This window comes from Stutzerimonas frequens (assembly GCF_024448335.1).
GTDB lineage: Bacteria > Pseudomonadota > Gammaproteobacteria > Pseudomonadales > Pseudomonadaceae > Stutzerimonas > Stutzerimonas frequens.
This window is the reverse complement of the sequence record NZ_JAMOHM010000019.1, coordinates 1-56,787: the sequence shown is the minus strand read 5'-3', so window position 1 is coordinate 56,787 and position 56,787 is coordinate 1. Positions and strand designations below refer to the sequence as shown.

49 protein-coding genes (1 of these 49 only partly in view) are annotated in these 56,787 nt (G+C 64.7%); 14 read left to right on the top strand and 35 right to left on the bottom strand.

The features are described 5' to 3' along the window. The 7 genes from NAO55_RS19730 to NAO55_RS19700 form a co-directional block, all read right to left on the bottom strand. On the bottom strand, positions 1 to 3,003 hold the 5' portion of the coding sequence (locus tag NAO55_RS19730) for a multidrug efflux RND transporter permease subunit (protein ID WP_102839770.1). 54 nt of this gene lie to the left of the window's left edge; the window shows 3,003 of its 3,057 coding nt (coding positions 1-3,003); it begins with the start codon at positions 3,001 to 3,003; its stop codon lies off the left edge, out of view. Between the two features lie 54 nt (positions 3,004 to 3,057). After that, positions 3,058 to 4,191, bottom strand: a complete 1,134-nt coding sequence (locus NAO55_RS19725; RefSeq protein WP_102839771.1) for an efflux RND transporter periplasmic adaptor subunit — start codon at positions 4,189 to 4,191, stop codon at positions 3,058 to 3,060. Positions 4,192 to 4,414: 223 nt separating this feature from the next. Continuing rightward, positions 4,415 to 6,037 (bottom strand): methyl-accepting chemotaxis protein, encoded by a 1,623-nt coding sequence (locus NAO55_RS19720; RefSeq protein ID WP_102839772.1) that lies wholly within the window; start codon positions 6,035 to 6,037, stop codon positions 4,415 to 4,417. 85 nt (positions 6,038 to 6,122) lie between these two features. Further along, positions 6,123 to 7,217, bottom strand: a complete 1,095-nt coding sequence (locus tag NAO55_RS19715) for a DUF1513 domain-containing protein (protein ID WP_102839773.1) — start codon at positions 7,215 to 7,217, stop codon at positions 6,123 to 6,125. 2 nt (positions 7,218 to 7,219) lie between these two features. Further along, positions 7,220 to 8,296 carry an imelysin family protein gene (locus NAO55_RS19710; RefSeq protein ID WP_102839774.1) on the bottom strand — a complete coding sequence of 359 codons (1,077 nt, stop codon included), beginning with the start codon at positions 8,294 to 8,296 and terminating at the stop codon, positions 7,220 to 7,222. 75 nt (positions 8,297 to 8,371) lie between these two features. Beyond that, the gene (locus NAO55_RS19705; protein ID WP_102839775.1) at positions 8,372 to 9,790 is read right to left on the bottom strand and encodes a di-heme oxidoreductase family protein; all 1,419 of its coding nucleotides are present in this window, start codon (positions 9,788 to 9,790) and stop codon (positions 8,372 to 8,374) included. Between the two features lie 153 nt (positions 9,791 to 9,943). Continuing rightward, entirely contained in the window at positions 9,944 to 11,278 is a 1,335-nt protein-coding gene (locus NAO55_RS19700) for an imelysin family protein (RefSeq protein ID WP_102839776.1), read from the bottom strand. Positions 11,279 to 11,451: 173 nt separating this feature from the next. Here NAO55_RS19700 and NAO55_RS19695 point away from each other — a divergent pair, with 173 nt between their 5' ends. Continuing rightward, positions 11,452 to 12,024, top strand: coding sequence for a LemA family protein (locus NAO55_RS19695; RefSeq protein WP_102839777.1), 573 nt, complete (start codon positions 11,452 to 11,454; stop codon positions 12,022 to 12,024). Beyond that, positions 12,025 to 12,918 carry a GIDE domain-containing protein gene (locus NAO55_RS19690; RefSeq protein ID WP_102839778.1) on the top strand — a complete coding sequence of 298 codons (894 nt, stop codon included), beginning with the start codon at positions 12,025 to 12,027 and terminating at the stop codon, positions 12,916 to 12,918. Positions 12,919 to 13,070: 152 nt separating this feature from the next. Here the strand turns inward: NAO55_RS19690 and NAO55_RS19685 are convergent, their stop codons facing one another. From NAO55_RS19685 to NAO55_RS19675, 3 genes are all read right to left on the bottom strand, one after another. Further along, the gene (locus NAO55_RS19685) at positions 13,071 to 15,131 is read right to left on the bottom strand and encodes a putative bifunctional diguanylate cyclase/phosphodiesterase (protein WP_102839779.1); all 2,061 of its coding nucleotides are present in this window, start codon (positions 15,129 to 15,131) and stop codon (positions 13,071 to 13,073) included. A 286-nt stretch (positions 15,132 to 15,417) separates the two neighbouring features. After that, positions 15,418 to 15,999, bottom strand: coding sequence for a superoxide dismutase (locus tag NAO55_RS19680; RefSeq protein WP_003299885.1), 582 nt, complete (start codon positions 15,997 to 15,999; stop codon positions 15,418 to 15,420). Between the two features lie 393 nt (positions 16,000 to 16,392). Beyond that, positions 16,393 to 17,001 (bottom strand): LysE/ArgO family amino acid transporter, encoded by a 609-nt coding sequence (locus NAO55_RS19675; protein WP_102839780.1) that lies wholly within the window; start codon positions 16,999 to 17,001, stop codon positions 16,393 to 16,395. A 92-nt stretch (positions 17,002 to 17,093) separates the two neighbouring features. On the opposite strand from NAO55_RS19675, the gene NAO55_RS19670 reads away from it, so the two are divergent. After that, the gene (locus NAO55_RS19670) at positions 17,094 to 17,984 is read left to right on the top strand and encodes a LysR family transcriptional regulator ArgP (protein WP_102839781.1); all 891 of its coding nucleotides are present in this window, start codon (positions 17,094 to 17,096) and stop codon (positions 17,982 to 17,984) included. Between the two features lie 8 nt (positions 17,985 to 17,992). Here the strand turns inward: NAO55_RS19670 and NAO55_RS19665 are convergent, their stop codons facing one another. Continuing rightward, positions 17,993 to 18,265, bottom strand: a complete 273-nt coding sequence (locus NAO55_RS19665; protein ID WP_102839782.1) for a hypothetical protein — start codon at positions 18,263 to 18,265, stop codon at positions 17,993 to 17,995. Positions 18,266 to 18,626: 361 nt separating this feature from the next. On the opposite strand from NAO55_RS19665, the gene NAO55_RS19660 reads away from it, so the two are divergent. Continuing rightward, positions 18,627 to 19,523, top strand: a complete 897-nt coding sequence (locus NAO55_RS19660) for a hypothetical protein (protein WP_063540054.1) — start codon at positions 18,627 to 18,629, stop codon at positions 19,521 to 19,523. A gap of 62 nt (positions 19,524 to 19,585) precedes the next feature. Here NAO55_RS19660 and NAO55_RS19655 read toward each other — a convergent pair whose 3' ends face one another. Next, positions 19,586 to 21,508: an autotransporter domain-containing SGNH/GDSL hydrolase family protein gene (locus NAO55_RS19655; RefSeq protein WP_102839783.1), complete on the bottom strand. Its 1,923-nt coding sequence runs from the start codon at positions 21,506 to 21,508 to the stop codon at positions 19,586 to 19,588. A gap of 359 nt (positions 21,509 to 21,867) precedes the next feature. Between NAO55_RS19655 and NAO55_RS19650 the strand changes: the two genes are divergently transcribed. Further along, positions 21,868 to 23,064 carry a GGDEF domain-containing protein gene (locus NAO55_RS19650; RefSeq protein WP_063540052.1) on the top strand — a complete coding sequence of 399 codons (1,197 nt, stop codon included), beginning with the start codon at positions 21,868 to 21,870 and terminating at the stop codon, positions 23,062 to 23,064. A 48-nt stretch (positions 23,065 to 23,112) separates the two neighbouring features. Here the strand turns inward: NAO55_RS19650 and pncB are convergent, their stop codons facing one another. The 4 genes from pncB to hmpA form a co-directional block, all read right to left on the bottom strand. Then, positions 23,113 to 24,306 carry a nicotinate phosphoribosyltransferase gene (gene pncB, locus NAO55_RS19645; RefSeq protein WP_102839784.1) on the bottom strand — a complete coding sequence of 398 codons (1,194 nt, stop codon included), beginning with the start codon at positions 24,304 to 24,306 and terminating at the stop codon, positions 23,113 to 23,115. A 280-nt stretch (positions 24,307 to 24,586) separates the two neighbouring features. Beyond that, positions 24,587 to 24,757: a con-10 family general stress protein gene (locus NAO55_RS19640; protein ID WP_102839785.1), complete on the bottom strand. Its 171-nt coding sequence runs from the start codon at positions 24,755 to 24,757 to the stop codon at positions 24,587 to 24,589. A 202-nt stretch (positions 24,758 to 24,959) separates the two neighbouring features. Next, positions 24,960 to 25,211 (bottom strand): hypothetical protein, encoded by a 252-nt coding sequence (locus NAO55_RS19635; protein WP_102839786.1) that lies wholly within the window; start codon positions 25,209 to 25,211, stop codon positions 24,960 to 24,962. Between the two features lie 50 nt (positions 25,212 to 25,261). Further along, a complete protein-coding gene (gene hmpA, locus NAO55_RS19630) occupies positions 25,262 to 26,440 on the bottom strand; it encodes an NO-inducible flavohemoprotein (RefSeq protein ID WP_102839787.1) in 1,179 nt (392 codons plus the stop codon). Positions 26,441 to 26,704: 264 nt separating this feature from the next. Here hmpA and NAO55_RS19625 point away from each other — a divergent pair, with 264 nt between their 5' ends. Continuing rightward, positions 26,705 to 26,929: a DUF2188 domain-containing protein gene (locus tag NAO55_RS19625; RefSeq protein WP_102839788.1), complete on the top strand. Its 225-nt coding sequence runs from the start codon at positions 26,705 to 26,707 to the stop codon at positions 26,927 to 26,929. 11 nt (positions 26,930 to 26,940) lie between these two features. Here the strand turns inward: NAO55_RS19625 and NAO55_RS19620 are convergent, their stop codons facing one another. The 6 genes from NAO55_RS19620 to gcl all read right to left on the bottom strand — a co-directional run bounded on the left by NAO55_RS19620 (position 26,941) and on the right by gcl (position 34,649). Further along, positions 26,941 to 27,789, bottom strand: coding sequence for an urea transporter (locus NAO55_RS19620; RefSeq protein ID WP_102839789.1), 849 nt, complete (start codon positions 27,787 to 27,789; stop codon positions 26,941 to 26,943). A 92-nt stretch (positions 27,790 to 27,881) separates the two neighbouring features. Continuing rightward, positions 27,882 to 29,297 carry a pyruvate kinase gene (gene pyk, locus NAO55_RS19615; RefSeq protein WP_102839790.1) on the bottom strand — a complete coding sequence of 472 codons (1,416 nt, stop codon included), beginning with the start codon at positions 29,295 to 29,297 and terminating at the stop codon, positions 27,882 to 27,884. Between the two features lie 56 nt (positions 29,298 to 29,353). After that, positions 29,354 to 30,625: a glycerate kinase type-2 family protein gene (locus tag NAO55_RS19610; RefSeq protein ID WP_102839791.1), complete on the bottom strand. Its 1,272-nt coding sequence runs from the start codon at positions 30,623 to 30,625 to the stop codon at positions 29,354 to 29,356. Between the two features lie 323 nt (positions 30,626 to 30,948). Next, positions 30,949 to 31,839 carry a 2-hydroxy-3-oxopropionate reductase gene (locus NAO55_RS19605; RefSeq protein ID WP_102839792.1) on the bottom strand — a complete coding sequence of 297 codons (891 nt, stop codon included), beginning with the start codon at positions 31,837 to 31,839 and terminating at the stop codon, positions 30,949 to 30,951. Positions 31,840 to 31,911: 72 nt separating this feature from the next. After that, a complete protein-coding gene (hyi, locus tag NAO55_RS19600) occupies positions 31,912 to 32,694 on the bottom strand; it encodes a hydroxypyruvate isomerase (RefSeq protein ID WP_102839793.1) in 783 nt (260 codons plus the stop codon). Between the two features lie 173 nt (positions 32,695 to 32,867). Next, a complete protein-coding gene (gene gcl, locus NAO55_RS19595; protein ID WP_011914204.1) occupies positions 32,868 to 34,649 on the bottom strand; it encodes a glyoxylate carboligase in 1,782 nt (593 codons plus the stop codon). A 257-nt stretch (positions 34,650 to 34,906) separates the two neighbouring features. Here gcl and NAO55_RS19590 point away from each other — a divergent pair, with 257 nt between their 5' ends. Beyond that, a complete protein-coding gene (locus NAO55_RS19590) occupies positions 34,907 to 35,815 on the top strand; it encodes a LysR family transcriptional regulator (RefSeq protein ID WP_013983705.1) in 909 nt (302 codons plus the stop codon). Positions 35,816 to 35,820: 5 nt separating this feature from the next. On the opposite strand, the gene uraH (NAO55_RS19585) is transcribed toward NAO55_RS19590, so the two are convergent. Together uraH (NAO55_RS19585) and NAO55_RS19580 are read right to left on the bottom strand one after the other, a co-directional pair. After that, complete coding sequence (gene uraH / locus NAO55_RS19585; RefSeq protein ID WP_013983704.1) at positions 35,821 to 36,231, bottom strand: hydroxyisourate hydrolase; 411 nt, start codon at positions 36,229 to 36,231, stop codon at positions 35,821 to 35,823. Positions 36,232 to 36,242: 11 nt separating this feature from the next. Then, the gene (locus NAO55_RS19580) at positions 36,243 to 36,746 is read right to left on the bottom strand and encodes a GlcG/HbpS family heme-binding protein (RefSeq protein WP_102839794.1); all 504 of its coding nucleotides are present in this window, start codon (positions 36,744 to 36,746) and stop codon (positions 36,243 to 36,245) included. A gap of 143 nt (positions 36,747 to 36,889) precedes the next feature. On the opposite strand from NAO55_RS19580, the gene NAO55_RS19575 reads away from it, so the two are divergent. The 5 genes from NAO55_RS19575 (at position 36,890) to NAO55_RS19555 (ending at position 41,929) form a co-directional block, all read left to right on the top strand. Next, positions 36,890 to 37,564, top strand: coding sequence for a heavy metal response regulator transcription factor (locus NAO55_RS19575; RefSeq protein ID WP_102839795.1), 675 nt, complete (start codon positions 36,890 to 36,892; stop codon positions 37,562 to 37,564). Continuing rightward, positions 37,561 to 38,919 carry a heavy metal sensor histidine kinase gene (locus NAO55_RS19570; protein WP_102839796.1) on the top strand — a complete coding sequence of 453 codons (1,359 nt, stop codon included), beginning with the start codon at positions 37,561 to 37,563 and terminating at the stop codon, positions 38,917 to 38,919. The genes NAO55_RS19575 and NAO55_RS19570 overlap by 4 nt, the downstream gene beginning before the upstream one ends. A gap of 83 nt (positions 38,920 to 39,002) precedes the next feature. Next, the gene (gene xth, locus NAO55_RS19565; protein WP_102839797.1) at positions 39,003 to 39,848 is read left to right on the top strand and encodes an exodeoxyribonuclease III; all 846 of its coding nucleotides are present in this window, start codon (positions 39,003 to 39,005) and stop codon (positions 39,846 to 39,848) included. Between the two features lie 219 nt (positions 39,849 to 40,067). Beyond that, positions 40,068 to 41,336: a sensor domain-containing phosphodiesterase gene (locus NAO55_RS19560; protein WP_102839798.1), complete on the top strand. Its 1,269-nt coding sequence runs from the start codon at positions 40,068 to 40,070 to the stop codon at positions 41,334 to 41,336. 140 nt (positions 41,337 to 41,476) lie between these two features. Further along, positions 41,477 to 41,929 (top strand): PA2169 family four-helix-bundle protein, encoded by a 453-nt coding sequence (locus NAO55_RS19555; protein WP_003299739.1) that lies wholly within the window; start codon positions 41,477 to 41,479, stop codon positions 41,927 to 41,929. A 65-nt stretch (positions 41,930 to 41,994) separates the two neighbouring features. On the opposite strand, the gene NAO55_RS19550 is transcribed toward NAO55_RS19555, so the two are convergent. Beyond that, entirely contained in the window at positions 41,995 to 42,618 is a 624-nt protein-coding gene (locus tag NAO55_RS19550; protein WP_102839799.1) for a TetR/AcrR family transcriptional regulator, read from the bottom strand. 223 nt (positions 42,619 to 42,841) lie between these two features. On the opposite strand from NAO55_RS19550, the gene NAO55_RS19545 reads away from it, so the two are divergent. Next, positions 42,842 to 44,773: a methyl-accepting chemotaxis protein gene (locus NAO55_RS19545; RefSeq protein ID WP_102839800.1), complete on the top strand. Its 1,932-nt coding sequence runs from the start codon at positions 42,842 to 42,844 to the stop codon at positions 44,771 to 44,773. A 62-nt stretch (positions 44,774 to 44,835) separates the two neighbouring features. On the opposite strand, the gene NAO55_RS19540 is transcribed toward NAO55_RS19545, so the two are convergent. From NAO55_RS19540 to puuE, 10 genes are all read right to left on the bottom strand, one after another. Continuing rightward, a complete protein-coding gene (locus NAO55_RS19540; RefSeq protein WP_102839801.1) occupies positions 44,836 to 45,630 on the bottom strand; it encodes an outer membrane protein OmpK in 795 nt (264 codons plus the stop codon). A 198-nt stretch (positions 45,631 to 45,828) separates the two neighbouring features. Next, positions 45,829 to 46,656 (bottom strand): outer membrane protein OmpK, encoded by an 828-nt coding sequence (locus NAO55_RS19535; RefSeq protein ID WP_063540032.1) that lies wholly within the window; start codon positions 46,654 to 46,656, stop codon positions 45,829 to 45,831. A gap of 85 nt (positions 46,657 to 46,741) precedes the next feature. Beyond that, positions 46,742 to 48,247, bottom strand: coding sequence for a uracil-xanthine permease family protein (locus NAO55_RS19530; protein ID WP_180981626.1), 1,506 nt, complete (start codon positions 48,245 to 48,247; stop codon positions 46,742 to 46,744). A 178-nt stretch (positions 48,248 to 48,425) separates the two neighbouring features. Next, complete coding sequence (locus tag NAO55_RS19525; RefSeq protein WP_102839803.1) at positions 48,426 to 49,976, bottom strand: cation:proton antiporter domain-containing protein; 1,551 nt, start codon at positions 49,974 to 49,976, stop codon at positions 48,426 to 48,428. 125 nt (positions 49,977 to 50,101) lie between these two features. Then, positions 50,102 to 51,442 (bottom strand): nucleobase:cation symporter-2 family protein, encoded by a 1,341-nt coding sequence (locus NAO55_RS19520; protein ID WP_102839804.1) that lies wholly within the window; start codon positions 51,440 to 51,442, stop codon positions 50,102 to 50,104. A gap of 142 nt (positions 51,443 to 51,584) precedes the next feature. Beyond that, positions 51,585 to 52,814: a urate hydroxylase PuuD gene (locus NAO55_RS19515; RefSeq protein ID WP_102839805.1), complete on the bottom strand. Its 1,230-nt coding sequence runs from the start codon at positions 52,812 to 52,814 to the stop codon at positions 51,585 to 51,587. 83 nt (positions 52,815 to 52,897) lie between these two features. Next, positions 52,898 to 53,410, bottom strand: a complete 513-nt coding sequence (locus NAO55_RS19510; protein WP_041107352.1) for an ureidoglycolate lyase — start codon at positions 53,408 to 53,410, stop codon at positions 52,898 to 52,900. 158 nt (positions 53,411 to 53,568) lie between these two features. After that, positions 53,569 to 54,564, bottom strand: a complete 996-nt coding sequence (gene alc, locus NAO55_RS19505; protein ID WP_102839806.1) for an allantoicase — start codon at positions 54,562 to 54,564, stop codon at positions 53,569 to 53,571. A 79-nt stretch (positions 54,565 to 54,643) separates the two neighbouring features. Beyond that, on the bottom strand, positions 54,644 to 55,159 hold the full coding sequence (uraD, locus tag NAO55_RS19500; RefSeq protein WP_063540026.1) for a 2-oxo-4-hydroxy-4-carboxy-5-ureidoimidazoline decarboxylase: 516 nt from the start codon (positions 55,157 to 55,159) through the stop codon (positions 54,644 to 54,646). Next, positions 55,159 to 56,088, bottom strand: a complete 930-nt coding sequence (gene puuE, locus NAO55_RS19495; RefSeq protein WP_102839807.1) for an allantoinase PuuE — start codon at positions 56,086 to 56,088, stop codon at positions 55,159 to 55,161. Before puuE ends, uraD begins: the two co-directional genes overlap by 1 nt. Positions 56,089 to 56,368: 280 nt before the next feature. Here puuE and uraH (NAO55_RS19490) point away from each other — a divergent pair, with 280 nt between their 5' ends. Then, positions 56,369 to 56,722, top strand: coding sequence for a hydroxyisourate hydrolase (uraH, locus tag NAO55_RS19490; RefSeq protein ID WP_063540025.1), 354 nt, complete (start codon positions 56,369 to 56,371; stop codon positions 56,720 to 56,722). Positions 56,723 to 56,787 lie beyond the last annotated feature (65 nt).

Sequence of the window (56,787 nt, the reverse complement as noted above, 5' to 3'; positions counted from 1 at the left end):
CAGTTCATAGACGGCAGGCAGCACGAACAGCGTGAACAGCGTGCCGACCGACATGCCGGTGGCGATCACCAGGCCGATGTCGAACCGGCTGACCGCACCGGCCCCACTGGCGATGATAAGCGGCACCATGCCGAACACCGTCGCCGCGGTGGTCATCAGCACCGGCCGCAGGCGAATCGCTGCCGCTTCCTCCACCGCTTCACGGCGGCTCAGGCCGCGCTCACGGCGCAGCTGATTGGCGAACTCGACGATCATGATGCCGTGCTTGCTGATCAGGCCGATCAGCGTCACCAGGCCCACCTGGGTATAGATGTTCATGCTCGACAGGCCGAGGAACAGTGGCACCAGCGCCCCGCACACCGAAAGCGGTACGGTGACCAGGATCACCAGCGGATCGCGGAAGCTTTCGAACTGCGCGGCCAGGACCAGGAAGATCACCGCCAATGCCAGCGCGAAGGTCAGGTACAGCGCGTTGCCTTCCTGAATGTACTGGCGCGACGCCCCGGCGTAATCGAAGCTGAAACCCTCGGGCGCTTCTTCACCGGCGATGGTCTGCAGCGTTTCGATCGCTTCGCCCATGCTGACGATGGGGAAGCCCTGGATCATCGCGGCGTTGAGTTGCTGGAACTGCTTGAGCTGAGTCGGGCGGGCGCGGTCGCGTACCTTGATCAAGGTCGACAGCGGCAGCATCTGGCCCTGCTGGTTGCGTACGTAATAGTTGCTCAGCCAGCCGGGATTGTCGCGGTAGGCGCGCTCGACCTGGGCGATGACCTTGTAGCTTCGGCCCTCGATGGTGAAACGGTTGATCTCGCCTTCGCCGAGCAGGGTGCTCAGGGTCAGACCCAGGTCTTCCATGGAAACACCCATCTGCGCGGCTTTCTCGCGGTCGATATCGACCACGATCTCTGGCTTGTCGAAGGCGAGATCCACGTCGAGGAAGGCGAACTTGCCGGACTCCTCGGCGCGTTTGCGGATGCGCTCGGTCACCTGCAACAGCGTCTCGTAGTCGTTGGCGGTGTTGATCACGAACTGGAAGGGCAGGCCTTCGCCGGTGCCGGGCAGCGAAGGCAGGTTGAAACCGAAGATCTGCAGGCCGGGCAGGCGATCGAGCTTGGCCTGGACCTCGGGGAGGATTTCCATCTGCGAGCGCTCGCGCTCGTCCCAGGGCTTGAGCAGGAAGCCGCCGATGCCGCTCTGCACGCCGTCGAAGCCGTTGATCTGGAACCAGGAGTAGTACTCCGGGAAGCTCTGGAAAATCTCCAGGAACTGATCGGTATAAGCGTTCAGGTAGTCCAGGTTGGCGGTCTTCGGTGCGCTGGCCATCATAAACACGATGCCCTGGTCCTCCTCCGGCGCCAGCTCGCTCTCGGTGAACATCAGCAGCACCGGAATCAGCGCCAGCACGAGCACGGCGAACACCAGCACCACCGGGCGGGTGTTCAGGGTGCCGTGCAGGGCGCGCTGATAGCGCTGCTTGAGGCGCTCGAACAGCTCGTCCAGGCGATGGGCGAAGCCGCTGGGGTTCTCTTCGTGGCGCAGCAGCTTCGAACACATCATCGGCGATAGCGTCAGCGCCACCACACCGGAAATCAGCACGGCGCCGGCTAGGGTCAGGGCGAACTCCTGGAACAGCGCACCGGTCAGCCCCTGCAGGAAGCCGATGGGAGCATAGACCGCGGCCAGGGTGATGGTCATCGAGACCACCGGCATGGCGATCTCCCGGGCGCCGTCGAGCGCCGCCTGGAACGGCGATTTGCCCTGCTCGATGTGTCGGTGGATGTTCTCCACCACGACGATGGCATCGTCCACGACCAGGCCGATCGCCAGCACCATGGCCAGCAGTGTCAGCAGGTTGATCGAGTAGCCCATCGCCTGCATGAAGAACAGCACGCCGATCATCGACAGCGGGATGGTTACCACCGGGATCAGCACCGTGCGCAGTGAGCCGAGGAACAGGAAGACCACGACGATGACGATCACCGCGGCCTCGGCCAGGGTCTTAACCACCTCGTCGATGGAGGCCTGGATGAACTCGGTGGCGTCGTAGGCAATGGTCGCCTTCAGGCCCGGCGGCAGCTGCGCCTCGATCTGCGGCATGACCGCGCGCACTTCCTTGATCACGTCCAGCGGGTTGGCGCTGGGCGTGCCCTTGATGCCGATATAGACCGAGGGGATACCGTCGAACGAGCTGATCGAGTTGTAGCTTTCGGCGCCCATCTCCACCCGTGCCACGTCGCCCAGCAGGACGCGGCTGTCGCCCTGGGTCTTGAGCGGGATGGCGGCGAACGCTTCCGGTGTCTTCAGCTCGGTGTCGGCGTTGATGCTGGTGACCACGTACTCGCCCTTCAATTCGCCGGCCGCGGAGAGGAAGTTGTACTTGCGCACCGCCTCGTTCACGTCGCTGGCGGAAACCCCATAGGCCGCGAGCTTTACCGGGTCCAGCCAGAGGCGCATGGCGAACACCTGGTTGCCGAGGATTTCCGCCTCGGCCATGCCCGGCAGCGTCGCCAGCTTGGGCTGGATGACCCGCGACAGGTAGTCGGTGATCTGCGGGTTGCTCAGCTGGTCGCTGTAGAAGCTGATGTACATCAGCGCGGTGGAGTCGGCCGCCTGCTTGTTCAGCACCGGGTCCTCGGCATCTTGCGGCAGCTGGTTCTTCACCGAGTTGGCCTGGCTGAGCAGCTCGGTGTAGAGGCGATCGGTGTCGGCGCCAATACGCGCATAGACCGAGATCACCGAGGCGTTCTGCTGGCTGACCGAGGTCATGTAGTCCACCCCTTCGGCGCTGGCCAGACTCTGCTGCAGCGGCTGGGTGATGTAGCCCTGAATGGTTTCGGCGTTAGCGCCGGGGTAGGCGGTGGTCACCGTGATCAGCGCGCTTTCCATCTGCGGGTACTGGCGAATGGTCAGGCTGTTGAAGGCCTGAATGCCGAGCAGCACGATCAGCAGGCTGATGACGCTCGCCAGTACCGGGCGGCGGATGAAGGGATCGGTGAAGGCCATGGGCAAGTCCCTGGAACTGTTCGATGTGGCGCTACCGCCGGAGCGGCAGGCCGCTTATTCGGACGCCGGCTCGGCGCCGTCGAGCTTGAGCGTGCGGCTCTCGGCGATAGCGACATGGGTGCCGCTGTCGAGCTTGAGCTGGCCGGCGGTGATCACCTGTTCGCCGCCTTCCAGGCCGTCGAGGACCACCACCAGGCCGTCGCGACGCTCGCCTGTGGTGACGAAGCGGCGCTCGACCACCAGGTACGGCTCGTCGCTGCTGACCCCCTCCGGCGGCGTGCCTTCGGTGACCAGCAGTACCGAGTTGCCGTACAGGGTGTAGGTGATGGCGGTTTCCGGCACCACCACTTGCGCGGTTTCGGTCGGTAGCAGCACCTGCAGGTCGGCGAACATGCCGGGCAGCAGGCGGCCGTCGGGGTTGGCCAGTTCAGCGCGCACCTGCACGTTGCGCGTTGTGGTTTCCACCTTCGGGTTCAGCGCGGTGATTTCGCCTTCGAAACGCTCGTTCGGATAGGCCGCCACGCGCAGCTGCACTTTCTGCCCGAGTGCCAGCAGCGGCACATGCTGTTCGGCCAGGAAGAAGTCGACGTACAGCGTGGACAGGTCCTGAAGCGTGGCGATCGGCGTGCCGGCGGCGAGGTAGTCGCCGACATCCACCTGGCGGATGCCGATGGTGCCGGAGAAGGGCGCCAGCACACGCTTCTTCGCCAGGCTGGCGCGCAACTGGGCGACGCTGGCCTCGGCCTTCTGCGACTGTGCGTTGAGGCGGTCGTACTCGCTGCGGGAAATGGCCTGGCGGTCGAGCAGGCTGCGGGCGCGCTGGAACTCCAGGCGGGACAGGTTCAGGTCGGCCTCGGCGCTGGCCACGCTGGCCTGCTCCACTTCACTGTCCAGCAGCACGATGGCCTGGCCCTTGCTGACTTTCTCGCCGGACTGGAACTGCACGTCGCTGATGGTGCCGGCGATCTCGACGCTGAGGTCGATGCCCTGCGATGCCTTGAGCGTACCGATCGCCGGCAGGCGGCTCTGCCAGTCCATGCGTCGGGCTACTTCCGCCTCGACGTTGATCGCTGGCTTGGGCGCCTGGAACTGCTGAATCTGTTGGTAGATCGAGTTGAACTTGAAGGCGGCGAGGATCGCAACGACGACGACCACCGCGCCCAGCATGAACAGCATGCGGCGCAACATTTTCCGATTTCCTTGGAGATGTGGGCCGGCTGTCTACTGCCGTGATCGAGGCAGCCGTTCGAACGGTCCGGTCATCGTCGCGATGGGCGATGCTGGCGATGGCGCAGCTGGACCGGGGAGGGAGGAACTTAGCCCCGAATCGAGGCCAAGTAAAGGGGGAGAACGGCCGGAAAGCCGCGCAGGTGCGGGGCGGGCGACAGACTGTCGGCGCGCCCGCTGATCATCAGCCGGCGAGGCGCTGGGTGACTTCGGTAAGTTGCGCCGACAGCCCATGCAGGTTCTGGCTGGCGGTTTCGGTGCGCTCGACGTTCTGCTGGTTGATGGTGGCGATCGAGGTGATCTCGGTGATGTTGCGTGAAATGTCTTCGGCCACCGCGGTCTGTTCCTCGGCGGCCGTGGCGATCTGGCGGTTCATGTCACGAATCGCCTCGACCGCTTCCGTGATGCGCTGCAGCATCTGACCGGCCTCGGTCACCTGGCCGACGCCCTGTTCGCTGCGCGCCTGACCGCTTTCGATGGCGCGTACCGCATTGCTCGCGCCGGTCTGCACGGTGTCGATGATCTGGTGAATCTCGGCAGTGGACTCGGCGGTGCGCTGGGCCAGGGTGCGCACCTCGTCGGCGACCACGGCAAAGCCGCGGCCGGCGTCACCCGCGCGAGCCGCCTCGATGGCGGCATTGAGCGCGAGCAGGTTGGTCTGGTCGGCGATGCCGCGGATCACTTCCAGCACCTTGCCGATGCGCTCACTATCTCCCTCCAGGCGGCGGATGACGTCTGCCGTGCTGGCGATCTCGTTGCTCATGTCGGTGATGGTGGCGATGGTGCCGCGCATCACTGCTTCGCCCTGCTGGGCGGAATGGTCGGCGGCGTCGGCGGCCTGCGCGGCTTCGGCGGCATGCCGCGAGACTTCCTGGGCGGTCGCGGACATCTCGTGCATCGCCGTGGCGACCTGATCGGTACGCGAGAACTGCTCACGGGCGCCTTCGGCCATCAGCCTGGCGATGGCGTTCAGCTCGCCGCTGGCACTGTCCAGATTCGAGCTGCTCTGCTGCAGGCGGGTGAAAGTATCGGCGAGGAAGTCGCGCAGCACGTTGGCGGCAGCGGCCAGGCGGCCCAGCTCGTCGGCGCGGCTGGCGTCCACCCGCTCGGCGAACTTGCCCTGGCTGAGACGCGCGATGTGCTCGATCAGGTTGCGAATCGGTTCGATGATCCGGCGATTGACCAGCCACAGGCTGAACAGCGCCACCACCACACTGGCGAGGATCATGATGATCGGGCCGAAGGATGCGGTGGTCTGTGCGTCGGCACGGATGGTCTCCGAGCGCTGCGCGGCGGCGTCGCCCAGCTGTTTGACCAGCTCGCTCAGCTGAGCGCTGGTGGCCCGGTCGATACCGGCTACCGCGGCGTCCCCGGCGAGCGGGTCGCTGTCGGCAGCGATGAAGGCATCGAGGCCCTTGCGATAGGCAACGCCGAGTGTGCGGTGCTCGCTGCGCAGACTTTCGATCTGCTTAGCCACTTCAGGCTCGTCGGCGGTCAGTACCAGCAGGTCGCCAAGAATCTTCTGCACCTTGGCTTCCTGGGCCTCGAACTGGCTCCAGTAGCGGTTGCGTGAGTCGGTCTGTTTTCCACGCAGCAATACGTTCTTCCATTCCTGGACCTGAACCTTGAACTCGAGGTTGGCCTCGTCGATCAGTTGCACTTCGGCCAACGGGCCGTCGAGCAGCGTCTGGAAGTGGTCGATGTCGTTGCTGAGCAGGCGAATGCAGGCGAGGGCGATGAGCAGCGTCAGCAGCAGGCTGCCGCCGATCAGCGCGAGGATCTGCGCGCGCAGGGATTTCTGGAGCATGGGCAAGTCTCGTCAGTTGAGAAAACGTCAATGAGCATCCCTGCCCGTTGCCCAGCATCATCGGCCGGGTGACGTTTTTCTTGAGCTAGACGATGCGCAGATGGTTGTCCCAGAGCCCCGCGGGCAGGTCCAACGGTGTGCTGGCGATACGTTCGCCACGGCAGTCGAGCAGGCGGCAGCGGCCTTGGCCGGAGCTGACCACGAAGCCCTCGGTGATTGCCGCGACGCCCGCGCAATCGGGCACATGGGCTGCCTGCCGCAGCTCGGTACTGTCCAGGTCCCAGATGAACACCTTGTTGCCGCGCGGCGCGGTGACGGCCAACAACCGCAGCTCGTCGTGGATGGCGAGGCTGGCGGTGTACTGGTTCATGATCTGCCGCTGTGCCTCGCCCAGCGGAAAGTGCTGGAAGGCCTGCCCGGGCCGCTTGATCGCCAGCAGCGGGATGCGGTCCATGGCATCCCCTTCGTACTGCTGGCCGCTGACCACGGTACCGTCGGCGGCGACGGCGAGGTGACGCACGCTGTTCATGCGCTCCGGCAGCTGTTCCTTGCTGACCAGCGTACCGTCGCGGCGTAGCAGCACCAGGCTCGGCTCCATCGCATCGAGATTCATCATCTCGCGACTGTCGGCTTCGGTGCGGATGCCGCCATTGGCGATGACCAGGGTTTCGTTGTCCGGCATCCACAGCAGCTGGTGCGGGCCGATGCCATGGGTCGCGTGCTCGCCGACGCGCACCAGCTGTCGGCCTTCCAGTCGATAGACGCCTAGCACGCCACGGCCGGCATCGGCGGTGTCGTTTTCGGTGGTGTAGAACCACTCGCCGTCCTTGTGAAACACCCCGTGCCCGTAAAAGTGGCGGTCGGCCGGCGAAGCCATGATCTGCAGCAGACGCCCGTCACGCGCATCGATCAGGTAGCTCTCGCGGCTCGGGCGACGGCCGACGAACACCGCCAAGGGCAGGTACGGGTGCGGGTAGACGTCATGGCAGCGCTCGGCGACCGGTGTGGCAAATACCTGGCTGCCATCGAGGCGGTAGCCGACGGCGTAGTGTTGCCCGTCGGCGCCATCACGTGCGGAGAGCAAAACCTTTTGCCCGTCGTGACGCGTCAGTGACCAGCCAGCGATGCCGCTGGCGGCAAGCATGGCGCCGGTCAGGCCAAGCAGGGTGCGGCGCTTCATGATCAGTCCCCGTCGTGCGCGTTGAAGCCGATCTGTACGCCGAGGGCGCGCGCCAGCTCGAGCTGGTGCAGGCGATGCAGTTGGTCGATCCGCTGGTACAGCGAATCGAGCTGCGCCCGACTCTCCTCGTTGGCGAGCATTTTGCCGAACGGCTCGGGCATGGCTTTCAATTGCTGCAGCAGGTCGGCGTAACCGGCGTCGATGCGCTTGGCCAGATCAGCCTGCTCAGCGCCGAGCAGCGCGCGCAGACCGTCCTGGTCGGCACCCAGCCAGAGGCTTTCGGCGCCTTTGACGGTGGCAGCGATATTGCTCAGGGTCGTGTCGCTGCGCCAGCCGTCGGCCTGGTACGGCTGCGGATGGCCCTTGGTCTGGCGACCGAGCGGCGCGCCGAGCTTCTTCTTCAGGCCGTCGAGGGCCGTGACCTGAACCCGCAGCAGTTCGGCAATGGCCTCGTTCGGTTCGGCATAGCGCTCGTTGGGAAAGCTGCGCAGCTGGTCGGCCATGCCGTCCTTATCCTGCCAGCGCTGAAGCACGCCCGCGGCGAGTTTCTGCTGATGTTCGCCGATAGCCGCCAGCAGCGGACAGTACCGGGCCTTGGTGGCCTGGTCGTTCAGATCGATGCTACGGTCGAACAGGATGTATTCGTAGGCACTCAGTCCCTGGACCACTACGCTGGCATTGTCGAGGTCGGCCTGGCTGAGGTCGGGTTTGGCTTCGAGCAGGGCGCCGACCTGACGCGCGACCAGGTTCTTCTTGTCCGGCCAGAACTGGACCTGCCAGGCCAGATTGCCCTCGCCCAGCGGGCCGATCAGCAGGGGTTGCAGGCCCGCCCAGGCTGTCTGGGCGTGCAAGAAGGCTTCGCGCGCCTCCGCCAGCGTCTGGTTGTCGGCACAATAAGCGATGGCGCTCGCCGCGAGCCGACGATCCACTTCCGACCATTGGGTGTAGGCGGGTAGCAGCACGTCATCGGCCAGCGCCTTGCTGGTTTCCACTTGCGGATCGGCCGGGGTGCAGGCGCTCAGCAGGAGCGCGGCGAGCAATCCGCCGCTGGCGATGCGCAAGGAATTCGAACGGATCATGGTGTCCTCTTTGGCGGAGCCGGTTTGCAGGCCTGCAGCGATACGCAAGCCCGGCTGAATGTTAGATCTGGAGACTCAGAGCGACTCCAGGAAGCTCAGCAGCGCGTCACGCTCCTGCTGGTCGAAGCCGAGCACGACCTGGCGTGCTTTCTCCGCCTCGCCACCGTGCCAGAGTATCGCTTCGAGCAGGTTGCGGGCGCGGCCGTCATGCAGGAACTGGCTGTGGTCGCTGACCGTCTGGGTCAGGCCGATGCCCCAGAGCGGCGGGGTGCGCCACTCGCGACCGCTGGCCTCGAACTCGGGGCGATGGTCGGCCAGGCGTTCGCCCATGTCATGTAGCAGCAGGTCGGTATATGGGCGGATCAGCTGGTTGGCCAGCTCCGGTTCCGCCGCGTCGGCAGCGGTGGTGAACTGTGGCACATGGCAGCTTTGGCAGCCGGCCCGGTGGAACAGCGTCTTGCCGGCCAGGACCTGGGGATCGTCGACGTTGCGCCGCGCCGGCACGCCGAGGTTGCGCGTGTAGAACAGCACCTGGGCAAGGATGTTGTCGCTGACTTCCGGCTCGCCACCGTGGGGCATCGCCAGGCAATCGGTCTGGCGCTCCGTGCAGCTGTTTCCGCTGAAGAGGCTGGTGGACAAGCCCATGTCGTTGAAGAAGGCGTCGGCATTCTGCTGATTGAGGCTCGGTTGCCCGGCTTTCCAGCCGAAGCGACCCATCACGGTCTCCCGGGTGGTCTGATCGAAAACCCGATTGGGGCGCCCGGAGATGCCGTCACCGTTGCGGTCGTCCGGGTCGGCATTGGCCAGCAGCGCCTGCTCGGGGATGGCTTCGAGCAGGCCGAGGCCGATCATCTGCGGTGCGATGCGCAGCGACACAAGGGTGTCTGGATGCATCTCGCCGTAAGCCAGCTCGCTCAGCTCGACCTCGGGCTTGCGCAGTTCCACCTCGGTGCCATCGGCGAAGCGTACCCGCTCGGTCGAATAACGCAGGCGAGCCTTGCCTTCGGGGGCGACTCCGGGCACCGCCATGTCTTGCAGCTGACCGCCGTAGCTCGGCTCCGGGGCGATGCCACGTTCGCGGACGACTTCGGCATGCTCGGGACCCGCCGGGATGGACAGGCGCACCAGCATTGAAACCGCGCTGGCTGCGTCTTCCGCGGGCGGATGGCCACGGCCGTCCTTGATATGGCAGTTCTGGCAGGCATTCGTGTTGAACAGCGGGCCGAGTCCGTCGCGCGCGGTGGTGGAGGACGGCGCGATGACCCAGGGATTGCGGAAGAAACTGTTGCCGACACTGAAGTCGAGCCGGCGCATCGGCGCGAGATTCGCAGCGGGCATGGAGAAGGCGTTTTGGTCGAACTTCATCACGGTGGCATTGCCCGCGGACAGGGCTTCGCCGGGCTCGGCCTGTGTGAAACTGGGAGTTTCGTCGTTGTTACAGGCGGCCAGAACCAGAACCAGCAACGGGAGGAGGCCGCGGACCAACGGGCGCATCGGAAATACCTGCACAGCGGTGAATTAAGCCGCGCAATCTTAGCAGGCTAATCGACTTGAAATAAGAGGGATTTGCATTTGCGCGGAAGGACTGTCCGCAGCGCTGAAGGGAGAAGCCTTGGCGCGACAAAGCGTCGCGCCAAGGCTGAGCGATCAGAACTGGTGATCGGCCGTATCGGGGTTGAGGTCGCTGATGCCGAGGGCAGCGGCGGCCTGTTCGATCGATGCGGTCTGCTTGACCAGGGCGGCGATGGCGTTGCGCACCTTTTCCTGGCCTTCGGCATTGTCCGGCGCGATCAGCTGATCGAAGGCTTCGCCATCCTCAGCGCTTTGCACCAGCACCTGCAGTTTGGCTTCGGTGCTCTCCAGGTCGGTCTTCAGCGTGCTGTCCACTTCCGGACTCGCGTCCTGGACGAGGGAGGCGAGGGACGGGCCGGTCAGCGTGGTGCCGTCGATGCGCTTGTACTCGCCCAGATAGACGTTGCGGATACCACGCGCATTGAAGAAATGCGAGTTATGCGTGTTGTCGCTGAAGCAGTCATGCTCGTCCTCAGTGGAGTTCGCCTCCAGTGCGACCTTCATACGCTCGCCCGCCAGCTCGCCGAGCGACAGGCTGCCCATGCCGAACAGCATCTTGCGCAGGCCATTCTCGGCGGACTCCGCCTCGAGGCTGGCGCGGTAGTTCTCGGCGCCCGGCTGCCACTGTTCGACCATTTCCTGTAGATCGCTGACCAGCAGGTCGGTCGCTGCCTTCAGATAGGTCCGACGGCGGTCGCAGTTGCCACCGGTGCAGCCTTCGCCTTCGACGTAGTCGGTATATGGACGCTGGCCGGCGCCTGGGCCGGTACCGTTGAGGTCCTGCCCCCAGAGCAGGAATTCGATGGCGTGGTAACCGGTGGCGACGTTCGCCTCCGAGCCGGCAAGCTCGTTGAGGCTGGCCAGCAGCTCACCGTTGATCACGCTCGTATCGATCTTGTCTTCGCCGATCTGTACTTCCGGATTGGCGATGATGTTCGCCGTCGCGCCCGGGTTGCCCAGGGCATGCTGATAGTCGCCCTTGACGTAGTCGATCAGGCCCTCGTCGAGCGGCCAGGCGTTGAGCTTACCTTCCCAGTCGTCCACCACCGCGTTGCCGAAGCGGAAGACTTCGGTCTGCATGTATGGCACCCGGGCTGCCAGCCAGGCCTCACGGGCGGCCTGCAGCGTTTCTTCGCTGGGATTGGCGAGCAGGCTGTCGACCGCTTCCTGCAGCTTCACGCCGGTGGCATGAGCATCGCTGAACACGGCCAGCGCCAGGTCGGCGTAATGAGCCACGACGGCCTTGGCGGCTTTTTCGTCGAGCGTCTTTGCCTGTTCGGCAGGCACTGACTCGGTTGTCGCCTGCGGGGCCGCCGTCTGGTTCGTGGGCGTCTTATCCTCGCCGCAACCGGCGAGCGAAATAGCCACGGCGAGAAGGCTGGCGGTTGCCCAGGTGGGAGTGCGTAGCATGTGCGGATTCCTTTGCGTGCGGGTGAACGAAGCAGAGTGCTGCTCGGAAGCGCCTAATAATGCGAAAGATTTTCATTTTGTGCAAAGCCAATGCGTGCACGGGCTCTCTATTCCGTTCCGCCCCCGTCGGTAGAATGCTGGCGATTTGCTTATCTATCCCCGGAGACGCGACGATGAGCCTTGGCGTAGTGGCTGTGCTGGTAATCCTGTTCCTTATCGCTGCGTATGCGGTGACTCTCTATAACGGGCTGGTCCGCCTCAAACATGGAGTCGGTAAGGCCTGGGCCAACATCGATGTGCTGCTGCGTCAGCGCCACGAGGAACTGCCCAAGCTGGTGGAGACCTGTCGGCAGTACATGCAGCACGAGCGCAGCACGCTGGAGCAGGTGATCAGAGCTCGCAATGCCGTTTCCAGTGCGCGTGAGCAGGGTGATGTCGGTGCACTGGGGCAGGCCGAGACCGGGCTGCGCGCTGGGCTCGGGCGGCTGTTCGCGCTGGCCGAGAACTATCCGCAGCTCAAGGCCGACGAAAGCTTTCGCCATCTGCAGCAGCGCATCAGTGGACTGGAGAGCGGCATTGCCGATCGGCGCGAGCTGTATAACGAAGCGGTCAATCTGAACAACGTGCGCATCGAACAGTTTCCCGACGTCATCCTTGCACGTCTGTTCGGCTTCAAGGAGGCGGCTCTGCTGCAGTTCAGCGAGGCAGAGAAGGCCGATGTGAATCTGAAGGCGCTGTTTGGCTAAATGGATTTCGCTCAGGTCTTCAGCCTTGTCGCAGCCGGTGCCCTCGCCGTCGGTGGTGCAGGGTTAAGCATTGGGCGGTGGGCACGTGCTCGCCATCTGCTCGACACGCCAACCTCGCGCATCCGCTCGGCTGCCCAGGGTTATGTCGAGCTGGTTGGCATCCTGCGCGAACTGGCGGTGCCGCAGCCGGTGGCGCCGCTGACGGGTGAGCAGTGCCTGTGGTGGCGCTACCGTATCGAGGAGTACCGCTCCAACGGTAAGCGCAGCAGCTGGCGCGTGGTCGAGCGAGGTGTCAGCGATGCCTGGCTGCGTCTGGCCGATGCCACCGGCGAATGCCTGATCGATCCGCGCGGTGCGGAGGTCCATCCGGCCTTTCGCAGGGTCTGGACCGGCGATCTGCGCCACCCGCGCGGCACTGCGCCGAGCGGCTGGCTGAGCCTGTTTGCTGGCAGCAAGCGCTATCGCTATACCGAGGAGCGCCTGCACGAAGGTGAACCGCTGTATGCCATCGGCGACTTTCGCACCAGTGGTGGTGGGCGCCAGGGGCTTGATCTCGACGCGGCCCGGCGAGAGGTTATCCGTCACTGGAAGGGCGATTTTGCCGGTCTGTTGCAGCGTTTCGACAGTAATGCCGACGGCGTGCTCGACGAGCACGAATGGCGCCGGGTGCAACTGGCTGCAACGCTCGAAGCGGAAGACCAGCACCGCCAGCGCAGCGCAGCCCCGGAGCGGCACCAGCTGAGTCTTCCGCAGGAGGCGCTGCCGTTCGTCCTGTCCAGTCATGGCGAGGAGGTCCTTGCTCGACGCTTCTACTGGCAGGCCGCGGGTGGCGTGCTGATGTGTCTGGCCGGCGCTCTATGGCTGGCCTCACAGCTGGGTGTGGACGGCTGGTAAGGCGTACCGCTCCGGCGGCTGCGTCGATGCACTCGGCTCCCACAAGCGCTTGCGGTTGTCCGGGACTTCGCCTCCATGTTCACAAGGCTTGTAGCGGATGCCGGCCTTCCTGGTGAGCGCGCCGCCGTTCGCACAAGCCGTTTCTTCTGCGCTTAGCGCAACTCGGAATTGGCGGCCCGATCGAAGGGTTGTGACTGGCGCAGGAGCAACTCAAGGTCGCGCGCAGGCAATGGCTTGCTGTAGTAGTAGCCCTGACCTTCCTGGCAGCCCTCGGCGATCAGATAGGCCTCCTGCTCCGGGGTTTCGACCCCCTCGGCGATGACTGTCATGCCGAGGCTCTTGCCGAGCTGGATGACCGCTCGAACGATGGTGGCGCCTTCGTCCTGGCCAATGTCCTGGACGAAGCTCTTGTCGATCTTGATCTTGTCCAGCGGCAGGCTCTTGAGGTAACTGAGCGAGGAATACCCGGTGCCGAAGTCATCGATGGCGATGAGCGCCCCGGAGCGCCGCAGGCTGTGCAGGTTGTGTGCCGCGGCTTCGATGTCTTCCATCAGTCCGGTTTCGGTCACCTCCAGCTCGAGGGTTGCGGCTGGCAGCTGATGGGCCTGCAGCAGCTCGCCGATCATCTCCGGCAGCTGCGGGTGACGCAGCTGCACGGTCGAGAGGTTCACCGCCACGCGCAGGCCGGTGTAGCCCAGCGCATGCCAATGGCGCAGCTGGCTGCACGCCTGGTCCAGTACCCATCTGCCGATCTCGATGATGCTGCCGTTCTGCTCGGCGAGAGGAATGAACAGATCCGGCGGAACCAGCTTGCCCTGCGGGTGCTTCCAGCGGATCAGCGCCTCGACGCCGATGATGCGGTTCTGCTGATAGTCCACCTGTGGCTGGTAGACCAGGTGGAACTCATCCCGCTTGAGCGCCTCGCTGAGGTCCTTCTCCAGCTCCCGGCGTGCACGCATCTCGCTGTCGATACTGGCGACATAGAACTGGTAGCGGTTGCGCGAGCGGCTCTTGGCCAGGGTCATGGTCTGCTCCGCCTTCTGCAGGAGCTTCTCGGTGCTGTCGCCGTCTTCGGGGTAAAGAGTGATGCCGATGGTGGCGCGCAGGCTGATCAGATGGCCATTGAGCTCAATCGGATTTTCCAGGTCGTCGAGCAACTCCTGCGCCAGTTCGGCGGCTTCGTAGGGCTGTTCGATGCCGCCGAGCACCAGGACGAACTGGTCGCCGCCCAGTCGCGCCAGTGCCCCGAGCCGGCTGCCCGAATCGCGTAGTCGGTCGGCCAGCGCCTTGAGCAGATGGTCGCCGGCCTGGTAACTGTACTGTTCATTGATGCCTTTGAAGTCGTCGAGGCCCAGGCAGAGCACCGCGATGCGGCGTTGCAGGCGCCTTGCCTCGTCGAGGATGTGGTCGAGCTGCCGCTGCAGCTGCTGGCGGTTGGGCAGGCCGGTCAGCGAATCATATTGGGTCATGCGCTGCAGGCTGCTTTCGGCCTGCTGGCGCAGGTGCATGTTGTGCTCGATGGAGGCGAGCAGGCCATTGGCGGTTTCCACCCAGAGCCCGAACTCATTGGCTTCGTGGCCCTTGATCATCGGCAGCTTGTGCGCGCCGGGGCGGTCCGGGTTGATCTGCGCCAGGTGCTCGATGAGCTTGGTGAGCGGACGAGTCAGCAGCCACTGGTAGATCAGATAGAGAATGAGCCCCAGCGTCAGCGCCCGCAGTATGCCGACGATGAAGATCACCACCGAGTCGCTGATGAATTCCTGGCCGTACTGGGCGGTATCCAGGGTGATGCGCAGGTCGCCGTAATATTCGTTGTAGGGCGGTTTACCGACCAGGGGAATCGAGAATTGCTGATCGCGGCCGAGGATCGGGTCGGTCAGCCAGCGTGTCGGCAGTTTGATCGGTGGGCGGATCTTCAGCGCCAGCATGCCTTCGTCCGGATGACCGATCGAGGCCATGCGGATCGACTCGTGCTGAAACAGGCCCTCCATCACTTGGGCACCCATCTCCCGGTCGAGGCTGTAGATCGCCTGGGTGGACGGGTCGCGGGTCATGCGCAGGATGCGTTGGGCGTCGGCCTCGATCAGGTGGCGGGTCTTGTAGGCGCCGAAGATGATCTGTGCGCAGCTCAGCACAAGCCCCACCGCCAGGGCTGACAGGAGAACGATACGTAGGAGCTTCCGCGACAGGCTATTGCGCAATTCCAGCTTCAAGTGAAGGTCCTTTTCCGCGCCACGTGCTCGGTTGCGCAAGTATTGATAGTCATTGAGCAATCGTCAAAGAGGCAGTTATCACCGGGAAAACCAGTAGCACCGAATGTGCGGGCGATACAACAGGGCATGCAAGTGCGGATTATCCTCGAATGCCCGCCGTGTGCCGAATTCATCCGTCGGGTCGCGCCTTTACGGGCCCATAAAGCATATAGCGGCAGGTGATGCAGAAGCCTTAAATGAAAATGCCCGCACGGGTGCGGGCATTCTCTGTACGGCGCTGAGGCGCTTAGCCGGCGAAGTTCTTCGCGACGAAGTCCCAGTTGACCAGGTTCCAGAACGCCTCGACGAACTTCGGACGAGCGTTGCGGTAGTCGATGTAGTAGGCGTGTTCCCAGACGTCGCAGGTCAGCAGCGGCTTGTCGCCAGCGGTCATCGGGTTGCCGGCACCGATGGTGCTGGCCAGGCCCAGGCTACCGTCGGACTTCTTCACCAGCCAGGCCCAGCCGGAGCCGAAGGTGCCGATGGCGGTCTTGGTGAACTCTTCCTTGAACTTGTCGAACGAGCCGAAGGAGGCGTTGATGGCATCAGCCAGCGCGCCGGTCGGCTGGCCACCGGCGTTCGGCGCCAGGCAGTTCCAGAAGAAGGTGTGGTTCCAGACCTGGGCGGCGTTGTTGAAGATGCCACCCGAAGAGGTCTTGATGATGGATTCCAGATCCTTGCCTTCGAACTCGGTGCCCGGGATCAGGTTGTTCAGGTTGGTCACGTAGGCAGCGTGGTGCTTGTCGTGATGGTAGTCGAGCGTCTCGGCGGACATGTGCGGCTCGAGGGCGTTCTTTTCGTAAGGCAGCGGCGGCAATTCGAAAGCCATGATGTATCTCCTACTCAGGTGTCGAGGATTGATGCGGCCAGCTCGGAGGGACGTACGGGGTCTGCCGGCGTAGCCGGTGAGCAGGCGCTGCATCGCGTCCTGCTCTTGCCTCTGTCGTTCCCTTCGCTCGCTACATGCTTGCGCAATCTCTGGCCGTTCACGGTCGGCCGAACAGACAGACTGAAGCCTTCCGCTCCATGTCTGCGAGCCAGCGATCATAGCACCCGACCTGCGGCAAAACCACGCGGCAACTGTATGGACTATTGGTTCCAGAGCGGTTGCGGCGCGGCGCCTTGGATGCCAAGCACTGGCTGCGCCTTGCGTGGACCGCATAGTCGGGCGTGGTGTTCCGTACGATGTGGGAAAAGGTGCGCGGTGCAATGCCGCGTACTGTTAGGCAGCGAATGCCAGCTGGGCGGCGATGGCGAACATCATGGCGGCCACGCCGAGATCGATCAGCCGCCAGGTCAGCGGACGCGCCAGCCAGGGGGCGAGCCATGCGCCGCCCAGCGCAAGGGTGAGAAACCACAGAGTCGAAGCACTCGCGGCCCCCAGGGTATAAGCCCCGGGTTCGGGCTGCTGCGCGCCAAGGGTGCCGATCAGTACCACGGTATCCAGATAGACATGCGGATTGAGCAGCGTCACCGCCAACGCGGCCAGCAATACCGCGCGTAGCGGGCGCGGTTGCGCGTCTTCGCTGCGCAGGCTCTGCGGTCTGGCCGCGCGACGCAGGGCCAGCGTGCCGTACCAGAGCAGAAAGGCCACACCGCCCCAGCGGGTGATTTCCAGCAACAGCGGGCTGCTCGCCAGCACCGCGGCCAGCCCGAACACCCCGACGCTGACCAACAGGACGTCGCAGACGATACACAGCGCCGCCACCGGCAGGTGATGCTCGCGGCGCAGGCTCTGGGCTAGCACGAAGGCATTCTGCGCGCCGATTGCCATGATCAGCCCTGCCGCTACCAGAAGTCCGTTGATATAGCTCTGCCAGATCGCACTCATGTCGCACGCCTCGTTCGTTTTCTGCTGGCGAGTCTGCGGATTGACGAGCTATAAGAGAAACCAATTTTGCTCACGTAGCATTAGGGAAACTGATGTTCGACTACAAATTGCTGGCCGCGCTTGCGGCGGTTGTGGAGCAGGCCGGCTTCGAACGCGCCGCGCAGGCGCTGGGCCTATCGCAATCGGCTATATCACAGCGGATCAAGCTGCTCGAGGCGCGCGTCGGCCAGCCGGTATTGCTGCGCGACACACCGCCGAGACCCACCGAGTTGGGCCAGCGCCTGCTCAACCATGTACAGCAGGTACGCCTGCTCGAGCGCGACCTGCAGGGGCAGGTCCCGGCGCTCGATGAAAACCGTCTGCCGGAGCGCCTGCGCGTCGCGCTGAACGCCGACAGCCTGGCGACCTGGTGGACCGGCGCGGTGGCGCCGTTCTGTGCCGAGCATCAGGTGTTGCTCGATCATGTAGTGGAAGATCAGGCCGTCGGGCTCAAACGCATGCGCGCGGGCGAGGTTGCTGCCTGCGTCTGTGCTGCCGAGCGGCCGGTGGCCGGCGCGCGCAGCCAGTTTCTCGGGGCGATGCGCTATCGGGCGCTGGCCAGCCCGGCGTTCATCGAGCGGCATTTTCAGCGTGATGCGAACGCCGCGGATCTGGCGCGCGTCCCGGCCGTGGTGTTCGGCCCCGACGATCAGCTGCAGCATCGTTACATGACGGCGGTCGGTGGCGGCGAGGTGTTCATTCACCATTTGTGCCCCTCGTCGGAGGGCTTCGTGTGCATGTTGCGAAGCGGCCTGGGCTGGGGGCTGGCGCCTGAGCTGCAGGTGCGCGGCGAACTTGCGCGTGGTGAACTGGTCGATGTGCTGTCCGGGCCGCCGATCGACGTGCCGCTGTACTGGCATCACTGGCGTAACGGCGGACAACTGCTCGATGAGCTGACGCGGCATCTGGTGCGTTGCGCCAGCGACTGGCTGCTGGTCGGGTGAGGTGCGAGTCAGGCGAGCACGCGCTGGCCTCGGTAGATGCGAACCGCCGGGCCACTGCTGGTGGCGGGACGTGCCGGCGGCGGTGCGGGCGGTAGCTGGTCGCTGAAGGCCGCGAGCTGACGGCCGAGTTCGCGGGTCAGTTCGTCGTTTGAACGCATGCTCGCTGCGAGCATTGCCACCACCGCGTCCGGCTGGTTGAGATGGATGTCCAGTTGCTGTTCGTCGCGCAGTCTGCGGCGCAGGGCGCGCATGCAGTCGATCACTGCCTTGTTCAGCTCCATGCTGTATTCCTCGTGATTGCCCTAAGGCCCGACATCCCTGTCGGAAGTGTCTATCCGCTGGCGAGGATGACGGAGCAAGCGGCGTACCAAATCTGCTGGCTGCGTCTCGGCGGAAGTGTGACCGACAAGCGAAACCCCCGGCCGGCGAGGTGTGCAGGCTGTCGATCCATTGCGCAAAGGCGTCCAGTGGCTCGTCGGTGATCGAACCGGCCCAGGCTTTCAATGCACCGTGATGCGCGTTGTCGCCGTCGCGATGCTCCACCGCGGTGCAGCCAGGATGGCAGACGTGAGTCGCTGATAGCCTCACCCCGAACCGTTATACTGCGCGCTGTTTTTCGCACCGCGCCATCGAAGGTAACCCATGCGCAACGATGCTCACGACGAACTGGACAACATCCCCAGCCTGACCGCAGGCCGTGACCGTGTGGAGCCCTATCCGGCGCCGGATCTCGAGCCGATTCGCCGAACGCCGGATGACTACGGCGATGATTCGCGTGCGCGCCAACGGCGTCGCCCGGCAGGCGCTGCGAAGGCCAGCACCGCGCCGCTGTGGGTGATGGTCGTGGCGTTGTTGATCAGCCTCGCTGCGCTGGGCTGGTGGAGTTATCGGCAGATCGCCATGCTGGAACTGCAGCTGGTCGCCACGCAGGAGAGTTTCGCCAGGATCAGCGAAGACGCCGCCGGTCGCTTGCAGGATATCTCCGGCAAAGTGGTTGCTACCGAATCCAACGTGACGACCGAGAGCGAAGCCGTGAAGCTGCGCATCAAGCAGCTCGAGCAACAGACGCAGGAGCTCGCACGCAAGCAACAGGCCTTCGCCACCGAGCAGCAGAGCCTGACGGGCAGGCAGGGCAATCAGGACCAGCGCCTGGATGAGCAGGGCAAGCGTATGGAACGCCTGACTGCCGATCTGCAAGCCCAGCAGGGCAGCAGTGCGGCCCTGGCCGAGACGGTGAAGACCCTGCGCAGCGAGCAGGCCACGCTGAAGTCTGCAGTCGACGAGCAATCCAAGCTGGCGGCACGAATCGACGGTCTGGGCAAGGAGGTCGCGACGCTGAAGCAGGCCGGCAACCAGAGCCAGGCGATCAGTCGTCTCGAGCAGGACATTCTGGTTCTGCGCAGCGAACTGGAGAATCGCCCGGCACCGAGCGCCAACAATACGGCCGAGTTCGACTCCTTCCGCGCACAGGTCACCCGCACCATCAATGCCATGCAGGGCCAGATCGCCAATCTGCAAGGGCAGATCGACGGGCGCTGACTACCGCCTCGTTTGTCCGCCGCGCGTATCGCGACGGCGGCCGCTTCCAGCCAGACCCTTTCTTACAGATCCAGTGCTAACGACAGCCCCACCCCATGGTCGCGGTTGTCGTTGCCGCGGTAATGGTAGTTGGCGCGTAGCGCCAGACCTGGCGTCAGACGGTGCGCCAGCCCCACGCTGAAACGCGTCTGGTCGCCGGTCTGCGTTGCACCGGGTAGTTCGAAGCTGTTGCCCGGCACGCTGTTCAAGGACATGCGCAGGTCGCGCCGGTCGTCGTCCTCGCGTTCCACTTCGCGCGCAACCTCACCGAACAGGCGGGTTCTCTCACTCAAGGCGTACTCGCCGAACAACCCGAGCGACAGGCGCAGCGAGTCCAGGTCCTGGTCGTCATAGCTCAATGCCGTGGAGCGGGCACCCTCTTCGCTGTAGGCGTCCACTTCGACCTTTTGATAGCGGGCTCCGACGAATGGGCCGAACTGCATCTGCTCGCCTGGCTGCATCAGATTGAAGCCGACCTTGGCCGCTGCACCCCAAACGGTGCCCTCGGTGTCACCTTTCTCCGCGCGTTCGGTGAGGCCCAGAGCGAAGGTGCGTTGCAGGTCGTGGTAATCCAGATAACCGGCGCTGAGGCTGAAGTCGGCGAACAGGCGGTGTTGCTCGTAGCGGGCGAAGGCCGTGGCCAGATAGCTGCGCATGTCGTAATCGGAGTCGCTGCGACCCAGCTCCAGTGAGTTCTCTGCCAGCCCGAGGCTGATGCCGGCGAGCCAGGCTTCGCTCAGTCTATGGGTAACACCCAGCGACAGGCTCAGGCCGTGGCCGTCACCGCCGCCGTAACCGTCGTACTCAGGTCGGTTGTAACCGCCCTGAACGAAAGTGCGCCAGGCACCGACTGCCTGCCAGTCGCCTCGCTGGGCGGCCAGTTCGCTATCGAGCTGTTGCAGGTGGGCGCGTAGCGCCGAGTGGCCCATTTCCGGCAGAAGCGAGACCTCCCAGGGCGCGGAGATAATCGAGTAAAGGTAGTCGGCGCTGATCTGATGAACCGCAGTGGTGGGGTGGACCGCGTCGTTGAACAGCAGGCGGCTCGGATCAGGAGCTGTGCCTCCCAGGCTGTAGGTCGGGTCTGGTAGACACGGCGACGTCGAGGATGCCGGGTCGAAGCAGACTGCAGTTTGCGCGACGTTGGGGTCGAAGCCGAAAGCGGCCAGGTCCGCGCGAACCTCCGCCAGCAACAGACGGTTGTTGACCAGCACGTAATTGCCACCCTGGGCTTGCAGCTGGCTCGCCAGCTCGATGTTGAACTGGTCGCTCAGGGCGTTAAGTGTGGCGGCCCCGACGGGGCCTGAGTTGGCCCCCAGTGGTGTGATACCAACATCCGGCAGGTCGGAGACGATGATGTAGCGTGCTCCCGCCATTTGCAGGGCGCCGACACCTGCCACCAGATTGCTCGCGGCCTGCGCCATCGTCACCGGATTGCTGCCCAACTGGAAGATGTCGTTGCCGCCTCCGTTGATGTAGTACAGGGCATTGCGGTCCACCCGGGGGTTCTCGACCAGATAGCCAGGGCGCGTACGAGTTGTGCCGCCGGCCGATACGATCGAGGTGTCGGTGATTGAGTCGAGGATCTGGTCGGTCCGGTAGCCGCCGACGGCGTAGTTGCTGCCGTCCGGATTACCGGTCAGTACGGACGGTAGCAGGGGCGTGGAAGGAAGCGATTGCAGGCCTAGCATGCTGGCCAGTCGCTGAGTGCCGACTTCCCCGATGTATTCGCCGGCGCCATAGGTCGGTCCGGTTCGATTGGTGAAGCGCAGACCGCCCGTTGGGTTGCCTCCCAGGGTCGGGCTCAACAGGTCGGGGAAGTTGCCGGCATCGCTGAGCGAGTCGCCGAATACGATGAACTGGCTGAACGGTCCGCTATCGGCGGCGCTGACGGCAGTCGTGCAACCGAGCAGGACGGCTGCCGCAAGCGGCTTGAGGGCGCTATGCACGAAGGTATCTCCTTATTGTTCTTTTTTTGGATACGTCGCCGGACAACCGGGCGACCTGCTCACGCTAATGGCTGTGCCGCGTCGGCATAAGCGCCCGAAAGGGCGATTGTCGGTAGCCCAGGGCATCGCACTAAAGGCTTACTGGCGGTTTGACCGTACGCCATTTATTGTCCTGGCTCAAAAGGCGGAGATATCAAACTGCTACCATCTGCCGCGCTTGTGACTCGGGTGACGGAATGCCATGGCCATGAGCAACTGCCTGCTTGGAAAAAGGTGCTGAGGGCCAGTCTGGCGTCTGGATTCGCCGGGTTGCGCTCACCGTGCAAACGATCGTCCCGACATGGGAGCAGAACAATAAAATGCCATCGCTTCTCGATCTGCTGCGAAACCGACTGACGACGCTGCTGCCCAGCGAGCTGAGGTCCAGCGAGCTCCGCCATCTGCTCGACCCCCGGCGCCATCCGGTGCTGCTCTGTCAGCGTCGCGCGACGCTGATCGTCAACCGCGTGCGGCTGTTCGCCTTCCTCTTCGCCGTGCTGACGCCACTGTGGAGCCTGATCGACCTGATGGTATTCGAGCCGAAGCTCTGGCTGGCGCTGGCCGGGTTGCGCATGATGGCCTGCCTCGCCTTCACTGGCCTGCTCTTGTTCTACCGGCCCAGCGGCAATCTCCTGGATGCCTACCGCGCGATCGCTATCCTCTTTGCCATCCCCACCGCCTTCTATATCGCGTCGCATACCCTGCTCGGCAGCTACCAGCTGGCGCAGTTCTCCGCGGTGGTCGGTGCCGGTTACGCTTTTCTGCCTTTCGTGCTGATGGCAGGTCTGACGATCTTCCCGCTGACGTTGGTGGAGAACCTGGTCCTGTCGAGCCTGTTGCTCCTGGCGCAGGCACTGGCCGGATACCTCAGCTGGGCGACGCTGAACTGGCCATCGTTCGCTGGAGCGTTCTGGCTGCTGATTCTCATTGCCGGCGTTGCCAGCCTGGCCAGCATGAGCCAGCTGGCGTTCATGATCGCGCTGGTGCGCCAGGCGATCCGCGATCCGCTCACTGGAGTGTTCTCCCGCGGCAGCGGCGAGGAAATCCTGCGCCTGCAGTGGGACAGCGCGCAGCGCAAGGATTCCGCGCTGGCCCTGGCATTCATCGATCTGGATCACTTCAAGTCGATCAACGACAACTACGGCCACGAAGCCGGCGATCAGGTCCTGCGTGAGGCCGCTCGACGACTGGTAGCGACACTGCGCAGCTCCGACAGCCTGTTGCGGTGGGGCGGCGAGGAGTTTCTTCTGATCATGCCGGAGACCGACATGGAGCAGGCCCACAAGGCCATCGAACGCATCGTTGGCGAGGGGCTGGGCGTGCGACCGGATGGCCTGGCGCTGACCGCAAGCATCGGCCTTGCCGAGCGCCGCGATGACCAGGTCGATGACTATCGTGACCTGCTCGAACTGGCGGACCGGCGCATGTACCTGGCCAAGACCGGCGGCCGCAATCGGCTGTGCGCAGCGGAGTCGGAGAAGCCCCAGCGCGAGCGCGCGCTGGCCCTGGAAAGCTAGGCCCGACGCACTCGTCGCGACGGCCGGGCACTGCGCTGCTGCGCAGCGTTACGCCAGGCCGAAGACATGTCGCAGATAACCGACGAAGGCTTCGTCACGGCACATGGTCTTGCCCGGTGAGTCGGAAATCTTCGCCACCGGCTGGCCATTGCACGCGGTCATCTTGATGACCATGTTGGTGGGTTCGACACCCGGGATGTCGCAAGTCAGTCCCGTGCCGATGCCGAAGCTCGGATTGCTGCGACCAGCCAGTGCACGATGAATCTGCAGCGCCTTGGCGAAATCCAGGCCGTCGGAGAAGATCAGCTGGCGCGTCCTCGGGTCGATGCCCAGTCGCCGATAATGCGCGATGGCTTTTTCAGCCCAGACCAGAGGATCGCCGGAGTCGTGGCGCAGACCATCGAACAGCTTGGCGAAGTACAGATCGAAGTCACGCAGGAAGGCGTCCATGGTGATGCAGTCGGTCAGCGCGATACCCAGCGCGCCCCGGTACTCGCGAACCCAACAGTCGAGCGCGGCGATTTGACTGTCGATGAGCCGTGGGCCGAGCTGCTGATGCGCCATGATCCATTCATGGGCCATGGTGCCCATCGGCTTCACGTCCAGCGTGCGCGCCAGGTGCACGTTGCTGGTGCCGACGAAACGGCCGGGAAAGTCGCAGCGCAGACGTTCGACCACCATTTCCTGTACCGCGAAGGAAAAGCGTCGGCGTGTGCCGAAGTCGGCCAGGGTGAAGGTGGCCAGCTCTCGCTCGCCGGCCTGACTGCGCAGCCAGGCCAGCTTCTCGTCGAGCCGGTCGCGCGCCTGCGTCAGGCTCACTTGCGGGTAACGGGCGCGGTTGCGCACTTCGCTGATGATCGCCAGCAGCGGCACCTCGAACAGAATCACGTGCAGCCAGGGGCCGCGCAGATGGATCACCAGCTCGCCGTCTTCCACATCCAGGCGCAGGTAGCGCAGGTCGAAACGAAACAGTCCGAGAAAGCGGATGAAGTCCGGCTGCATGTAGGGGATGCGCTCCAGATAAGCGAGCTCCTCGGGCGTCATCTGTAGCTCGGCGAGTGCTTCGATCTGCTCGCGGATGTCGTCGAGGTAGGGGCGCAGGTCTTCCCCTGAGCGGCTGCGGAAAGCCCATTCCACCTCGGCATTGGGATAGTGGTGCAGAACGGCCTGCATCATGGTGAGCTTGTAGAAGTCGGTGTCCAGCAGGCTCTGGATGATCCGCTCAGAAAATGCACTACTCATCGGCTGCTCCCGTCTGGAGGGTTCCGGCCGATGGTATCGACAAACGGTAGGTACTGCAGGCGGTATTTTCATCGGTGAAACGATGAGATGTCTGGCGTGCAATTAGAATATGGTCGGCACGGCAGCTTCGGCGTGCTCATTTGATATCTGTTTAATATCGAATTTGATGAGTTTGAAGGCTGGAGTTAAATGCCGGGGAAGTTGTCGGAAAGTTAATCGGGACTTATAAAAAACAAGGCAGACGCCGAGGCGCCTGCCTTGTTTTGTACGCCGTCAGCAATTAGCTGCTGCGGCCACCGCCGTGGCTGTTCTGGCCACCCTTGCGGCCGGCCTCGGAGGCCTTCTCGCGGTCGTTGGCGAAGTTTCCGCCGCTGTTGTGACCACCCTTGCGGCCGGCCTCGGAAGCTTTATCTCGATCGTTGGCGAAGTTGCCAGGATTGTTATTTGCCATGTGTTTTTCTCCTCAATTGGATAGACACTTTCACAAACGGCTGAAAGAGAGATATTCCGTCAGCCTTCACTGTGTCTGAGTGAGGTTCCTCTGATGGAGTTTCATACTGTGGCGAAGTGCAGACGAATGGTTCTCCATATCCGCTGTAGGACTATGGCGTCGTGAAATTACAAGCGAAACGGTAGTTGTCGCTTTGTTTGTTTTATATATGTTGCGCCGAATAACTGGCGAGACGTTCCTGGCGTTCTGCCAGCAGCCGCATCACGTAGCCGATCTTGACTGCGGTCGGGCCGAGAATGACCAGCGAATGGGCAGCGACGATGCCGGCCATCGTCAGTCTGTGGTCGAAGAAGTACGCCCCGGTGATGCCGAGCAGCAGCAACAGCAGGCCGCCGATCATCAAGGCACTGGCGAGGGCCATCAGGTTCAGCGCAGCGGAGCGGGTATGACGCATGGTTCGATCTCCTGTGGAGGAGGCCCGTCCGTGACGAGCTTCGTGATGGGTCAATCGAGGGCAGATGCCGGGCCGAAGAATTCGTAGCGGGTCTGCTGCTCCGGCACGCCCAGGGATTTCAGCTGGCGTTTGATGGCGGCCATGAAGGGCTTCGGGCCGAGGAAGTAGGCATCGACGTCACGGTCCGCCGGTAGCCAGTCGGCCAGCTGCTGCTCGGTCAGCCGTCCGACGGCATCCGGTGCGCCAGTCGAGTCGTCGTGTTCCTCGTAGCAGTAGAAGCGCTTGAGCTGTCCATGCCGCTCGGCGAGTGCATCCACGGTGCGGCGGAAGGCATGCACCCCGGCGTTGCGTGCACAGTGGATGAAGTGCACCGGGCGCGACGTTGCCAGCGCCGTTTCCAGCATCGCCAGCGTCGGGGTGATGCCGACGCCACCGCTGATCAGCACCAGCGGCTTGTCGCCGGGTTCGAGAACGAACTCACCTGCCGGCGCGAACAGCTCGACGGTCGCGCCCTCCGGCATGTCGTGCAGCGCATTGGAGACCACACCACCCGGTTCGCGCTTGACGCTGATGCGGTACTCGCTGCCGTTGCCGGCGGCGGACAGCGAGTAGTTGCGGCGTACCTCATTGCCGTCGACCTGGAGCCTGAGGCCGATGTACTGACCGGGCAGGAAATCCATCAGCGCCCCGCCATCCTCCGGTTGCAGGTGGAACGAGGTGATCTCCTCGCTCTCCCTGACCTTGCGCGCGATACGGAACCGGCGCGCACCACGCCAGCCGCCGGGAGCTTCGGCCTTGGCCTGGTAGAGCCGTTCCTCCTGGCCGATGAGAAGCTCGGCCAGCTGCTGATAGGCTGCGGCCCAGGCGTCGATTACCGCATCGGTAGCGATCGCCTCGCCAAGGACCTCGCGGATGGCCCGCAGCAGGCAGCTACCGACCAGTGGGTAGTGCTCGGGCAGCACCTGCAGGGCAACGTGCTTGTTGATGATCTGCGCCACCAGTGGGCCGAGGGCTTCGAGGCGGTCGATGTGCCGGGCGTACATCAGCACACCATTGGCCAGTGCGCGTGGTTGCTCACCGCTGGCCTGGTGCGCCTGGTTGAACAGCGGTTTCACCTCGGGATGTTCGCTCAGCAGGAGCTTGTAGAAGTGAGTGGTCAGCGCCTCGCCGCCGCTTTCCAGCAATGGCACGGTGGCTTTGATTAGGGCGATCTGTTCAGCGCAAAGCATTGAATACTCCTCTGGTGGGAAAAACCGGACGGTGTTCGTCGAAGCGAACACGTGCCGTTGTGCCAGAGGTGTTTCAACAATCGTTCCAGGTTGGAATTGACTTGAATCAAGGTTCTCCCGGCCTTCATGGTGAATTTCACCCTCGATCGTCGGGGTGCTAATCACCTTTCATGGTTGTGAGAACCCTGTTGCCGGCGAGGCCGAACCTCGCCGCTTGCCCGCTTTCATATAGGACTCATCAGTCATAACCAAGGAGACAGGCACATGGAGATCTACCACATCACTCACGAAGACGACCGTTGGGTGCTGCGCGAAGAGGGCGATCAGCGTGCGTTGATCGAAGCCGCACGGCGCGAGGACATCCTCGACGAGACGCGGGATTACATGAAATTGCGTACTTCTCTCGTCAAGGTGCATGCCGAGAATGGCGAGGTCGCGGAGGAGCATCGCTACCCCCAGGAGCAGGACCCACTGGCAACCGGAGGCTGAGGCCTGGTGGGCTATTCGACCCGGTCGGGGCGGGGCGCACGCAGCGTCAGCCCCAGCCAGGTCGCCAGCAGGAACGGCAGGGTCAGGGTCGGCAGGCCCAGCTCGATGCACGCCCGCCAGATTGCCACGGCGGCGAGCATGCCCAAGAGCGGCAGGCGCCAGCCTCCTCGCCATTGCGCCAGGGCCAGCGCGGCAAGGGCCGGGTTGAACCCGGCCAGACCATCGGACCAGGGCGCACCGAGCGGGCCCGCCAGCAGCAGCCCCAACGCCGAGCCCGTCAGCAGCCAGAATGCATCGCGCAGCGAGGCCAGGGCGACGGCCACCAGCAGGCAGGCCGCCGCGAGCGGTGCATCGAGAAACACCACCTGACCGATACCCAGCAACCAGGCGTCGCGCAGCGTCGTTGCGTCGGGTGCGGGGACATCGGGCGATGAAACCGACACCGGCGCGATGCACAACAGCGCGAGCAGGCCGATCAGCATGAAGGGCAGGGTGAAGCCCGGCAGGCCGTCACCGCAGCGTAGCCGAGCGAGCAGCCAGGCCTGCAGCGGACAGCTGGCCAGCGCCGCGACGCCGACCAGTGCCAGGCTGGTGCCGGTCAATCCCAGCAGATCAACCAGCAGCGCGCCCAGCAAGGCGGCGTTGTAACCGTAGAGGCCGTCGTTGCGGTCAGCCGCCGAGCAGCCCAGCCAGCTGGCGCCGCCGTGGGCGACCAGTACGCCGCACAACGCACCGGCAAGCTGTGCTGGGGCGCCGCTGGCCAGTGCGAGCATGATCAGCGCCCCGCAGCCGGCATGGCGCTGCAGAAAGATCTGGGCGAAGGCATGCAGCACGGCGCGCAGCTGCGAAGGATCGGGCATCGACGAAATCCGAGGCGAGCGCAAGGGCACCGGCTCGCAAGGAGCCGGCGGCGAAGTCGAAGAGAAACGGCCGGGCCAGCGCCCGGCTCCTGTCAGGGCAGGACTTCGATGCGCAGCGAATTGGTGGTGCCCGGCTGGCCCAGCGGTACGCCGGCGGTGATCAGCACCGTGTCGCCGCTTTCGGCCATGCCCTGCGCCTGCGCCAGCTCGACGGCGTGGCTGCTGACCTGCTCCATGTCGCGCATCGGCGCATCCACCACCGAATACACGCCCCAGGCCACGGTGAGCTTGCGTGCGGTGGCGGTGCTCGGCGTCAGGCTGAGGATCGGCGTGGCCGGCCGCTCGCGCGAGGCGCGCAGGCTGGAACGGCCGGACTCGGTGTAGTTGACCAGCACCGCTACCGGCAGGATGCCGCTGATCCGGCGGATCGCGCAGCTGATGGCATCCGGCAGCGTGGCCTCGGCATTGGGTCGGTGCACGTCGAGCTGCGCCTGGAAGTCCGGACCGCTTTCCACCTGGCGGATGATCTTGCTCATCATGCTCACCGCTTCCAGCGGGTAGTCGCCGGAGGCGGTTTCCGCCGACAGCATCACCGCATCGGCGCCCTCGGCCACCGCGTTGGCCACGTCGGTGACCTCGGCGCGGGTCGGGGCCGGCGCGAAGCGCATGGATTCGAGCATCTGCGTCGCCACTACCACCGGGCGGCCGAGCTGGCGGCAGATGCGCACGATGTCCTTCTGGATACGCGGCACGTTCTCCGGCGGCACCTCCACGCCCAGGTCGCCGCGCGCCACCATGATCGCGTCGGACAGCCGGGCGATCTCGCGCAGGTGCTGCACCGCCGAGGGCTTCTCGATCTTCGCCATGAGGAAGGCCCGCTCGCCGATCAGCTTGCGCGCCTCCTGGATGTCCTGCGGGCGCTGCACGAACGACAGCGCCACCCAGTCCACGCCCAGCTCGAGGCCGAAGGTCAGGTCCTGGCGGTCCTTCGCCGTCAGCGGCGAAAGCTCCAGCACCGCCTCTGGCACGTTCACGCCCTTGCGGTCGGACAGCTCGCCGCCGGCCACCACGCGGGTATCGATGGCGTCGGCATGGCGCTCGGTGACCGTCAGGCGCAGACGGCCATCGTCGATCAGCAGCTGCATGCCCGGTTCCAGCGCGGCGATGATCTCCGGGTGCGGCAGGTTCACGCGGCGGCTGTCGCCCGGTGTCGGGTCCAGATCCAGGCGAAAGGCCTGGTCACGCTCAAGGCGGACCTTGCCGGCGGCGAAACGGCCGACTCTGAGCTTGGGCCCCTGCAGGTCCATGAGGATGCCGATCGGCTGGTTCAGCTCCTGCTCGACCTGGCGAATCCAGGCGAAGCGCTCGGCGTGGTCGCTGTGCTCGCCGTGGCTGAAGTTCAGGCGGAACAGGTTCACGCCGGCCTCGACCAGTGCGCGCACGTCATCGACGCTGCGGGTGGCCGGGCCGAGGGTGGCGAGGATCTTGACCTTCTTGTCGTGTGTCATGGCGGTGCTCTGGGGCAGTTGTTGTTCTGATGCGCGCCTGAACGAGGCGGAGGCCGTCAATCCGACGACGGCAGGATCAGGATGGCGCGAAAGTCGTTGACGTTGGTGCGCGTCGGGCCGGTGACGATCAGGCTGTCCAGCGCGGCGAAATAGCCATACCCGTCGTTGTCGGCCAGCGAGTCGGCGGCACGCAGGCCCAGCGCCTCGGCGCGGGCAAAGCTGTCCGGGGTCATCAGCGCGCCGGCGTTGTCCTCCGAGCCGTCGATGCCATCGGTGTCGCCGGCCAGGGCGTAAACGCCGGGCAGGCCTTGCAGCGCTTCGGTCAGGGCGAGCAGGAACTCGACATTGCGCCCGCCGCGTCCGTTGCCGCGCACGGTGACGGTGGTCTCGCCGCCGGACAGGATCACGCAGGGCGCGGCGATCGGCTGGTCGTGCAGCACCACCTGGCGGACGATGCCGGCATGCACCTTGGCCACTTCGCGTGCTTCGCCTTCCAGATCACCGAGGATCAACGGGGTGATACCGGCGTCACGGACCGCCTGGGCCGCGGCATCGAGGGACTGCTGCGGCGTGGCGATCAGCTGGAAGTGGCTGCGCGAGAGCATCGGATCGCCCGGCTTGAGGGTTTCCGAGCGCGGATCCTTGAGCCAGGCGCGCACATTGGCCGGCACCTCGATGTGGTAACGCTCGAGAATCGCCAGCGCCTCGGCCGACGTGGTGGGGTCGGCGACGGTGGGGCCGGAGGCGATCACCGTCGCTTCGTCGCCGGGCACGTCGGAAATCGCATAGGTGTACACGCTGGCCGGCCAGCAGGCCCTGGCCAGGCGGCCGCCCTTGATCGCCGAGAGGTGCTTGCGCACGCAGTTCATCTCGGCGATGTGCGCGCCGGAGCGCAGCAGCGCCTTGTTGATCGCCTGCTTGTCGGCCAGCGAAATGCCTTCGGCCGGCAATGCCAGCAATGACGAGCCGCCGCCGGAGAGCAGGAAGATCACCCGATCGCTTTCCTCGAGGTTGCTGACCAGCTCCAGCACGCGGCGGGCGACGCGCTCGCCGGCATCGTCCGGGACCGGGTGTGCGGCTTCCACCACTTCGATACGCCGGCAGTCGGCGTGATGCTCGTAGCGGGTCACCACCAGCCCGGACAGTTCACCTTCCCAGACCTTTTCGATGGCTTCGGCCATGGCCGCGGCCGCCTTGCCGGCGCCGATGACGATGGCGCGGCCGCTGCGGTCTTCGGGCAGATGGTCGGCGAGCACATGGCGCGGATGGGCGGCTTCGATGGCGCTGTCGAACAGCTGGCGCAGCAGGGCTTGTGGGTCGAGGGTCATCTGAAGCTCCTTGTATGAGGTCTGCAGCCGATTCCAGACCTTAGGGCTCGCCGAAGCAAGCGCTAAGGGTTGAAATCGACCCGCCCGGCCGTCGGGCCGTGACTCCTTGTGCCGGGCGAATCGAAAAGGTGCCGTCTGGTGACGGCGGTCGGGCTGAGATGCGCAGGTCATGCTGGTCGTGGGGAGACGCGATGATTCCGACCTGACGCACCTCTGGCCCGGCCCTTTGAGCGGCGCTGCGCGGGCGTTGCGGTGACCCACCACCCGGTCTGTCTGTCCCTGAAGGTGGGGCCGCAAGGCCCGACGCAGCGCGCTCGAAGGCTTTACTCCTTGCGGATCGAGAAATTGGCCATGTGCTCGAGGCCCTTGATCAGCGCCGAGTGGTCCCAACCGCTGCCGCCGATCGCCGCGCAGGTACTGAACACCTGCTGGGCATTGGCGGTGTTGGGCAGGTTCAGACCCAACTCGCGGGCGCCGGCCAGGGCCAGGTTGAGGTCCTTCTGGTGCAGGCTGATGCGGAAGCCCGGGTCGAAGGTGCCCTTGATCATGCGTTCGCCATGCACCTCGAGAATCTTCGAGCCGGCGAAACCGCCCATCAGTGCCTCGCGCACCTTGGCCGGATCGGCCCCGTTCTTCGCGGCGAACAGCAGCGCCTCGGCGACCGCCTGGATGTTCAACGCGACGATGATCTGGTTGGCGACCTTGGCCGTCTGGCCGTCGCCACTCTCGCCGACGCGGGTGATGTTCTTGCCCATCGCCTGGAACAGCGGCAATGCGCGTTCGAAGGCCGCTTCGCTACCACCGACCATGATCGACAGGGTGGCGGCCTTGGCGCCCACCTCACCGCCGGATACCGGGGCGTCGAGGTATTCAGCGCCGGTGGCCTTGATCTTCTCGGCGAACTGCTTGGTGGCGGTGGGGGAGATCGAGCTCATGTCGATCACCACCTTGCCGGCACCGACGCCGGCGGCAACGCCGTCGGCGCGGAACAGCACGTCCTCGACCTGCGGGGTGTCCGGGACCATGACGATGATGAACTCGGCTTCCTGGGCGACTTCCTGCGGATTGGCCAGGCCGATGGCGCCGGCTTCGGTCAGTTCGGCCGGTGCCTGGTCGTGGTGCTGGGACAGGAAGATCTGGTGGCCGGCCTTCTGCAGGTTGATTGCCATGGGCTTGCCCATGATGCCGGTGCCGATGAATCCGATTTTAGCCATGAGTGTTCTCCTCGATTCTATGGTGCATGCCGCTGTGCGGCACGCGTTGCTGCCTGGGCGGCGCGCTGTTGGTCAGATGGCGTTGTGGCTCTTCAGCCAGCCAAGGCCGGCTTCGGTGGTGGTGGCCGGCTTGTATTCGCAGCCGACCCAGCCCTGGTAGCCGATGCGATCCAGATGCTCGAACAGGAAGCGATAGTTGATTTCGCCGGTGCCTGGCTCGTTGCGTCCGGGGTTGTCCGCCAGCTGGATATGGTTGATCGCCGCCAAGTTGGTCTCGATGGTGCGCGCCAGGTCTCCCTCCATGATCTGCATGTGGTAGATGTCGTACTGCAGGAACAGATTGGCGTGACCGACCTTGCCGCGGATCTCCTGCGCTTGGGAGGTGTTGTTGAGGAAGAAGCGCGGGATGTCGCGGGTGTTGATCATCTCCATCACCAGGCGGATGCCGGCCTCCTCGAGCTTCTGCGCGGCGTAGCGCAGGTTTTCGATAAAGGTGATTTCCAGCTGGCCGAGATCGGCACCGCGCGGGGCGATGCCGGCCAGGCAGTTGACCTGGGTGTTGCCCAGCACCTTGGCGTAGGCGATGGCCTTGTCCAGGCCGGCGCGGAACTCCTCGACCCGCTCCGGCAGGATGGCGATGCCACGCTCGCCGCCGGCCCAGTCACCGGCCGGCAGGTTGAACAGCACCTGGGTCAGCTTGTTGGCATCCAGCTGAGCCTTGATCTGCTCGGCAGGGAAGTCATAGGGGAACAGGTACTCGACACCGGAAAAGCCGGCCTGGGCGGCAGCGGCGAAGCGGTCCATAAAGTCCTGCTCGGTGAACAGCATCGACAGGTTGGCGGCAAAGCGGGGCATGGTTTTCTCCTGATCTGTAGGGATCACATTCGGTTTCGCATTGCGGTGGTGTGGTGGCCACCCTGGGTGTTGCGTTTGCGGTGGATATGCTTCGCGATATCCACCCTACGGTCCGAAGTGTTCGTAGGATGGAAGACCGCGAAGCGTCTTCCACGCGTCTGGTTACGGTTGACTCAATCCAGCAATCCAACCGCGGTCGGTGCGTCTTCGCGGCCTGCGGCCAGCGCCTCGAACTCGTTGATCGCGTCGATCTCGGTGCCCATGGCGATGTTGGTCACCCGCTCGAGGATCACCTCGATCACCACCGGCACGCGGTGTTCGGCCATCCAGGCCTGGGCCTGCTCGATGGCCGGGCGCAGGTCTTCCTGCTTGAACACGCGCAGCGCCTTGCAGCCCAGGCCCTCGACCACCGCGACGTGATCGACGCCGTAGCCTTCCATGCCGCTCTGGTCGGCATTGATGTTCTCGAAGCCCAGCTGCACGCAGTAATCCATGTCGAAGCCGCGCTGCGCCTGGCGGATCAGCCCGAGGTAGGCGTTGTTCACCAGGATGTGCAGGTAGGGCAGCTTGAACTGCGCGCCGACGGCCAGTTCCTCGATCATGAACTGGAAGTCGTAGTCGCCCGACAGCGCCACCACCTTGCGCGCCGGGTCCGCGGCGACCACACCGAGCGCCGCCGGAATGGTCCAGCCGAGCGGGCCGGCCTGGCCGCAGTTGATCCAGTGGCGCGGCTGGTAGACATGCAGGAACTGCGCGGCGGCGATCTGCGACAAGCCGATGGTGCTGACGTAGCAGGTGTCCTTGCCGAAGGCGTTGTTCATGCACTGGTACACGCGCTGCGGCTTCATCGGCACGCTGTCGAAGTTGGTCTTGCGCAACATCGTGCGCTTGCGTTCCAGGCAGTCGGCGGCCCAGGCGCGGCGATCCGGCAGACGGCCTTCGGCCTTGCGTGCCTTGGCCACGTCGACGAACAGCTCCAGCGCGGCGCGGGCGTCGGAGACGATGCCGTAATCCGGCGCGAACACCCGACCGATCTGGGTCGGCTCGATATCGACGTGAACGAAGGTGCGGCCTTTGGTATAGGTCTCCACGGAGCCGGTGTGACGGTTGGCCCAGCGGTTGCCGATGCCGAGCACGAAGTCGGATTCGAGCAGGGTCGCGTTGCCGTAGCGGTGGCTGGTCTGCAGCCCGCACATCCCGGCCATCAGCGGATGGTCGTCGGGGATCGAGCCCCAGCCCATCAGCGTCGGGATCACCGGCACGCCCACGGTCTCGGCGAATTCCACCAGCAAGGCCTCGGCCGCGGCGTTGTAGATGCCGCCACCGGCGACGATCAGCGGGCGCTCGGCGGCGCAGAGCATGTCGATGGCTTTCTCGATCTGCTTGCGGGTTGCCGCCGGCTTATAGACCGGCAGCGGCTCGTAGGTGTCTACGTCGAACTCGATCTCGGCCATCTGCACGTCGAACGGCAGGTCGATCAGCACCGGGCCGGGGCGGCCGGAGCGCATCACGTGGAAGGCCTGCTGGAACACGCGCGGGACCAGTGCCGGCTCGAGTACGGTGACCGCCCACTTGGTGACCGGCTTGGCGATGGACTCGATGTCCACGGCCTGGAAATCTTCCTTGTGCAGGCGGGCACGCGGTGCCTGCCCGGTGATGCAGAGGATCGGAATGGAGTCGGCGGAAGCCGAGTACAGGCCGGTGATCATGTCGGTGCCGGCCGGGCCGGAGGTGCCGATGCACACGCCGATGTTGCCCGGCTTGGCACGGGTGTAGCCCTCGGCCATGTGCGAGGCACCCTCGACGTGGCGGGCGAGGATATGACGGATGCCGCCATCGGCCCGCAGGGCGGAATACAGCGGATTGATCGCGGCTCCGGGGATGCCGAAGGCGGTGTCGATGCCTTCCTTGCGCAACACCGCGACGGCGGCATCGATTGCTCTCATTCGGGCCATTGGTCTTCCTCCTGATTCTTGGAATCTGTTCACGATCTGCTGCGCGTCGGCCCTGCTGCGTTAAAACCAGGCTCGGAATGCTCATTTGCACCAGCAAACTCCGCTTCCTCGCCAGCTTTTGCCTTGCAGGTCGCTAGCTCGCTAGATCGTGGCTGTATTTTTATTCGATAGTTTTTATACGTGGCCCAAGCATGCCGTCCTGGATTCTGTGGCGGAATTGGCCGAGACTTCAGTTCTGTCGATAACAGGAGTATCGAATGGATCGCTATACGACCCTGCGCAGCTTCGTGCTGGTGGCCGACTGCGGCAGCTTCGCCGCCGCCGCGCACAAGGAGAACGTCACCCCGGTGGTGATGGGGCGGCGGCTGGATGCGCTGGAGCGGCATCTGGGCGTCAAGCTGATGCACCGCTCCACCCGCGGCCTGTCGCTGACGGATCTGGGCGAGCAGTATCTGGAGCGCGCCCGCGGGCTGCTCAAGGACTTCGACGAGGTGGACGCCAGCATCAGCCACGACCGCACCTCGGTACGCGGCCACCTGGTGGTGTCGGCGCCGGCGGCATTCGGGCGGCGGCATATCGGTCCGCACGCACCGGCGTTCCAGGCGCGCTACCCGGACCTGCAACTGTCGTTCAACTTCACCGACAGCGTGGTCGACCTGGTGCGCCACGGTTACGACATGGGCATTCGCATCGGCGAGGTGACCGACCCCAACTATGTGGCGGTGCGGCTGTTCCCGAACAGGCGGGTGGTCTGTGGCTCGCCGGAGTACTTCGCCCGCCACGGTACGCCGACGACGCTGGAGGAACTGACCGAGCACAACTGCCTGGCCTTCAACCTGCAGGGTGGTCAGCAGCGCGGCTGGACCTTTCTGCGTGACGGCCGGCAGGTGGCCATCCGCGTGGCCGGCAATCTGGACTGCAATGACGGTGAGCTGCTGTTCGACTGGGTCAAGCAGGGCCTGGGCATCGGCTGGCGCTCGACCTGGGAGATCCAGGCCGAGCTCAAGCGCGGCGAGCTGGTCACGGTACTCGACGAGTACGCATTGCCGGCCTACGACATCCAGGCCGTCTACCCGCAGCAGCGCTACCTGCCGGCCAAGGTGCGTTTCTTCATCGACTACCTGAAGGACATCTACAACGCACCGGGCTACTGGGAAGTGCGCTGAGCGACTCAGTTGCCGCGGTAGGTAGAGAAGCCGTAGGGGCTCAGCAGCAGCGGGATGTGGTAGTGCTCGACGCTGCCATCGGCTTCGAAGATCACCGGAACTTCGGGGAAAAAGGTGCTGGCCTTCTGCGTGGCGAACCAGTCGCCGGTCTTGAAGGTGACGCGATAGGTGCCTTTTTCCAGCGCCTTGCCTTCCGGGTAGAGCGCCGTGATCCGACCCTGCGCGTTGGTCTCGCCGCTGTTGAGTGATTTCCAGGTGTCACCCTGACGTTGTTCCAGGGTGACGCGCACATCCGGCGAGGGCAGACCGTTTTCCAGGTTCAGCACGTGCACGCTGAGCGGGTTGCCAGCTGCGAGGGTGAGACCGGACAGGCCACTGAGCATCAAGCCGGCGGCGATTGAACGTAGTGCTTTCATGGTGTTTTCCTTCAGTGGGAGGAGGGCAGCAGTTTTTCGATGGCGGCCACGGCGCAGGCCTCGTCGTTCTTGGCACCGCCGGCACCGGCCACGCCGATGGAACCGATCACCTCGTCGCCGACCTTCAGCGGCACGCCACCGCCGAGCAGCAGCAGTTCGTCCAGGGTGTTGAGGTTGGCGGCATCCGGCGTGCTGGCGGCGCGTTCGGCGAACAGGCGGGTCGGCGTCTTGCTCGACAGCGCGGTGTAGGCCTTGCGCTGCGCGGCCAGGGTGTTGTGCGGACCGACGTTGTCGTCGCGGCGCAGGGCAACCAGGTTGCCGCCGCGATCGACCACGGCGACCACCGCGGTGCGGTTTTGCGCATGGCAGGCATCCAGGGTCTGCTGGATCAGGCCGTCGGCCAGCGCCAGCGAGACGTTCTGCTGGGTGATCGGTGTCGGCGTGGCGGCGTTGGCGCTTAGGGCCGGGGTAAGCACTGCCAGGGCCAGCAGTGACAGTGTGGCGGCGATACGCATATCGGTTGTTCCTTGGGTGACGTGGCTTCGGGACGCATGGTGCCGATGCCTGTCCGTCAGAACCGTTGCCAGCGCATTACGCTTTTGTAATGGCTGCCAAGTCGTTGGCCCCATAACCTATGCGCCATCAATGAGGTGATCCGATGCGAATTCTGGTGGTGGAGGACGAGGCCAAGACGGCCGACTACCTCAAGCGAGGGTTGGAGGAGTCCGGCTACCGGGTGGAGGTCGCGCGCAACGGCGTCGACGGCAAACACCTGATCGAGGAGGAAACCTTCGATCTGGTGATCCTCGATGTCATGCTGCCCGGGCTCGATGGCTGGCAGCTGGTGCAGGTGGTGCGCCAGCGCTCGGCGCATACGCCGGTGCTGTTCCTCACCGCCCGCGATGCGGTGGAAGACCGGGTGCGCGGGCTGGAACTGGGCGCCGACGACTATCTGGTCAAGCCGTTTTCCTATGCCGAGCTGCTGGCACGGGTGCGCACCCTGCTGCGTCGCGGCCCGCCGCGCGAGGTCGAACGTTTCCACGTCGCCGACCTGGAGTTGGACCTGCTGCGCCGCCGCGTCACCCGTCAGGGCGAGCGCATCAACCTGACCAACAAGGAGTTCGCCTTGCTGCACCTCTTGCTCAGCCGTCAGGGCGAGGTGCTGTCCCGCGCACAGATCGCTTCGCAGGTCTGGCAGATGAACTTCGACAGCGACACCAATGTGGTCGACGTGGCGATCCGCCGGCTGCGCGCCAAGGTCGACGATCCGTACCCGCTCAAGCTCATCCACACCGTGCGCGGCATGGGCTACGTGCTGGACATCTCGGCATGAGTCTGTTGCCACGCTCGCTCAGCCTGCGCCTGGCGCTGGCCTTCGCCCTCGTCGCGGTGGTGCTGCTCGGCACCATCGGCCTCTACCTGTACCGCTCGCTGGAACGCGAGATCGTCTGGCGCGACGACCAGGCGCTGCTCGGCCGGCTGGAGCGCATGCAGGCCCTGCTGGAGGACAGTGCCAGCATCGACGCGCTGCGTCAGCGGCCGCAGCTCTACGAGAACATGCTGGGCAACCGCGACAGCCTGCTCTGGCTGCTGGATGCCCAGAGGCGCGCGCTGATCGAGATCAACCCGGCGCGGCTGCCCATTCCGACGTTGCCGGCCAGCGACGCAGCGGCGCTGGCCGATACTGATGGAGCGCGGCTGGCCTGGCGGCGGCTGCCGGGCGAGGCGGGGCTGACGCTGGTGGCCGGGCGCATGCTCGCCGAGCGCGAACAGATGCTCGCGGCCTACCGTGCGAAGCTGTGGTGGGCGCTGAGCCTCGGTGCGCTGCTGGGGTCCGTGCTCGGCTGGTTGATCAGCCGGCGCGCGCTACGCCCGGTGCGCCAGCTGACGCGTCAGGCCCTGGCGATCGACGTGCAGCATCTGCACCTGCGCCTCGACGACTCGACCGTGCCGAGCGAGCTGGAACCGCTACGCGCGGCGCTGAACCAGATGTTGGGCCGGCTGGAACAGGGTTTCGCCCGGCTGTCGCGCTTCAGCGAAGACCTGGCCCACGAGATGCGCACGCCGCTGGCCAACCTTATGGGGCAGACCCAGCAGTTGTTGCACCGCGCACGATCGGTCGAGGAGTACGAGGCACTGCTGGCCTCCAATCAGGAGGAGTACGAGCGCCTGGCGCGGATGATCGAGAACATGCTGTTTCTCGCGCGTGCCGAGCAGCCGGCGGCGGCCATCGAGCGGCAGCGCTTTGCACTGCCGGCACTGGTCGGGCAACTGTGCGACTACTTCGAAGGCGTTGCCGAAGACCGCGGCATCCAGCTGCTCGACGAGACCGAAGGTGAGCTATGCGGCGACCCCGAACTGATTCGCCGGGCGCTGGCGAACTTGCTGGCCAACGCGCTGCGCTACGGCGCCAGTGACAGCCCGGTGCGCATCGTCAGCGGCTCAGAGGACGGCTGGCGGTTGGTCAGCGTGATCAATCTGGGGCCGCCGATTGCAGCCGAGCACCTGCCGCGGCTGTTTGATCGCTTTTACCGCTGCGATCCGTCACGCGCCGAGCCGGGCGATTCCGGCGGCCTGGGGTTGGCCATCGTGCGGTCGATCATGCAGCTGCACGGCGGCGAGGTGGTTGTGCATAGCGACACGGAGATGACCGAATTCACCCTGCGTTTCGCCGAAACGCCGGTCTGATTCCGATCATTGGCACCGGATCGGGAGGCCTCACTGCGCTGTCACAGCTAAGGTGGATATAACCGCCTGTGAGAGACGCGCGTGTGGCTAGTCTGAAAATTGCTACCTACAACATCAATGGCATCCGTGCACGCCGGGGCAATCTGCTCGAATGGCTCGAGCGCGAGCAGCCCGACGTGGTCTGCCTGCAGGAGCTCAAGGCGCAGGATGCCGACTTCCCCATCGATGACATCCGCGGTGCCGGCTACGGCGCCATCTGGCATGGGCAAAAGTCATGGAACGGCGTGGCCATTCTTGCCCGTGACAGCGAGCCGCTGGAGATCCGCCGCGGCCTGCCCGGCGACCCGGACGACAGCCACAGCCGCTATCTGGAGGCCGCGGTGCACGGGGTGATCGTCGCCAGCCTCTATCTGCCCAACGGCAACCCGCAGCCGGGGCCGAAGTTCGACTACAAGCTGAGCTGGTTCGAGCGGCTGATCGAGCACGCCGCAGGCTTGCTCGCCAGCGGGCATCCGGTGGTGCTGGCCGGCGACTACAACGTGGTGCCGACCGACGAGGATATCTACAACCCGCGCTCCTGGCTGAAGGACGCGCTTCTGCAGCCGGAAAGCCGCGAATGTTTCGATCGCCTGCTGGCGCAGGGCTGGACCGACGCGTTGCGCGCCAGACACCCGGACGAGCGCATCTACACCTTCTGGGACTACTTTCGACAGCACTGGCAGAAGAACTCCGGGCTGCGCATCGACCATCTGCTGCTCAGCCCGGACCTCGCGCCGCGGCTGCAGGACGCCGGCGTGGATCGCTGGGTGCGCGGGCAGGAACATGCCAGTGACCACGCGCCGACCTGGATAACCCTCAAAGGTGACGCGAGCGGGGCAGCCAAGCCGGCAAAGTCGGGCAAGCACGGCAAGACCGAGGCGAGCCGCTAGATGCAGGCGTTGCGCAGGGGGGGGGCGAGCGAGGCAGCAGTGGGTGGCGTGGCCGGTTTTATCAAAGCCTTGTGCCAATCGTCGCTGAGACATCGGCGGATCGACGGGTACGACTAGTATCCGAACAACTGCTCCGCAATCGACATCGCGGGCTCCGGAGGCTCGTAGTCGACGGCACTCATACGGCGGCAATGGCAACCAGTACGGGGGAGGGACTCCATGTCTGATGACATACAGCAGGATCAGATTGATCGATTCGGGGTGGTTGATGATCCGCTCTCTATTCTGCGTCGCCTGGAGAACGCCAATCTTTCATTGAGCGAGATGCTGGTGGAAACCCTGCATGCGGTGCGCACGCATTTGGGAATGGATGTGGCCTTCATCAGTGAGTTTCGCGGTGAAAGCCGGATATTTCGCTACCTGGACGGCAACTTCGTGCCCCTGCAGCTTGAAGTCGGAGCCGGTGACCCTCTGGATGAAAGCTACTGTCAGCGTGTGCTCGACGGACGCCTGCCTGAGCTGATTCAGGACGCGGCGTCTTTGCCGGAGGCGCAGGCCATGCCGGCGACCAAGGCCTGGCCGGTCGGCGCGCACCTCAGCGTTCCGCTGCGTTTCAGCGATGGCCGGCTCTACGGCACCTTCTGTTGCTTCAGCACCACGCCGGACAAGAGCCTCGACGAGCGAGATCTGAAGACGCTGCGGCTGTTTGCCGACTTTGCCGGCAGACTGCTGGAACGCCATGCGCTCAACGAGATGCGCTATGCCGAGACACTCACGCGCATTCGCTCGGTGCTTGAGCAAAAGGCCTATTCCGTGGTGTATCAACCCATTGTGCACCTGGTGGAAAACCGCATCGTTGGCCACGAGGCGCTGGCTCGATTCAGCGCGCAGCCGCAGCGAACGCCGGACAAGTGGTTCGCCGAGGCCGGGCTGGTCGGTTTGCAGCAGGAGCTGGAGGTCGCCCTGATCGAGGCGGCCCTGCACGACTTCGAGCAGTTGCCGGCAGACAGCTACCTGTCGCTCAATGTTTCGCCAGGGACCATCCTCTCCGGCGCACTGAACACGGTGCTCGCCGATCAACCTTTGGCGCGGCTGACGCTCGAGGTGACCGAACATGCATCGGTACAGGACTACTCGCAGCTGGCCGGTGCGCTCGAACCGCTGCGAAGTAAAGGGTTGCAGTTGGCGGTGGACGATGCCGGCGCCGGCTACGCGAGTTTCCGCCACATCCTCAAACTCAAGCCGGACGTGATCAAGCTCGACAGCAGCCTGATCCGCAATGTCGACAGCGACACCGGTTGCCGCGCGCTGGCTGCCGCCTTGATCCGCTTCGCCGAGGAAACCGGCTGCAAGGTCGTCGCCGAAGGGGTGGAAACTCAGGAGGAGCTGACCATGCTGCGACGGCTGGAAGTGAGCAAGGCCCAGGGTTACCTGCTCGGACGGCCGCTGCCGTTGCATCCCCGGCTCGCCATGAGCCGTCAGGCATAGCCGGCGCCGCCGAGCGATGAGCCAAGAGAGTGCCTTCGGGCGGTTTCGCTGAACCTTTGTGGTGCGCGGACAGTCGACTTTAAATAACGCGGGCGGCAGCGATGCGGCCCTTTTCGAGTCGACTCGCCAGGAGGTACAAGATGGATACGAAAGACACGATTTCAGTGCTCAACGACCTGATTGAAACCAGCAAGGATGGCGAAAAGGGCTTCCTCGAATGCGCTGAAGACCTACGCGATCCTCAGCTCAAGAGCACCATGAATCAGCGTTCTCGCGACTGCGCCACGGCTGCCGCCGAGCTGCAGCAATTGGTCCGCTCCATGGGCGGCGATCCGGAAACCAGCACCAGTGTCGCGGCCGACATGCACCGCCGCTGGGTCGACCTCAAGTCGATGATCACCGGCAAGGACGACGAGGCCATCCTCAACGAGTGTGAGCGTGGTGAGGATGTCGCGGTGAAGAGCTACCGCAAGGCGCTGGAAAAAGACCTGCCAGCCGAAGTGCGGGTCGTGGTCGAGCGCCAATACCAGGGCGTGCAACGCAACCATGATCAGGTAAAGGCTTTACGCGACGCGGCCCGCGCCCGGAGCTGATGTTTCGCTAGCCGGTCAGGGTTTGAAAAACGCCAGCGCATGCTGGCGTTTTTCGTTTCCGCCGGTCAGTCGGCCTGAACCGGTTCGGCGATTTCGCAACCCTTGAGCACCAGGCGAATGATGGTGTCGGCCGCCGCATCGTAGTCGGCCTCGTCGAGGCGGTTCTTGCCGGTGACGGTGCTGATCTGCCAGTCGAAGTCGGCATAGGTCTGGGTCGCGGCCCAGATGCTGAAGAGCAAGTGGCTGGGGTCGATGGGGGCCATCAGACCCTGGTCGATCCAGCCCTGAATGCAGGCGATGTTGTGGGCGGCCTGGGCGTTGAGCTGGGCGGTGCGCTCCGGTGACAGGTGCGGGGCGCCATGCATGATCTCGCTGGCGAACACCTTGGAGGCATAGGCGTGATCGCGGGAGATGCGGATCTTGGTGCGGATGTAGGCGCGCAGCACCTCGGCCGGAAGCCCGGGCTGATTGAACGGTGCCGAGGCTTCGAGCAGCGGTTCGACGATGCTCTCCAGCACCTCGCGATAGAGGTTTTCCTTGGACTTGAAATAGTAGTAGACGTTGGGCTTCGGCAGCCCGGCGCGGGCGGCTATGTCGCTGGTCTTGGTGGCGGCGAAGCCCTTTTCCGCGAATTCCTCGCTGGCGGCTCGCAGGATCACGTCTCGGTTGCGCTCTCGAATGCTGGACATGCGGACCTGTTTGGCTGGCGCCGCCCGGCCTGGCGGCGGTTCGGCATGCTAGCACTCGCTTCTTTGCGGCCTCAACCGAGCCGCCATCCGTCGGTTCAGCCCGAGCCAAGGCTAAACGCCATCAAGTTCCCGACGGCCATGCCGCTAAATGGCCTTGCGTGCATCATAAATTGTGTACAGTAGTGGCGCTTTGATGTGTCCAGTAATAACGCGAGGGCCTTCCATGCAGTTCTTCAAGCGCAGCATTCAGTGGCAATTGATCCTCAGCATGGGCGCGGCGCTGCTGGCGAGCCTGCTGATCGTCATCCTGGTGTATGCCTCGGCTGTCGAGCGCCTCGCCGAGCGCTACCTGCTCGGTGAAGCGTTGCCGGCCAATATCAACGCCATCCGCAACGATATCGAGCGCACCCTGGCGGCGCCCATCACCGCCACCGCCGGTATCGCCGGCAACACGCTGGTTCACGACTGGCTGATCCAGGGCGAGGATTCGCGGCAGGCCGAGGCCATCGGCCGCTACCTCAATGGCGTAAAAGCCCAGCAGAACGCGCTGACCACCTCGATCGCCGTACTCGACAGCGGCCACTATTACTCCGACGCCGGGCTGAGCCGGACCCTGTCACGCTCGGCGGAGGCCGACGGCTGGTTCTACAGCCTGGTGGACGGCAGCCTCGAGCGCCGGCTGGAGCTGGACGTCGACAAGGCCACCGGCCAGCCGACCCTGTTCATCAATCAGCGCATCAGCGCTGGCGGACGAGTGCTTGGCGTGGCCGGGCTGGGTTACAGCCTGAGCGCCATGTCCGCACTGATCGCCGACTTCCGCTTCGGCGAGCGCGGCGAGGTCTATCTGGTCGGCAGCGATGGCCAGGTGAAGATCCACCCGCGCAGCGAGCACAACGGCCGTGCTGCACTGGCGGAGCTGGCCGGCGCGCAGGCCGCGCGGCAACTGGAAACCCAGGCGGGACAGGTGGTGCGTTTCGAACGTGATGGTGAAACGTTCCTGGCCATGGCGCAACCGCTGGATGGGCTCGGCTGGACGCTGATCGCCGAGGTGCCCGAGGCGGAAATCTTTGCCGAGGCGCGTCGTACGCTCTGGACGACCAGCCTGATCGGTTCGGCTATCGGCCTGTTCTTTCTCGGCGTGATCGTCCTGCTGGCGCGCGGGCTTGTGCGGCCGATTCGCCAGGTCACGGCGGCGCTGGTGGAGATCGGTGGTGGCGGTGGCGATCTCACCCGCCGTCTGGACGAAAGCCGTGCCGACGAGCTCGGCGACCTGGCGCGTGGCTTCAATCGGTTCATCGGCAGCCTGCGCAGCCTTATCGGCGATGTGCTCAAGACCAGCGAACAGCTGCGCAGCGCGGTCGGCCAGGTGGCACGGGTGGTGGACGACACCGCGGTGCGTGCCGGGCGGCAGCACGAGATGACCGACATGGTGGCCACTGCGGTGCACGAAATGGGGCTCACCGTGCAGGAGATCGCACGCAACGCCAGCAATGCGGCGCAGGCCTCCCAGGGCGCGCGCAGCGAGGCGCTGGAGGCGCGTCAGGTGGTGGGCGAGTCGATCGGGCATATCGAGCGGATGTCCGGCGAGATCGGCCAGGCCGCGGGCTCTGTGACCGAACTGGCCCAGCAGGTGGCCTCCATCGATCAGGTGCTGGCGGTGATCCGCAGCATTTCCGAACAGACCAATCTGCTGGCCCTCAACGCCGCCATCGAGGCGGCCCGCGCCGGCGACATGGGCCGTGGCTTCGCCGTGGTCGCCGATGAGGTGCGCACCCTGGCCAGCCGCACCCAGGCCTCGACCGACGAGATCCAGCAGATGATCGGACGGCTGAAGAACGGCGCCGAAACCGCCGTCAGCGCGATGCACGCCGGCCAGGCCGCAACGGGTACCGGTGTTCAGGCCAGCCAGCGCACCGGCCAGTCCCTGCAGGCGATCACTGCCCAGGTGGAAGCCATCAGCGACATGAACACCCAGGTCGCCGCCGCGACCGAGGAGCAGAGCAGCGTCACCGAGGAGATCACCCACAACGTGCAGGGCATCGCCGATCTGGCCCAGGCAACCGCGCAGGACGTGCAGGGTTGCCGGGCCGACTGCCAGACGCTGTCGAAGCTGGCCGAGGACCTCGGCCGGCAGATGGGCAGCTTCCGCCTGTAGACGACGGAGCCGCCGAAATGAAAAGGGGCGCCTCTCGGCGCCCCTTTTTTCTGCCCGACCTTTTAGAAGTGCGCTTTGACGATGGCGCTGAAGGTGTTCTGGTCGGTAGTGAACGCCGAGCTGTCCTCAATGCCGTACTTGTCGGTCCAGTAGTCGTACTCGATACCGACGTACAGTTGCTTCTCGCCCCAGTTCAGCGCCTTGCCCAGGTCGTACTTAATCTGCGGGTTGAAGTGGAAGTTGGCGTGGTATTCCTCGCCACGGGAGTTGCGGTCGTTGTCCACCACCCAGTCGATGAAGCCGTCGATCAGGATGTCGGAATTGCCCACCGGCAGTGTGTAGCCCCACACCGGGGTGATCTGCCAGACGCCATCGCCCACGCGGTCACCATCGGTGTCGCGGTGATAGATGTTGACGGAGAAGTAGTCGAAGCCGGGGACGGCCAAGTCGAAGCCCGGCCCGATCATGTAGGTCTCCACATCGCCTTCGCCGAACTCGTAGGTCATGGCGACCAGCACGTCCTTGATCGGGCCGAAGCTCAGGTCCTGCTGAAGGATCTTGCCGAACGACAGGCGCGGCGAGAATTCGCCGTAGAAGGTGCTGTCGTCGCGGCCGTTGTCGTTGCCCTTGCCGTTGTAGTGGATCGAGTCGACGAAGAAGAAGGTATCGCCGTATTTCCAGCCGTTGGCGTGCTCGAAGGTGACGGTCTGCTGGATCGGCGAATCGATCTTGTAATCCTTGCCGTACAGGTAGGTCAGGCTGTTGCTGTGCCAGTAGAGCAGTCCTTCGGCCATTGCCGGGGCGGACAGCAGGCTGCCGGCGACTGCGGCGGCGAGAGGGAGAGTTTTCAGGTGCATGGTGGCGCTCCTAGGGTTCGATGGTGGCTTTTTGTTGTCATTGTCGTCCAATGCCGTCGTGGCGAGAAGCGCATAACACACCGGCTCGCGGCTGAATTAGCCGCATTGACGCGGACATGGTGTCGCAGTACGCCGATTGCCGTAGCGATGTGACCTGACGGCTCGCGGAGTGCGCCGAGGATACCCGGCGCTCCGTGTTCAGAAGTGCGCCTTGACGATGAAGTTGACCACGTTGTTGTCGGTGTTGAAGACGCGGCTGTCTTCGATGCCGTACTTGTTGCTCCAGTAGTCGTATTCGATGCCCACATAGAGCCTGCCGGCCCCGTGGTCCAAGGCCTTGCCGAGGTCGTACTTCACCTGCGGATTGAGGTGGAAGTTCTTCGCCAGGTAGTTGCCGCGTGCCTTGGAGCCGGCGTCGTTCACCACCCAGTCGATATAGCCGTCGAACAGGACGTCGGACTTGCCCAGCGGGATGGTCATGGCCCAGGTCGGGGTGATCTGCCATTGGCCACTCGGCTTGCCGGTGGCGCCGTCGGGCTTGCGGTAGTAGGTGTTGATGGCGAAACGGTCGAAGCCGGGCACGCTGAGATCGACGGCCGGGCCGAGCAGGTAGTTCTGGTTCGGTGTGCCGTTGGCCAGGCTTTCGCCACGCTCGTAGGTGGCCGAGATCAGCACGTCCTTCACCGGCCCGAACGACAGGTCCGTGCCGCTGAGTTTGCTCAGTGAAAGGCGCGGGCTGAACTCGCCGTAGTAGGTGCGGCCGTCCTTGCCCGAGTGGCCGTTGAACCACTTGTGGTCGACGAACAGGAACATGTCGCCCCAGTTCCAGCCGCTGGCGTGTTCGAAGGTGATGGTCTGCTGGATCGAGGCCTCGCGGCCGTCCTCGCCCGAGTCGACGGCGAAGTTCTTGCCGTACAGATAGGTCAGGCTGTTGTTCTGCCAATGCATGAGGTCGGCGGCGAGGGCAGGGGTCGCCAACAGGGCGCCGGTGAGCGCCAGGCAGCAGGGAGCAGTCTTCAGTCGCATGGGATATTCCCTTGTGTTCTTGTTATAGGCAGGGCCGCGCGACCGGCACTGCTCCGGTCGTACGGTTTGTAACGAAGTGGCGTGATCAGCCTTTGAAATCGACGCCTGCCGGTTGCGGCATGGCGTCGCGCCGGTGGCCGTCGTGCTCCCGGTAATCGGGAATGTTCACCGACAGGGTGTTGGTGCCCACGGCATCCTCGATCAGCTCTTCCGGGTCGAAGACATCCGCTTCGCTCGGCTCGCGGGGCAGGAACAGATTGAGCAGGATGGCGCTGAAGGCACCGATGGTGATCGGCGAGCCGAAAATGTTCTTCAGCACGTCGGGCATCGCGCTCAGCACTTCCGGCACGCCGGCCACGCCGAGGCCCAGGCCGAGAGAGATGGACACGATCAGCATGTTGCGCCGATGCAGGCCGGCTTCGGCGAGGATCTTGATGCCGGCGATGGCCACGGTGCCGAACATGATCAGCGTGGCGCCGCCGAGCACCGGTTTGGGCATCGCCTGCAGCACGCCGCCCACCACCGGGAACAGGCCCAGCAGGATCAGCAGCCCGGCGATGTAGAAGCCCACGTGACGGCTGGCCACGCCGGTCAGCTGGATCACGCCGTTGTTCTGACTGAAGGTGGTCATCGGCAGGCTGTTGAACACCGCCGCGGTGGCCGAGGCGCAGCCGTCGGCGAGAATGCCGGACTTGATGCGGCGCATGTACAGCGGGCCGCGCACCGGCTGGCGGGAGATCATCGAGTTGGCGGTGAGATCGCCGGCGGTCTCCAGTGGTGTGATGAGGAAGATCACGGCAATCGGGATGAAGGCCATCCAGTCGAAGGCGAAGCCGAAGCGGAATGGCTGCGGCACGCTCACCAGCGGCAGCTCGGCGAGGCCAGACAGATCGACCTTGCCCATCGCCAGCGCCACGGCGTAACCGACGGAGAGCGCGACGATCACCGCGGACAGCCGCAGCACCGGCCAGGGGAAGCGGTTGAGCAGCACGATGATGCCGATCACCAGACCCGCCAGCGCCAGGTTCGGCAAGGCGCCGAGGTCGGGCGCGCCGTAGCCGCCGGCGATGTCGGTCATCGCCACCTTGATCAGCGACAGGCCCATCAGACAGATGATGGTGCCGGTCACTACCGGTGTGATCACCCGGCGCAGCTTGTTGATGCACTGGCTGAAGGCGATTTCGACGAAGGCTGCGCAAAAGCTCACGCCGAACAGCGTGGCGAGGATTTCCTCCGGCGAGCCGCCGCGCGCCTTGACGATGAAGCCGGCGCTGAGAATCGCGCTGAGAAAACCGAAGCTGGTGCCCTGCAGGCAGAGCAGGCCGGAGCCGATCGGGCCGATGCGTTTGGCCTGGACGAAGGTGCCGAGGCCGGAGACGAACAGCGCCATGCTGACCAGATAGGGCACGTAGGCACCCAGGCCCAGGGCACTGCCGACGATGAGCGTGGGGGTGATGACGCCGACGAAGCTCGCCAGAACGTGCTGCAGCGCCGCGAAGAGTGCCGGGAGGGGAGCCGGGCGATCGTCCAGCCCGTAGATGAGATCCTGCTGGGGTGCAGCGCTACCGCTGCTCGTATCGGTTGCGGTCATGGTCAAGCCTGCCATTTGTTGTTGTACGGTCATGGGCTTTCGAGGGTCACGGCACCTCTCTCCGCGGCGACGGCTGTAGGGCTGGCGTCGGGATGACCTGACTATAGCAATCTGTGGACAAGCGTTGGAACAATAAATTTGTGCATTGTGTACAAGATGACGGGTGGTCGCACCCGTCTCATCGGTCTGGTTGCAGCTCCCGCGCCACGTTTTCGGCGAGGCCGGCGCCGGCCTCGCTCATGGTCAGGTAGGTGCGGTCCGCACCGGCTTCCTGAATGCGCTGAGCGATGTCTTCGTACATGGCATGGGAGACGATCAGCCCGCCAAAGCCGCTTTCGCGCAGTTTGCGGGTGGAGATGATCTTGGCCTCGGGGTCGTTCATCGCCAGGACCACGGCCTCGACCTGGTTCATCTCCAGGCTCTGCCAGAACATCTGGTCCTCGGCATCGGCGAAGAGGATGTGCCGGCCCTCGGCGGTGTTCTTTTCCACCATGACCGGGTCGGAGTCGAGGCTGACCAGCCGATAACCCTTGGCGTTCAGGTGGTCGTAGGCGGCGCGGCCGGTGCGGCCCATGCCCATGATCAGGATCTGCGCATCACCCAACGACACCGGTTGCTCGTCCGGGTGGCGAATGTTGCGCTCGCAGCGGATCAGTCGCGGTGCCAGGCGCTCGTACAGCGGGTGGGCAACGCGGTTGATCTGCGCCGAGATGATGAACGACAGCGCCACGGTGATCGCCAGTGGCGTCAGCCATTGCGGCAGGACCACGCTGGCCACGATCAGACCGAACTCGCTGTAGTTGGTCAGGCTGGCAGCGCTGAGGAAGGCGCTGCGCGCACGCAGGCGAAAGGCGATGAACAGGCCGAAGAACAGCACAGCCTTGAGTGGCAGCAGCAAGGCCATGGCGAAAGCGAACCAGAGGGCGTCGGCATCCGGCAGCCCGCCGATGCCGATCTTGAGGAAGAAACCCACGAGGAACACTTCCTTGATTGCCCACAGCGAGTTGGACAGTTCGCTGGCGCGCTTGTGCTTGGCCAGCATGGCGCCGAAGGCGAGGGCGCCGAGCTCGGAACTCAGGCCCACGTACTCGAAGCCGAGCCCACCGGCGACCAGTGCCAGCATCAGGCCGAGCAGCACCATCAGCTCCTCGTGGCCGCTGTGATCGAGCAGGCGGAACAGCAGCGGTCGCAGCAGCGGCAACAGGAACACCAGCAGCGCCCAGGCGGAAGGCAGCTTGCCGGCGGCGAGGCTCATCACCACCAGGGCGATGAGGTCCTGGATGATCAGCACGCCGATCGCGACACGACCATGGAAGGCGCGCAGCTCGCGCTTGCTTTCCAGCACCTTGGCGGCCAGCACGGTACTGGAGAACGACAGGGCGATGGCCAGCAGCATCGCTTCGTGCCAGTCGCTGTCGAGGATCAGCATGATGGCCGGCAGCACCAGCACGCTGGAGATGAAGAAGTGCAGCAGACTGCCGCCAATCACTTCGCGGCGCACTAGGTTGCCGAGCTTGAGCTTGAGCCCGACGGTGAACAGCAACAGCAGCACGCCCAGATGCGCCAGATGGTCGAGGATGATGCTGTCGTCTCGGGTCACACCCACGTAATCGCCCGCTGCCGCGAGGGCGAAGCCGGCGCCCAGATAGCCGATCAATGGCGGCAAGCCGATGAAGCGGGCAAGCAGCCCGAGGGCGAAGGCGAAGGCGATCCAGCTGGCTTCTATCACGGTCGGCATCCGGCGCGGGGGAGGGGCGCGGCATTGTAACGGGATGCAGCCTCTTGTCGAGGCAGGCAGCTGACCGGGGTGGCGAATAGCAGGCGGCGACCCGCGCCGGGTCGCCAGCTGTGGGCTCAGGCGTGGGCGGCGCCGGTCAGCGCTTCGCGCTCGGGGCCGCCGAGCACGTTGAACATCAGGTTCAAGGTCACTGCGCTCAGCGTCGCCAGGGCGATGCCGCTGTGGGTGATCGGCTCCAGCCAGTGCGGCAGTTGGGCGAAGAATTCGGGACGCACCACCGGAATCATGCCCAGGCCGATGCTCACCGCCACCAGGAGCTGGTTGCGGCGATCGGCGATGTCCGCTTCCTGCAGGATCTTGATGCCGGTGGCCGCAACCATGCCGAACATCGCCAGGCCCGCGCCGCCGAGCACCGCGGCCGGGATCGAGGCGACCAGGAAGGCCGCCTTGGGCAGCAGGCTCAGGGCGATCAGGATCAGCCCGGCGATGGCTGTGACGTGGCGGCTGCGTACGCCGGTCATCTGCACCAGGCCGATGTTCTGCGCGAAGGAGGAATGGGTGAAGGTATTCATGAAGCCGGCCAGAAAGGTCGCGCCTGCATCGCACAGAAGCCCGCGGCGCAGGCGCTTGGGGTCGACCGTTTCGCCGGTGATCCGTCCGAGGGCGAGAAACATGCCCGCCGACTCGACGAAGATGATCACCACCACCAGGCACATCGAGAGGATCGGTGCCAGCGAGAAGGTCGGCGTGCCGAAGTGGTTGGGCGTCACCACCTGCACTGCCGGCGCTGCCGCCATGCCGGAAAGGTCCACCATGCCCAGCGCGCCGGCCAGGGCGTAACCCAGCCCCATGCCGATCAGCACCGAAACGTTGACCCAGAAGCCGCGCAGGAAGCGGTTGACCAGCAGAATGGTGGCCAGCACCGCGGCGGCGATGCCGAGATAGTGCACCGCGCCGAACTGGCTGGTGGTGCTGCCACCACCGGCCCAGTTCACCGCTACCGGAAACAGCGACAGGCCGATGGCGGTGATCACGGTGCCGGTCACCAGTGGTGGGAAGAAGCGCACGATGCGGCAGACGAAGGGCGCGATCAGCAGGCCGAAGGCGCCGGCGGCGATGGTCGCGCCGAAGATGCCGGTCATGCCGACCCCTGGCATGCCGGCCATCACCACCATGCTGCTCACCGCGGCGAAACTGGCGCCCATCATCACCGGCATGCGAATGCCCATCGGCCCGATGCCCAGCGACTGCACCAGCGTGGCGATGCCGGCGACCAGCAGGTCGGCATTGATCAGAAAGGCGATTTCATCGCGGGACAGCCCGGCCGGCTGGCCGACGATCAGCGGTACGGCGACGGCACCGCCGTACATCAGCAGCACATGCTGCAGGCTCACCAGCAATTGCTGCAGCCAGGGCAGCCGATTCGCCCCGGCGGGGCGGGCGTTCAGGTCGTTCATGCAAGATACCTCGGGCGCGTTTGTTATTGATTGTCGCGACAGCCCCTGCACGGGGGCCGGTATGGCCTGCACCGGGACTCGCCCGGCCGTGAAACGTCATTGCAAAAAAAAGCCGCACGCCAGGCGTGCGGCTGGGGTGGGCTCAGTTGGTCGGTGCGCCCTTGGCGATCCAGGCGCCGAGCAGGTCACGCTCGTCCTGGGTCATCTGGGTGATGTTGCCGAGCGGCATGATCTGGCTGGCGACGCTCTGCGCATGGATCTTCGCGGCCTGCTGGCGGATCTGCTCGGGTGTATCGAACATCACCCCGGCCGGTGCGCTGGAGAACATCGGGCTGCTCGGATTGGCCGAGTGGCAGACGGTACAGCGCTGCTCGATCACTTCATTGATCTGGCTGAAGCGCGGCGCGTCGGCATGTGCCTGGGCGGCGGCGCTGGCCTGCTCGGGCGTGGTGGCGGCCAGGTTCGGCGCACTGCTCGGGCGGTTCGGCGAGGTGACGAAGGCCAGGCAGATCATCCCCACCGCGGCGGCCGGCAAGGCCCAGGCGAAGCGGTTACTGTCGTGACGGGTGTTGAAGTAGTGACGGGCCAGTACCGACAACGCACCGAGGGCGGCGAGGATCAGCCAGTTGTACTGGCTGCCATAGGTGCTCGGGAAGTGGTTGCTGATCATGATGAACAGCACCGGCAGGGTGAAGTAGTTGTTGTGCCGCGAGCGCAGCAGGCCCTTGGCCGGCAGTACCGGATCGGGCGTGCGGTTTTGCTCGATGGCGGTGACCAGTGCGCGCTGGGCCGGCATGATGATGCGGAACACGTTGCCGACCATGATGGTACCGATCAGCGCGCCGGTGTGGATGTAGGCCGCGCGACCGCTGAAGACCTGCGAATAGCCCCAGCAGGCGGCTATCACCAGCACGAACAGCACCAGGCCGAGCAGCGCGGGAGTCTTGCCCAGTGGCGAATCGCACAGCAGGTCGTAGACGAACCAGCCGACGATCAGCGAGCCGAAGCCGATCGCCACGGCGGTGGCGGGCGCTAGGTCGCTGCCCGGTGCGATCAGGTACAGGCCGGGGTTGAGGTAGTAGACCACCAGCAGCAGGGCCACGCCCGACAGCCAGGTGGTGTAGGCCTCCCACTTGAACCAGTGCAGGTTCTCCGGCATCTGCGGTGGGGCGAGCTTGTATTTCTCCAGGTGGTAGATGCCGCCACCGTGGATGGCCCAGAGATCACCCGACAGCCCTTCGCGCGGGTTGCTGCGGTTGAGGTTGTTCTCCAGCCAGACGAAATAGAAGGAGGCACCGATCCAGGCGATGCCGACGATCATGTGTATCCAGCGAATTCCCAGGTTCAGCCATTCGGTCAGATGTGCGTCCACGTTGATTACCTCTTGTACGGCGGCTGCAGCTGCCGTCCTTTCTTCTTATGGGTATCGGTCCGAGTCACCGCGCGCGGTTGGGCTCAGCGCGAAACCTGTTGGGGGTCGAGGAGGAGTTGCTGATCCTCCGTGAAGAAGTACTCGTCGCAGTTGTTGCCAGAACCGCTGCGATCGACCACCAGGAATTCATCCCGCTTTTCGATCGTCAGCACCGGGTGGTGCCAGACGCCGCGGTGGTAATTGACGCCCTGCCTGCCGTTGCTGCGGAAGGCGCGGACGTGGCCCGGTACAGGTGCATCGCCAAGTGGCGCGACCACGACCAGAAAGGGGTGCCCGAGCAGCGGCACGAAGGCCTGGCTGCCCAGCGGATGACGTTCCAGCATGCGGATGACCAGCGGCATTTCCAGCGCTTGGGCACTGAAGATGCTGATGATCGCCCTGTCCTCGGGTTCGGCCGTCTCGACCGTGGCCAGCTTGTGATAGCGGCGGGTCGAGCCGTTGTTGATCATGAAAAACTCGCTGCCTTCGGTCTCGATGACGTCGCCGAAGGGGGCGAAGGCTTCCTTGGTCAGTGGCTCGATGGTCAGGGTGCGCATGGCATTCTCGTTATCAAAATTCTGCTTTGTAGCCCCGCATGCTTGCGAGCCTGGTTTATCCGGTGGGCTGAAGCCCACCCTACGGTCGGGGCCTAGGGCGAGCTCAGTAGGGGGCGGGCGGTGTTCCGCTTCAGTCCACCATGCCGCCTATCGCCACCTTACTTCGCCACTTTGCCGAACAAGCGCAGCCGGCTGACGCCGCCGTCTGGGAAGATATTCAGGCGCACGTGGGTCACCGGGCCGAGCTTGGCGATCTGCTCGACGAACTCGTGCTCGGCGTGCATGGAGAGCTTCTGGCTCGGCAGCAGTTCACGCCAGAACAGGCTCTGGGTCTCGATCTGGCTGTCGGTGCCGCCCTTCACGTAGGCCGCCTGGATGGTGCAGCTGTCCGGGTAGTTGCCCTTGAAGTGCAGGGTATCGACGACGATGCGCTCGATCTCGCCCGGGTGGCCGAGGGCAACGATCACCCAGTCGTTGCCTGGCGTGCGGCGGCGCGCGGTTTCCCAGCCGTCGCCCATGTTCTCGCCACGGTTGGGGTTGAGGATGTTGCTCATGCGCCCGAAGTGCTCGTCGGAGCAGGCCAGCGCGCGGCCGCCGTTGAGGGCGGCGGCGAGGTCGATCTGCTCGTTGTCGCCGACGCTGCTCCAGTCGCGGTACGGAATGCCGTGCACGCGCAGACGGGCGACGCCACCGTCCGGGTAGATATTGAAGCGCAGGTGGCTGACCGGCTTGTCGAAGGCGATCTCGTGGTAGTGGTGGCTGTTGCCCTGGAGCTCGACGGCCGGCAGGACTTCGGTCCAGACGGTGTCGTCGCTCGGGTCGCCTTCGGCGACGAAGCAGGCTTCCAGCGAGGCTGACGGCGGGTAGTTGCCGGTGAAGTGGCTGGTGTCGATGTCCACGCCCTTGATCCAGCCGGGCACGCCGAGGCGGATCACGGCATGGTCGTAGCCTTCGAAGCGCTTGCGGCGCGACTCCCAGCCGTCCATCCATTTGCCGTTGTCATCGAACACGCCCTCCTTCCATACGGCCGGCGTCGGCTGGAACAGCCGGTTGACGTCGGCGAACCAGTCGTCAGTGACGGAAATGGCGCGGGTGCCCAGGCGGGCGTCGGCCAGGTTGACGTATTTCTCGAAGGGTACGGCGTAAGCTTTCATCGCGATCTGCCTTGAAATGAGTGGAGCGGTTTCTGCCTTTATTGCCTGTGTTGCGGTGTTGCCTGTTTTCCCGTTCCGGCTACATGGCCTGCAGGCGGAACAGGGCGATCTTGTTGATTTCCGCCAGCGCCCGGGCGAACTCCTGCTCGGGGCTGTTGTGGATGCGCTCTTCGAACGCGGCGAGGATCTGGTGCCGGTTGCTGCCCTTGACCGCCATGATGAAGGGGAAGCCGAATTTCGCCTTGTAGGCGTCGTTGAGTTCGGTGAAGCGGGCGAACTCTTCTGGTGTGCATTCATGGATGCCGGCACCGGCCTGCTCGGAGGTGCTCGATGCGGTCAGCTCGCCGCGGATGGCGGCCTTGCCGGCGAGATCCGGGTGGGCGTTGACCAGCTTCAGCTGGGTGTCGTGGTCGGCGGCGAGCATCGCCTGGGACAGGCGGGTGTGCATCACCTCGACATAGTCCAGCGTCTCGTCGACGCCGGCGCCATAGACCGTCTCGGCGACCCAGGGCGAATGCTCGTAGACATCGGCGAAGGCGGCGACGAAGGCGTCGCGGTCGAGGGTCGAGGGCTTGATCGTCTTGAACGGGGTCATCAGCTGCGCTCCGCGGTCATGGGGTGGGTGGCGTGCCAGTGGCGGGCGATGTCGACGCGGCGGGCGAACCAGACCTTTTCATGACCCTTCACGTAGTCGATGAAACGGGCCAGCGCGGCCATGCGCGCCGGGCGGCCGAGCAGCCGGCAGTGCATGCCGATCGAGAGCATCTTTGGCGCGCCTTCGCAGCCCTCGGCATAGAGCACGTCGAAGGCGTCCTTCAGGTAGCTGTAGAAATCGTCGCCGGTGTTGAAGCCCTGCACCTGGGTGAAGCGCATGTCGTTGGTGTCCAGCGTGTAGGGGATCACCAGGTGCGGCTTGACCGGCGCCGAGTCCGGGTCCCAGTAGGGCAGGTCGTCGTCATAGGTGTCGGAGTCGTAGAGGAAGCCGCCTTCCTCGCGCACCAGGCGCCGGGTGTTGGGGCTGGTGCGGCCGGTGTACCAGCCCAGCGGGCGCTCGCCGGTCAGCTCGGTGAGGATGCGGATGGCCTCGAGCATGTGCTCGCGCTCCCGGGCCTCGTCCATGTACTGGTAGTCGATCCAGCGATAACCGTGGCTGCAGATCTCGTGGCCGTCGGCAACCATCGCCTTGATGACCTCGGGGTGGCGCTGCGCGGCCATGGCCACGGCAAAGATCGTTAGCGGAATCTCGTGCTGCTTGAACAGCTTGAGCAGACGCCAGACGCCGGCGCGGCTGCCGTATTCGTAGAGCGATTCCATGCTCATGTGGCGCACGCCCTGCAGCGGCTGCGCGGCGACCATCTCGGAGAGAAAGGCTTCGGATTCCTTGTCGCCATGCAGTACGCAGCGCTCGCCGCCTTCCTCGTAGTTCAGCACGAAGGACAGGGCGATACGGGCCTCGCCCGGCCACTGCGGGTGGGGCGGGTTGCTGGCGTAACCGATAAGGTCGCGTGGGTAGTCGGCGCTCACTGGGCTGCTTCCTGTATGGCGGGTCGTGATGTAACGACCGGATGGCCAGATTGTATACAAATTGGTTAATGGCTTGTAAATAGCTTTTTTCCGAATGCCTTCTGCTCAACCCTGCCGCCAACGGCTCGGCTAAGGTTCGCGCCGACAGGCGGTGCCTGCAGAGAGCGGGCCAACAGCGGATCCTTAAATTGTGTACAAAAATATATTCAAATTGTCTTGAGTGTGTCGGTCGTGCTGGCTATGCTCGGGTCAGTTTCCATTCAACAGAGCGGAGGTGCCCGTGGGCCGTTTGACCACACACGTACTCGATGCCGCCCACGGTTGTCCGGGTAGCGGTATCAAGGTGGAACTGCATCGCGTCGAGGATCAGGGCCTGACCCTGGTCGCCACGCGTGAAACCAACGCTGATGGCCGCTGCGACAGCCCGTTGCTGGAAGGCGCGGACTACCGGTCCGGGGTCTATCAGCTGCATTTCCACGCCGGCGACTACTACCGCGGTCGCGGTGTGCAGCTGGGGACGCCGGCATTTCTCGACGAGGTGGTGCTACGGTTCGGCATCGATGCCGCGCAGGATCACTACCACGTGCCGTTGCTGATTTCGCCGTACAGCTATTCGACCTATCGGGGTAGCTGAGGCGGTTCTCGTTCAGTGCTGACTCTTATGGAGTCCCTTTTACCCGCCGTAATGGCGGGGTTTTT

Excerpts from the sequence above, each read along its gene's own strand:
- hyi (WP_102839793.1), bottom strand. The coding sequence starts at position 32,694 with ATGCCCCGCTTTGCCGCCAACCTGTCGATGCTGTTCACCGAGCAGGAC.
- NAO55_RS19555 (WP_003299739.1), top strand. The coding sequence starts at position 41,477 with ATGGATACGAAAGACACGATTTCAGTGCTCAACGACCTGATTGAAACC.
- NAO55_RS19545 (WP_102839800.1), top strand. The coding sequence starts at position 42,842 with ATGCAGTTCTTCAAGCGCAGCATTCAGTGGCAATTGATCCTCAGCATG.
- NAO55_RS19660 (WP_063540054.1), top strand. The coding sequence starts at position 18,627 with ATGCGCAACGATGCTCACGACGAACTGGACAACATCCCCAGCCTGACC.
- NAO55_RS19665 (WP_102839782.1), bottom strand. The coding sequence starts at position 18,265 with ATGGAGCTGAACAAGGCAGTGATCGACTGCATGCGCGCCCTGCGCCGC.
- NAO55_RS19725 (WP_102839771.1), bottom strand. The coding sequence starts at position 4,191 with ATGTTGCGCCGCATGCTGTTCATGCTGGGCGCGGTGGTCGTCGTCGTT.
- uraD (WP_063540026.1), bottom strand. The coding sequence starts at position 55,159 with ATGACCCCGTTCAAGACGATCAAGCCCTCGACCCTCGACCGCGACGCC.
- NAO55_RS19605 (WP_102839792.1), bottom strand. The coding sequence starts at position 31,839 with ATGGCTAAAATCGGATTCATCGGCACCGGCATCATGGGCAAGCCCATG.
- NAO55_RS19580 (WP_102839794.1), bottom strand. The coding sequence starts at position 36,746 with ATGCGTATCGCCGCCACACTGTCACTGCTGGCCCTGGCAGTGCTTACC.
- NAO55_RS19550 (WP_102839799.1), bottom strand. The coding sequence starts at position 42,618 with ATGTCCAGCATTCGAGAGCGCAACCGAGACGTGATCCTGCGAGCCGCC.
- NAO55_RS19705 (WP_102839775.1), bottom strand. The coding sequence starts at position 9,790 with ATGCGCCCGTTGGTCCGCGGCCTCCTCCCGTTGCTGGTTCTGGTTCTG.
- NAO55_RS19640 (WP_102839785.1), bottom strand. The coding sequence starts at position 24,757 with ATGGCAAATAACAATCCTGGCAACTTCGCCAACGATCGAGATAAAGCT.
- NAO55_RS19540 (WP_102839801.1), bottom strand. The coding sequence starts at position 45,630 with ATGCACCTGAAAACTCTCCCTCTCGCCGCCGCAGTCGCCGGCAGCCTG.
- NAO55_RS19560 (WP_102839798.1), top strand. The coding sequence starts at position 40,068 with ATGTCTGATGACATACAGCAGGATCAGATTGATCGATTCGGGGTGGTT.
- NAO55_RS19610 (WP_102839791.1), bottom strand. The coding sequence starts at position 30,625 with ATGACCCTCGACCCACAAGCCCTGCTGCGCCAGCTGTTCGACAGCGCC.
- NAO55_RS19635 (WP_102839786.1), bottom strand. The coding sequence starts at position 25,211 with ATGCGTCATACCCGCTCCGCTGCGCTGAACCTGATGGCCCTCGCCAGT.
- NAO55_RS19680 (WP_003299885.1), bottom strand. The coding sequence starts at position 15,999 with ATGGCTTTCGAATTGCCGCCGCTGCCTTACGAAAAGAACGCCCTCGAG.
- NAO55_RS19570 (WP_102839796.1), top strand. The coding sequence starts at position 37,561 with ATGAGTCTGTTGCCACGCTCGCTCAGCCTGCGCCTGGCGCTGGCCTTC.
- NAO55_RS19590 (WP_013983705.1), top strand. The coding sequence starts at position 34,907 with ATGGATCGCTATACGACCCTGCGCAGCTTCGTGCTGGTGGCCGACTGC.
- alc (WP_102839806.1), bottom strand. The coding sequence starts at position 54,564 with ATGAAAGCTTACGCCGTACCCTTCGAGAAATACGTCAACCTGGCCGAC.
- NAO55_RS19690 (WP_102839778.1), top strand. The coding sequence starts at position 12,025 with ATGGATTTCGCTCAGGTCTTCAGCCTTGTCGCAGCCGGTGCCCTCGCC.
- NAO55_RS19695 (WP_102839777.1), top strand. The coding sequence starts at position 11,452 with ATGAGCCTTGGCGTAGTGGCTGTGCTGGTAATCCTGTTCCTTATCGCT.
- NAO55_RS19715 (WP_102839773.1), bottom strand. The coding sequence starts at position 7,217 with ATGAAGCGCCGCACCCTGCTTGGCCTGACCGGCGCCATGCTTGCCGCC.
- NAO55_RS19530 (WP_180981626.1), bottom strand. The coding sequence starts at position 48,247 with ATGACCGCAACCGATACGAGCAGCGGTAGCGCTGCACCCCAGCAGGAT.
- NAO55_RS19575 (WP_102839795.1), top strand. The coding sequence starts at position 36,890 with ATGCGAATTCTGGTGGTGGAGGACGAGGCCAAGACGGCCGACTACCTC.
- NAO55_RS19625 (WP_102839788.1), top strand. The coding sequence starts at position 26,705 with ATGGAGATCTACCACATCACTCACGAAGACGACCGTTGGGTGCTGCGC.
- uraH (WP_013983704.1), bottom strand. The coding sequence starts at position 36,231 with ATGAAAGCACTACGTTCAATCGCCGCCGGCTTGATGCTCAGTGGCCTG.
- NAO55_RS19700 (WP_102839776.1), bottom strand. The coding sequence starts at position 11,278 with ATGCTACGCACTCCCACCTGGGCAACCGCCAGCCTTCTCGCCGTGGCT.
- hmpA (WP_102839787.1), bottom strand. The coding sequence starts at position 26,440 with ATGCTTTGCGCTGAACAGATCGCCCTAATCAAAGCCACCGTGCCATTG.
- gcl (WP_011914204.1), bottom strand. The coding sequence starts at position 34,649 with ATGGCCCGAATGAGAGCAATCGATGCCGCCGTCGCGGTGTTGCGCAAG.
- NAO55_RS19510 (WP_041107352.1), bottom strand. The coding sequence starts at position 53,410 with ATGCGCACCCTGACCATCGAGCCACTGACCAAGGAAGCCTTCGCCCCC.
- pncB (WP_102839784.1), bottom strand. The coding sequence starts at position 24,306 with ATGAGTAGTGCATTTTCTGAGCGGATCATCCAGAGCCTGCTGGACACC.
- NAO55_RS19520 (WP_102839804.1), bottom strand. The coding sequence starts at position 51,442 with ATGAACGACCTGAACGCCCGCCCCGCCGGGGCGAATCGGCTGCCCTGG.
- NAO55_RS19535 (WP_063540032.1), bottom strand. The coding sequence starts at position 46,656 with ATGCGACTGAAGACTGCTCCCTGCTGCCTGGCGCTCACCGGCGCCCTG.
- NAO55_RS19710 (WP_102839774.1), bottom strand. The coding sequence starts at position 8,296 with ATGATCCGTTCGAATTCCTTGCGCATCGCCAGCGGCGGATTGCTCGCC.
- NAO55_RS19620 (WP_102839789.1), bottom strand. The coding sequence starts at position 27,789 with ATGCCCGATCCTTCGCAGCTGCGCGCCGTGCTGCATGCCTTCGCCCAG.
- NAO55_RS19720 (WP_102839772.1), bottom strand. The coding sequence starts at position 6,037 with ATGCTCCAGAAATCCCTGCGCGCGCAGATCCTCGCGCTGATCGGCGGC.
- NAO55_RS19670 (WP_102839781.1), top strand. The coding sequence starts at position 17,094 with ATGTTCGACTACAAATTGCTGGCCGCGCTTGCGGCGGTTGTGGAGCAG.
- NAO55_RS19650 (WP_063540052.1), top strand. The coding sequence starts at position 21,868 with ATGCCATCGCTTCTCGATCTGCTGCGAAACCGACTGACGACGCTGCTG.
- NAO55_RS19675 (WP_102839780.1), bottom strand. The coding sequence starts at position 17,001 with ATGAGTGCGATCTGGCAGAGCTATATCAACGGACTTCTGGTAGCGGCA.
- pyk (WP_102839790.1), bottom strand. The coding sequence starts at position 29,297 with ATGACACACGACAAGAAGGTCAAGATCCTCGCCACCCTCGGCCCGGCC.